55 protein-coding genes and 5 tRNA genes (1 of these 60 running past the window's edge) are annotated in these 57,671 nt (G+C 41.5%); 33 read left to right on the top strand and 27 right to left on the bottom strand.

Annotated elements, in window-relative coordinates; genetic code table 11:
- The first annotated feature begins 136 nt into the window (after window positions 1–136).
- The 3 genes from moaCB to RR876_RS05055 all read left to right on the top strand — a co-directional run bounded on the left by moaCB (window position 137) and on the right by RR876_RS05055 (window position 3,032).
- Complete coding sequence (gene moaCB, locus RR876_RS05065; protein WP_004982494.1) at window positions 137–1,060, top strand: bifunctional molybdenum cofactor biosynthesis protein MoaC/MoaB; 924 nt, start codon at window positions 137–139, stop codon at window positions 1,058–1,060.
- A complete protein-coding gene (locus RR876_RS05060; protein WP_332481831.1) occupies window positions 1,057–2,274 on the top strand; it encodes a molybdopterin molybdotransferase MoeA in 1,218 nt (405 codons plus the stop codon). The genes moaCB and RR876_RS05060 overlap by 4 nt, the downstream gene beginning before the upstream one ends.
- A gap of 140 nt (window positions 2,275–2,414) precedes the next feature.
- Window positions 2,415–3,032 (top strand): molybdenum cofactor guanylyltransferase, encoded by a 618-nt coding sequence (locus RR876_RS05055; RefSeq protein WP_332476521.1) that lies wholly within the window; start codon window positions 2,415–2,417, stop codon window positions 3,030–3,032.
- Window positions 3,033–3,318: 286 nt separating this feature from the next.
- Here the strand turns inward: RR876_RS05055 and RR876_RS05050 are convergent.
- A tRNA-Arg gene (locus tag RR876_RS05050) sits at window positions 3,319–3,394 on the bottom strand.
- Between the two features lie 178 nt (window positions 3,395–3,572).
- On the opposite strand from RR876_RS05050, the gene RR876_RS05045 reads away from it, so the two are divergent.
- The 6 genes from RR876_RS05045 to RR876_RS05020 all read left to right on the top strand — a co-directional run bounded on the left by RR876_RS05045 (window position 3,573) and on the right by RR876_RS05020 (window position 9,135).
- Window positions 3,573–4,508 carry an ABC transporter ATP-binding protein gene (locus tag RR876_RS05045; RefSeq protein ID WP_004695849.1) on the top strand — a complete coding sequence of 312 codons (936 nt, stop codon included), beginning with the start codon at window positions 3,573–3,575 and terminating at the stop codon, window positions 4,506–4,508.
- A complete protein-coding gene (locus tag RR876_RS05040) occupies window positions 4,505–5,278 on the top strand; it encodes an ABC transporter permease (RefSeq protein ID WP_004982514.1) in 774 nt (257 codons plus the stop codon). The genes RR876_RS05045 and RR876_RS05040 overlap by 4 nt, the downstream gene beginning before the upstream one ends.
- Window positions 5,278–6,090: an NADPH-dependent 7-cyano-7-deazaguanine reductase QueF gene (gene queF, locus RR876_RS05035; protein WP_332476522.1), complete on the top strand. Its 813-nt coding sequence runs from the start codon at window positions 5,278–5,280 to the stop codon at window positions 6,088–6,090. Before RR876_RS05040 ends, queF begins: the two co-directional genes overlap by 1 nt.
- Window positions 6,091–6,117: 27 nt before the next feature.
- Window positions 6,118–6,768 (top strand): hypothetical protein, encoded by a 651-nt coding sequence (locus RR876_RS05030; RefSeq protein WP_332476523.1) that lies wholly within the window; start codon window positions 6,118–6,120, stop codon window positions 6,766–6,768.
- 469 nt (window positions 6,769–7,237) lie between these two features.
- Window positions 7,238–8,239, top strand: coding sequence for a lytic murein transglycosylase B (gene mltB / locus RR876_RS05025; protein ID WP_332476524.1), 1,002 nt, complete (start codon window positions 7,238–7,240; stop codon window positions 8,237–8,239).
- Between the two features lie 287 nt (window positions 8,240–8,526).
- Entirely contained in the window at window positions 8,527–9,135 is a 609-nt protein-coding gene (locus RR876_RS05020) for a septal ring lytic transglycosylase RlpA family protein (RefSeq protein ID WP_004695839.1), read from the top strand.
- Between the two features lie 629 nt (window positions 9,136–9,764).
- Here RR876_RS05020 and RR876_RS05015 read toward each other — a convergent pair.
- From RR876_RS05015 to rpsB, 6 genes are all read right to left on the bottom strand, one after another.
- A complete protein-coding gene (locus RR876_RS05015) occupies window positions 9,765–10,082 on the bottom strand; it encodes an AzlD domain-containing protein (protein ID WP_279669812.1) in 318 nt (105 codons plus the stop codon).
- A gap of 3 nt (window positions 10,083–10,085) precedes the next feature.
- Complete coding sequence (locus RR876_RS05010; protein ID WP_332476525.1) at window positions 10,086–10,787, bottom strand: AzlC family ABC transporter permease; 702 nt, start codon at window positions 10,785–10,787, stop codon at window positions 10,086–10,088.
- A 68-nt stretch (window positions 10,788–10,855) separates the two neighbouring features.
- Complete coding sequence (locus tag RR876_RS05005) at window positions 10,856–11,689, bottom strand: AraC family transcriptional regulator (RefSeq protein WP_078426468.1); 834 nt, start codon at window positions 11,687–11,689, stop codon at window positions 10,856–10,858.
- Window positions 11,690–11,756: 67 nt separating this feature from the next.
- The gene (locus RR876_RS05000; RefSeq protein WP_332476527.1) at window positions 11,757–12,251 is read right to left on the bottom strand and encodes a DUF3465 domain-containing protein; all 495 of its coding nucleotides are present in this window, start codon (window positions 12,249–12,251) and stop codon (window positions 11,757–11,759) included.
- 82 nt (window positions 12,252–12,333) lie between these two features.
- Entirely contained in the window at window positions 12,334–13,209 is an 876-nt protein-coding gene (gene tsf, locus RR876_RS04995; protein ID WP_332476528.1) for a translation elongation factor Ts, read from the bottom strand.
- A 141-nt stretch (window positions 13,210–13,350) separates the two neighbouring features.
- On the bottom strand, window positions 13,351–14,100 hold the full coding sequence (rpsB, locus tag RR876_RS04990) for a 30S ribosomal protein S2 (protein WP_004982536.1): 750 nt from the start codon (window positions 14,098–14,100) through the stop codon (window positions 13,351–13,353).
- A gap of 207 nt (window positions 14,101–14,307) precedes the next feature.
- On the opposite strand from rpsB, the gene map reads away from it, so the two are divergent.
- The 5 genes from map to RR876_RS04965 all read left to right on the top strand — a co-directional run bounded on the left by map (window position 14,308) and on the right by RR876_RS04965 (window position 19,158).
- The gene (gene map / locus RR876_RS04985; RefSeq protein ID WP_004695821.1) at window positions 14,308–15,135 is read left to right on the top strand and encodes a type I methionyl aminopeptidase; all 828 of its coding nucleotides are present in this window, start codon (window positions 14,308–14,310) and stop codon (window positions 15,133–15,135) included.
- 328 nt (window positions 15,136–15,463) lie between these two features.
- The gene (locus tag RR876_RS04980; RefSeq protein WP_332476531.1) at window positions 15,464–16,546 is read left to right on the top strand and encodes an OmpW family outer membrane protein; all 1,083 of its coding nucleotides are present in this window, start codon (window positions 15,464–15,466) and stop codon (window positions 16,544–16,546) included.
- A gap of 152 nt (window positions 16,547–16,698) precedes the next feature.
- The gene (locus RR876_RS04975; protein ID WP_332476532.1) at window positions 16,699–17,907 is read left to right on the top strand and encodes an MFS transporter; all 1,209 of its coding nucleotides are present in this window, start codon (window positions 16,699–16,701) and stop codon (window positions 17,905–17,907) included.
- Window positions 17,900–18,034 carry a hypothetical protein gene (locus RR876_RS04970; protein ID WP_017397043.1) on the top strand — a complete coding sequence of 45 codons (135 nt, stop codon included), beginning with the start codon at window positions 17,900–17,902 and terminating at the stop codon, window positions 18,032–18,034. Before RR876_RS04975 ends, RR876_RS04970 begins: the two co-directional genes overlap by 8 nt.
- Before the next feature lie 167 nt (window positions 18,035–18,201).
- The gene (locus RR876_RS04965) at window positions 18,202–19,158 is read left to right on the top strand and encodes a TauD/TfdA family dioxygenase (protein WP_332476533.1); all 957 of its coding nucleotides are present in this window, start codon (window positions 18,202–18,204) and stop codon (window positions 19,156–19,158) included.
- Between the two features lie 437 nt (window positions 19,159–19,595).
- On the opposite strand, the gene serC is transcribed toward RR876_RS04965, so the two are convergent.
- The gene (gene serC, locus RR876_RS04960; protein WP_010327215.1) at window positions 19,596–20,675 is read right to left on the bottom strand and encodes a 3-phosphoserine/phosphohydroxythreonine transaminase; all 1,080 of its coding nucleotides are present in this window, start codon (window positions 20,673–20,675) and stop codon (window positions 19,596–19,598) included.
- A 428-nt stretch (window positions 20,676–21,103) separates the two neighbouring features.
- On the opposite strand from serC, the gene RR876_RS04955 reads away from it, so the two are divergent.
- From RR876_RS04955 to RR876_RS04940, 4 genes are read left to right on the top strand one after another with little or no spacing between them, the layout of a single operon-like run.
- A complete protein-coding gene (locus RR876_RS04955; RefSeq protein WP_332476711.1) occupies window positions 21,104–22,534 on the top strand; it encodes a TolC family protein in 1,431 nt (476 codons plus the stop codon).
- Between the two features lie 21 nt (window positions 22,535–22,555).
- Complete coding sequence (locus RR876_RS04950) at window positions 22,556–23,704, top strand: efflux RND transporter periplasmic adaptor subunit (RefSeq protein WP_332476534.1); 1,149 nt, start codon at window positions 22,556–22,558, stop codon at window positions 23,702–23,704.
- Complete coding sequence (locus RR876_RS04945) at window positions 23,704–24,834, top strand: ABC transporter permease (RefSeq protein WP_332476535.1); 1,131 nt, start codon at window positions 23,704–23,706, stop codon at window positions 24,832–24,834. The genes RR876_RS04950 and RR876_RS04945 overlap by 1 nt, the downstream gene beginning before the upstream one ends.
- A complete protein-coding gene (locus RR876_RS04940; RefSeq protein WP_332476536.1) occupies window positions 24,831–25,919 on the top strand; it encodes an ABC transporter permease in 1,089 nt (362 codons plus the stop codon). The genes RR876_RS04945 and RR876_RS04940 overlap by 4 nt, the downstream gene beginning before the upstream one ends.
- Window positions 25,920–25,953: 34 nt before the next feature.
- Here the strand turns inward: RR876_RS04940 and RR876_RS04935 are convergent, their stop codons facing one another.
- The 6 genes from RR876_RS04935 to RR876_RS04910 form a co-directional block, all read right to left on the bottom strand.
- Window positions 25,954–26,397 carry a DUF3887 domain-containing protein gene (locus RR876_RS04935; RefSeq protein WP_184118058.1) on the bottom strand — a complete coding sequence of 148 codons (444 nt, stop codon included), beginning with the start codon at window positions 26,395–26,397 and terminating at the stop codon, window positions 25,954–25,956.
- 73 nt (window positions 26,398–26,470) lie between these two features.
- Window positions 26,471–29,452: a DNA gyrase subunit A gene (gyrA, locus tag RR876_RS04930; RefSeq protein WP_332476537.1), complete on the bottom strand. Its 2,982-nt coding sequence runs from the start codon at window positions 29,450–29,452 to the stop codon at window positions 26,471–26,473.
- 306 nt (window positions 29,453–29,758) lie between these two features.
- The gene (locus RR876_RS04925) at window positions 29,759–30,367 is read right to left on the bottom strand and encodes a hypothetical protein (RefSeq protein ID WP_332476538.1); all 609 of its coding nucleotides are present in this window, start codon (window positions 30,365–30,367) and stop codon (window positions 29,759–29,761) included.
- A gap of 295 nt (window positions 30,368–30,662) precedes the next feature.
- Window positions 30,663–31,598, bottom strand: coding sequence for an FAD-binding protein (locus tag RR876_RS04920; protein WP_004982561.1), 936 nt, complete (start codon window positions 31,596–31,598; stop codon window positions 30,663–30,665).
- Window positions 31,599–31,615: 17 nt separating this feature from the next.
- Window positions 31,616–32,368 carry an electron transfer flavoprotein subunit beta/FixA family protein gene (locus tag RR876_RS04915; RefSeq protein ID WP_005400499.1) on the bottom strand — a complete coding sequence of 251 codons (753 nt, stop codon included), beginning with the start codon at window positions 32,366–32,368 and terminating at the stop codon, window positions 31,616–31,618.
- Between the two features lie 481 nt (window positions 32,369–32,849).
- A complete protein-coding gene (locus RR876_RS04910) occupies window positions 32,850–33,455 on the bottom strand; it encodes a LysE family translocator (RefSeq protein ID WP_078425376.1) in 606 nt (201 codons plus the stop codon).
- Window positions 33,456–33,569: 114 nt separating this feature from the next.
- Between RR876_RS04910 and RR876_RS04905 the strand changes: the two genes are divergently transcribed.
- Together RR876_RS04905 and RR876_RS04900 are read left to right on the top strand one after the other, a co-directional pair.
- Window positions 33,570–34,064: an Lrp/AsnC family transcriptional regulator gene (locus RR876_RS04905; RefSeq protein ID WP_004695793.1), complete on the top strand. Its 495-nt coding sequence runs from the start codon at window positions 33,570–33,572 to the stop codon at window positions 34,062–34,064.
- A complete protein-coding gene (locus tag RR876_RS04900) occupies window positions 34,064–34,669 on the top strand; it encodes a GNAT family N-acetyltransferase (protein WP_332476539.1) in 606 nt (201 codons plus the stop codon). The genes RR876_RS04905 and RR876_RS04900 overlap by 1 nt, the downstream gene beginning before the upstream one ends.
- On the opposite strand, the gene RR876_RS04895 is transcribed toward RR876_RS04900, so the two are convergent.
- From RR876_RS04895 to RR876_RS04870, 6 genes are all read right to left on the bottom strand, one after another.
- Window positions 34,596–34,994 (bottom strand): hypothetical protein, encoded by a 399-nt coding sequence (locus RR876_RS04895; protein WP_332476540.1) that lies wholly within the window; start codon window positions 34,992–34,994, stop codon window positions 34,596–34,598. The genes RR876_RS04900 and RR876_RS04895 overlap by 74 nt on opposite strands.
- A gap of 333 nt (window positions 34,995–35,327) precedes the next feature.
- Window positions 35,328–36,239, bottom strand: a complete 912-nt coding sequence (locus tag RR876_RS04890; RefSeq protein ID WP_332476712.1) for a tyrosine recombinase XerC — start codon at window positions 36,237–36,239, stop codon at window positions 35,328–35,330.
- Between the two features lie 153 nt (window positions 36,240–36,392).
- Entirely contained in the window at window positions 36,393–37,238 is an 846-nt protein-coding gene (gene dapF / locus RR876_RS04885) for a diaminopimelate epimerase (RefSeq protein ID WP_004695783.1), read from the bottom strand.
- 6 nt (window positions 37,239–37,244) lie between these two features.
- Window positions 37,245–38,495 (bottom strand): diaminopimelate decarboxylase, encoded by a 1,251-nt coding sequence (gene lysA / locus RR876_RS04880; protein WP_176538061.1) that lies wholly within the window; start codon window positions 38,493–38,495, stop codon window positions 37,245–37,247.
- A gap of 32 nt (window positions 38,496–38,527) precedes the next feature.
- The gene (locus tag RR876_RS04875; RefSeq protein ID WP_004982578.1) at window positions 38,528–38,752 is read right to left on the bottom strand and encodes a hypothetical protein; all 225 of its coding nucleotides are present in this window, start codon (window positions 38,750–38,752) and stop codon (window positions 38,528–38,530) included.
- A 133-nt stretch (window positions 38,753–38,885) separates the two neighbouring features.
- A complete protein-coding gene (locus RR876_RS04870; RefSeq protein ID WP_332476541.1) occupies window positions 38,886–40,289 on the bottom strand; it encodes an amino acid permease in 1,404 nt (467 codons plus the stop codon).
- A 331-nt stretch (window positions 40,290–40,620) separates the two neighbouring features.
- Between RR876_RS04870 and RR876_RS04865 the strand changes: the two genes are divergently transcribed.
- From RR876_RS04865 to RR876_RS04855, 3 genes are all read left to right on the top strand, one after another.
- Entirely contained in the window at window positions 40,621–41,982 is a 1,362-nt protein-coding gene (locus RR876_RS04865) for a sodium:alanine symporter family protein (RefSeq protein ID WP_332476542.1), read from the top strand.
- 144 nt (window positions 41,983–42,126) lie between these two features.
- The gene (radA, locus tag RR876_RS04860; RefSeq protein WP_004695771.1) at window positions 42,127–43,518 is read left to right on the top strand and encodes a DNA repair protein RadA; all 1,392 of its coding nucleotides are present in this window, start codon (window positions 42,127–42,129) and stop codon (window positions 43,516–43,518) included.
- Window positions 43,519–43,636: 118 nt separating this feature from the next.
- The gene (locus RR876_RS04855) at window positions 43,637–44,599 is read left to right on the top strand and encodes a TIM44-like domain-containing protein (RefSeq protein WP_332476543.1); all 963 of its coding nucleotides are present in this window, start codon (window positions 43,637–43,639) and stop codon (window positions 44,597–44,599) included.
- Between the two features lie 492 nt (window positions 44,600–45,091).
- On the opposite strand, the gene RR876_RS04850 is transcribed toward RR876_RS04855, so the two are convergent.
- Window positions 45,092–46,270: a trypsin-like peptidase domain-containing protein gene (locus RR876_RS04850; protein WP_004982593.1), complete on the bottom strand. Its 1,179-nt coding sequence runs from the start codon at window positions 46,268–46,270 to the stop codon at window positions 45,092–45,094.
- A 168-nt stretch (window positions 46,271–46,438) separates the two neighbouring features.
- Between RR876_RS04850 and RR876_RS04845 the strand changes: the two genes are divergently transcribed.
- The 8 genes from RR876_RS04845 to RR876_RS04810 all read left to right on the top strand — a co-directional run bounded on the left by RR876_RS04845 (window position 46,439) and on the right by RR876_RS04810 (window position 50,451).
- Window positions 46,439–47,197, top strand: coding sequence for a Nif3-like dinuclear metal center hexameric protein (locus tag RR876_RS04845; protein ID WP_332476544.1), 759 nt, complete (start codon window positions 46,439–46,441; stop codon window positions 47,195–47,197).
- A 343-nt stretch (window positions 47,198–47,540) separates the two neighbouring features.
- Window positions 47,541–48,161 carry a superoxide dismutase gene (locus RR876_RS04840; protein WP_332476545.1) on the top strand — a complete coding sequence of 207 codons (621 nt, stop codon included), beginning with the start codon at window positions 47,541–47,543 and terminating at the stop codon, window positions 48,159–48,161.
- A gap of 209 nt (window positions 48,162–48,370) precedes the next feature.
- The gene (locus RR876_RS04835; RefSeq protein ID WP_332476546.1) at window positions 48,371–48,997 is read left to right on the top strand and encodes a superoxide dismutase; all 627 of its coding nucleotides are present in this window, start codon (window positions 48,371–48,373) and stop codon (window positions 48,995–48,997) included.
- 144 nt (window positions 48,998–49,141) lie between these two features.
- A tRNA-Asn gene (locus RR876_RS04830) sits at window positions 49,142–49,217 on the top strand.
- 4 nt (window positions 49,218–49,221) lie between these two features.
- Window positions 49,222–49,297, top strand: a tRNA-Asn gene (locus tag RR876_RS04825).
- 195 nt (window positions 49,298–49,492) lie between these two features.
- A tRNA-Asn gene (locus RR876_RS04820) sits at window positions 49,493–49,568 on the top strand.
- Window positions 49,569–49,854: 286 nt separating this feature from the next.
- Window positions 49,855–49,930: transfer RNA gene (locus tag RR876_RS04815), tRNA-Asn, on the top strand.
- Window positions 49,931–49,986: 56 nt separating this feature from the next.
- Window positions 49,987–50,451 (top strand): DUF2726 domain-containing protein, encoded by a 465-nt coding sequence (locus tag RR876_RS04810; RefSeq protein WP_058870071.1) that lies wholly within the window; start codon window positions 49,987–49,989, stop codon window positions 50,449–50,451.
- Between the two features lies 1 nt (window position 50,452).
- Here the strand turns inward: RR876_RS04810 and RR876_RS04805 are convergent, their stop codons facing one another.
- From RR876_RS04805 to glnA, 6 genes are all read right to left on the bottom strand, one after another.
- The gene (locus tag RR876_RS04805; RefSeq protein ID WP_332476547.1) at window positions 50,453–50,683 is read right to left on the bottom strand and encodes a hypothetical protein; all 231 of its coding nucleotides are present in this window, start codon (window positions 50,681–50,683) and stop codon (window positions 50,453–50,455) included.
- 108 nt (window positions 50,684–50,791) lie between these two features.
- Window positions 50,792–52,129 (bottom strand): lipase family protein, encoded by a 1,338-nt coding sequence (locus RR876_RS04800; protein WP_332476548.1) that lies wholly within the window; start codon window positions 52,127–52,129, stop codon window positions 50,792–50,794.
- A gap of 107 nt (window positions 52,130–52,236) precedes the next feature.
- Window positions 52,237–53,118 carry a 4-hydroxybenzoate octaprenyltransferase gene (gene ubiA, locus RR876_RS04795; RefSeq protein WP_332476549.1) on the bottom strand — a complete coding sequence of 294 codons (882 nt, stop codon included), beginning with the start codon at window positions 53,116–53,118 and terminating at the stop codon, window positions 52,237–52,239.
- Complete coding sequence (locus tag RR876_RS04790) at window positions 53,115–53,600, bottom strand: chorismate lyase (RefSeq protein ID WP_332476550.1); 486 nt, start codon at window positions 53,598–53,600, stop codon at window positions 53,115–53,117. The genes ubiA and RR876_RS04790 overlap by 4 nt, the downstream gene beginning before the upstream one ends.
- An 82-nt stretch (window positions 53,601–53,682) precedes the next feature.
- Complete coding sequence (locus RR876_RS04785) at window positions 53,683–53,958, bottom strand: hypothetical protein (RefSeq protein WP_004982609.1); 276 nt, start codon at window positions 53,956–53,958, stop codon at window positions 53,683–53,685.
- Window positions 53,959–54,047: 89 nt separating this feature from the next.
- Complete coding sequence (glnA, locus tag RR876_RS04780; RefSeq protein WP_005400480.1) at window positions 54,048–55,463, bottom strand: type I glutamate--ammonia ligase; 1,416 nt, start codon at window positions 55,461–55,463, stop codon at window positions 54,048–54,050.
- Window positions 55,464–56,304: 841 nt separating this feature from the next.
- Here glnA and RR876_RS04775 point away from each other — a divergent pair.
- Both RR876_RS04775 and trpD read left to right on the top strand, forming a co-directional pair.
- Complete coding sequence (locus RR876_RS04775; RefSeq protein WP_332476551.1) at window positions 56,305–56,889, top strand: aminodeoxychorismate/anthranilate synthase component II; 585 nt, start codon at window positions 56,305–56,307, stop codon at window positions 56,887–56,889.
- Window positions 56,890–56,905: 16 nt separating this feature from the next.
- A protein-coding gene (gene trpD / locus RR876_RS04770) for an anthranilate phosphoribosyltransferase (protein WP_332476552.1) crosses the window boundary here: on the top strand, window positions 56,906–57,671 show its 5' portion. It continues 281 nt past the right edge of the window; 766 of the gene's 1,047 nt are visible here — the first part of the coding sequence; it begins with the start codon at window positions 56,906–56,908; its stop codon lies beyond the right edge, outside the window.

The raw sequence follows: 57,671 nt of genomic DNA, 5'->3' as shown, positions 1-57,671 counted from the left end.
ACTGGTTAATTTTGAGTTTGTCAGTCATTCGACTGTATCCGCTTTTATTTTTGTGTTATCTAAATACGTCATAAACTTTTTCTCTTGATTGAACAGTTTCACTTTAGATCAACACTTCAATGTTTCGGAATACTTTATGAAAAACGTTGGCATGAAGCCAGAAAGCTATCGCGTTGCAACTGCAAGCTCTGAACTGCTTGCCCCTGCACATTGTTTACAACTTCTTGCCGACGGCAATACCGAAAAAGGTGATGCTCTCAAAACAGCCCGCATTGCTGGAATTTTAGCCGCAAAACGTACCGATGAACTGATTCCGCTGTGCCACCCCCTGCCTATTTACCGTGCCGATGTTGATTTTGAACTGCTTGTCGACCGTGTGGTTATTCGTGCAACCGTTGAAACGATTGGGCCGACAGGTGTAGAAATGGAAGCGTTAACCGCTGCCAGTATTGCGGCTCTTACCATTTACGACATGCTCAAACCCCATTGCGAACCGCATGAGCTGATCATTCAGCAATGTAAACTCGATCTGAAAAAAGGCGGAAAATCGCACTTTAAACGTCATTTGCGTCAGCCTGTTTCTGCGGCAGTACTGGTTCTGTCGGATACCGTTGCCGCAGGTCGTAAACCCGATACAGCTGGCCGTTCTGTCGTCGAGACCTTAACCGAAGCAGGTTTTGATCCGATTCATTATCAAATTTTACCTGATGAAGCCGATCAGTTAAAAGCATTGGTCTTAGAGCTCACCCAATCTTATGCCTGTATTATTACTGTGGGTGGAACAGGCATCGGCAAGCGTGACATTACAGTAGACACACTTGAGCCTTTACTTGAACGTGAGCTCAACGGGCTGATGGAAGCCGCACGTGCTTTCGGACAAAAACGTACCCCCTATGCTGCGATGTCACGTGGCGTTGCAGGTTTTATCGATCGTTCATTGGTGATTACCCTGCCGGGCAGCCGTGGCGGTGCAAGTGAATCTATGGCAGCCATTTTACCTGCTTTGGTTCATATTTTTGATGTCTGCCGTGATCTACCCCATCCGGGAGGTTATGAATGAGTTGCTCTGGCGTTGGTTTAATTACACTCGATCAAGCTCTTGAACACTATAGCGCCGTCCAAACATTGCCTGTCGTTACTTTGCCTTTAGTACAGGCACATCGATATGTTTTTGCGGCAGATGTTTTATCAACAGTTGCCTTGCCTCTATTTACCCAAAGTGCGGTTGACGGCTATGCGCTGCGCTCTGAAGACTTGCAAGCTGGAATTACTCGCTTTGAATTGGTTGGTGAAATTCGTGCAGGTGTTGAAGAACATATTGAGATTCAAGCAGGACAAACCGTGCGTATTTTTACTGGGGGCAAACTACCAAACTCAGCAGATACTGTGGCTCGACAGGAAATTATCACGCGTAGCCATGATCAAGCGACTCTAACTCAAGCTTTGGACAAAGGCGCAGACATTCGTTATCAAGGTGAGGAGTTATCCGTCGGGACAACACTTGCGCAACAAGGCCAGCGTTTAGGCAGCGGTTTAATTGCGGCACTCAGTATGGCGGGTGTTCAGCATGTCGAGGTTTATCGCCAACCTAAAATTGCAGTGCTTATTACTGGTGATGAAGTCAGTACGCAACTGGACAATGAATCTAAAGTGTTCGATGCCAATGCGCCAATGATCCTCACTTGGCTCAAAGAACACGGTTTTGCTGAAGTCCATTTAGAGCATGTGATTGATGATGAGAAGATACTCACACAAGCGCTCTCGAATGCCATGAATCATTATGACGTGGTCATTAGCACAGGCGGTGTTTCGGTTGGCGATTATGACTTGATTCGACCTGTTTCAATGGCTTTAGGTGCAACAGAGATTTTCTGGCAAGTTGCACAAAAACCGGGTAAACCACTGTATTTTGCTGAATATCAAACAGACAGTCATCATTCTTATTTGATTGGCTTGCCTGGGAACCCTGCTGCTGTACTCACCTGTCTTGCTGTACATGTATCGACACTATTGGCCGCTTTACAGGGAGTTACGTCTCCTGCACCTGCTTGGAAAAAAGCTCGCTTCAGCGACAGCATCAAACAAGACAGCCGTGAACAACTGGTTCGAATGGTATTAGATGTCAATGAGTTTGGACAATTAACCGTTTCCAAACTCGGCAAACAACAATCCCACATGCTCAGTAACTTAAATCGAGCCAATAGTATAGTTCGAATCCCTGCTCGATCTGATGCCCCTGTAACATTGGACTATGTCGATTTCATCTCACTCTAAGAACATAGATTGGATAGTGATCCAAACCAAATGCTTTTTTGCAAACGGTCTAAGGCTTGGACAGCTTTGTCGTAGACCGTACATCTCAATATTGAACGATCATTATTGATATCCTTACACACGGATGTTAGGTCAAAATCATGCAAAACTACCCAGCAACAGCACTGGTGATTTTAGCGGGTGGTAAAGCCACACGAATGAATGGGGTCAATAAGCTTTTGCAAAGATTTGACCATGAAGTGCAGTTGTTAAAAATAATTAATGCCTTTCAAGGCTACGTACAGGAAATATGGATCAATAGTCATCGCGATTATGCGCAATATAGTGAGTTGATTCCTGATATTCGCTGCTTCAAAGATAATAGTGCCGGTTTTTTAGGGCCTTTAATCGGTATGCAAACGGCATGGTCATATGTGCGAGCTGATTATATTTTATTTATTCCGTGTGATATTACCGACATTCCACAAGATATATTACCGCGCCTGCATCACACATTAGAACAACATCCGCACTCTTCTGTTGTCTACCCGAATATCAATGGACAAGCGCTCTATCCTTTTTGCTTGTTAAAACGCAATAGCCTAGAAACCTTAAATAAGCATTTACACCAACAACAATTCAGCTTAAAACGCTGTTTCAACGATCTGTTGCCACAAATAGTAGATATTCAAAACTCACGTTTGACTTACCATAGCCTCAATTCATTTGAAGAAGTACTCGCTTACCAAAAGTCATTAGGCTCTTTGGGGCGACCTTGATCCATATAATTAACTTCTTATTGGGTAGCCCATACTTTGATTCGCAATAATTTTAAGTTTAGCGGTAGTTCTTGCTGTTTTTTTCACTCTATTCCCCATGAGTATTATATTGAAATAAATATCTTGTGCTTTTTACGTTGATTTTGATTTTGTACTTTTTAAAATACTGTAATAAATAAATATCGGTAAAACTGAAATAAATTTGGACAAGATGAAAGAAAATAGAGATTGAAACTGTATTTTTTAATATATTTTAGATAACTTCGGAAGGTATGTAATAAGAAAATGGTGCGCTCAGCGGGACTCGAACCCACGCCACAGGCTTCGGAGACCTGTACTCTATCCAGTTGAGCTATGAGCGCGCGAGCACATCATATCAAAAAAAATCACAAGGTAAAGCATCTATCTAGCTTAGAGTGATTTTCCTGCTTATGCTTTATACAATGTTCCATATCTGCAACACAGAATTGCGAGTAGATTACTTGGTTTATTAGGCATAATCGCTCACAATAGTGCCACTATTAATCATTCGAGAATTTCATGACTGATGCATTGACGTTAAGAGATTTGTCCAAAACCTATAAAAATGGGTTTCAGGCCTTAAAAGGCATCGATTTAACTGTTCCTGAAGGTGAGTTCTATGCCCTTCTTGGACCAAATGGTGCAGGCAAATCTACAACGATTGGTATTATCAGCTCATTGACCAAGAAAACCTCAGGCACTGTCGAAATTTTTGGACATAATCTCGACACGCACCCCTCTCAAGCCAAACAGTGCTTAGGGGTTGTACCTCAAGAGTTTAACTTCGGTCAGTTTGAAAAAACCTTCGATATCTTAGTCACACAAGCCGGCTATTATGGTATTCCTAAAAAAATTGCGGAAGTTCGAGCCGAAGAATATTTAGAAAAACTCGGCTTATGGGAAAAACGCGGCGTTCAAGCCCGTATGCTTTCAGGCGGTATGAAACGCCGCCTGATGATTGCCCGTGCCATGATGCATGAACCAAAACTCCTTATTTTAGATGAACCCACAGCAGGGGTTGATATTGAGCTACGTCGTTCGATGTGGGACTTCCTCACAGAAATGAACAATAAAGGCACATCGATCATTTTAACCACACACTATTTAGAAGAAGCGGAAATGCTGTGTCGTCGAATTGCCATTATTGACCGTGGTGTGATTAAAGAAGATACCAGCATGAAAAATTTCCTCAATCAGCTCAATGAGGAAACCTTTATTTTTGATTTAGCTGCACCGATTGAGCCGATTCATATCGACATCATTGGAGTTCGTTTCCATTTAGTCGATGCCGTGACTTTAGAAGTGACCATGGATAGAGCGCATACCCTCAATGACTTATTTCAATTGCTTGAATCACAAGGAATCCAAGTCCGCAGTATGCGAAACAAATCCAACCGTTTAGAAGAACTGTTTGTGAAGATGGTCGAAAAAAATCTCGAAGGAACTACGCCATGAACTTAAATCAACTTAGCGTAGCTTTATATACTCTAGTGCATAAAGAAATTCGCCGCTTTATGCGCATCTGGCCTCAAACCTTGCTTCCACCTGCCATTACCATGAGTTTGTACTTTGTGATATTTGGCAATTTGGTCGGTTCTCGTATTGGTGAGATGGGCGGATTTAGCTATATGCAGTTCATCGTGCCTGGACTGATTATGATGGCGGTGATTACCAACAGTTATGCTAACGTTTCTTCAAGCTTTTTTAGTGCCAAATTTCAAAAAAGTATTGAAGAGCTGATCATGAGTCCTGTACCTTTGCATGCCATTTTATGGGGCTTTGTCTTAGGCGGTGTGTGTCGTGGGGTCTTGGTCGGTATCATTGTGACAGCCATGAGTTTATTTTTTACTGACCTTTATATTACCAATTGGTTTGTTACTATTTACACCGTCTTGGTCACCTCGTTCTTATTTTCACTGGGTGGTTTTATCAATGCGGTGTATGCCAAATCTTTTGATGACATCTCCATCATCCCAACCTTTGTGCTGACGCCTTTAACTTATTTAGGTGGCGTATTTTATGCCATTTCAGCACTCAGCCCTTTTTGGCAAAATTTATCGTTGATCAATCCAATTGTATATATGGTCAATGCTTTTCGTTTCGGCATCTTAGGTCATAGCGATGTTAACGTCGTCGTCTCCCTGTCTGTTATGACCATATGCTGTGCAGTGCTTTATGGCATTGCTTACTATTTACTTTCTCGTGGTTCAGGAATGCGTGAATAATGAGTGTAGAACATTCTCTTTTGGGTAAAGACACCAATTACCCTACAACTTATCAACCCGATATTCTTTTTCCCATTGCCCGTGCTACAGCACGTGAGCACTATGCACATGTTGAAGGTATTCAACAGGGTAAAGACTGGTGGCATATTTTTGAAATTTCTTGGTTAAATCACCATGGTGTTCCGCAAGTTGCCATTGGTCGTATCAGTCTGCCTGCCACCTCGCCCAACCTCATTGAGTCAAAGTCATTAAAGCTTTACTTTAATAGCATGAACTTTACTCAGTTTGAGTCTAAAGCGGCATTTAAAGCAACGGTTGAGCAGGATTTATCTGTAGCCGCTGGCGCAGATGTGAATATTGATCTTTTCCATGTCGATGACGTGGAAATTAGTCAACCTGAAGGTATCTGTATAGATGAACTGATTCCGACCCAATTGGAAAATCACCCCAATGCTAATCTGTTGGCATTAGATGATGCTGCGGAAGGTGTTGAAGTACAGATTTACTCACATTTACTCAGAAGTAACTGTCCGGTCACTGGACAACCTGATTGGGGCACGGTATTTATCCGATATAAAGGTAAAAAGCCTTGTTATAACAGCATACTGGCTTATATTATCTCTTATCGTCAGCACAACGGTTTTCACGAACAATGTGTGGAACAAATATTTGCCGATATTTGGCAAAATTTGAAACCTGAAAAGCTGATGGTGTACGCAGCTTATACACGCCGTGGTGGTTTAGACATTAACCCTTGTCGTGTGTCAGATGTGTCATGGATGCCCCGCCCAATTCGATTGGCGCGACAATAAAATAAAGAACATTGAGGTTAATACACGATGCCATTTTTTGGTTTTATTCCATCGACTGAACTTTTACAGACTATTCAAACTGCTCAGCAGAAGAAAGACTCAAGTGAACCTTTATATCCACTTCGAGATAAAACAGCACTCCTCATCAATGATGAAATTATTGATGCCATTTTGACTGAGTTAGTTCGCCGTTTTCCACCGAGTGATAAACGTGACACAGCCGAGAAGCTGGCTGGCTATATTAAGTCAACAGTTGCGGTTTTGTTGAAGCAGCTTTTAGGCAAATCATCGAATGATGTGGTTCAAGCATCGATTCAGTTTTCTGAAAAAAGCTTGTTTAAAGATGCTGAAGGTCAGTTCCGTGTGGGTGAAGCGTTAGATGCAAACTTAGTGACCAGCCTCAAATATAACTATGCTGAAATTAAAGCAGGCAATGAAGTAGATAAAGCCGCGTTAACCGAACTGTATAAACAGTTTGCTGAAGCGACTGTACGCCACTTTATGAATGACTTTAATAAAACCCTCGATTTGGGCATGATTAAGCGTAAAGCGGCCGATATCGGTTCTGTAGCTGTCATTAAAGCAGTGCATATTGCTGCCAATAAAATCATCCCCAATCTAACCAAAGATGAACTTTTAGCTTTAGCTGAATATCACGACACCTTATTTCATGCTTAAGTACTAAAAGTCTTCAAGACTTTTCAGATCAAAATGACTCTACTTGTGTAGGGTCATTTTTGTTTCTAAGCTGTGATTTCTTGCTCTTTATATAGAGCTATATATAAAGGCTATATATAAGCTAAGACCAGATCTTTTTGTCATTGTCACTAGACTCTAAACACTACAATTTTAATTGCTTCTACATATGAAAGACTTTTATATCAGTCAGTAAAACTTGACTTATATAGTCACGTAAATACTCTGCCTAAAAATCTGCGCCATTTTGAATAATCTGTCCTTTATATAGGCTGAGTTTGTCTTTTTTTGTATACCTATTTGCCCGCTTCAGTACAGACAATGTTATCTTAAAGCCTATTCACGCTAGACTCCGTTCACAAGAATTTCGACATAACAGAAACGCGAACTATGGGCATTCCCCTATTCGCTTTGCTCCACTGCCAATAACGACTCTGGAAATTAGACTTCTATGTTAAATTTAAACTTTTATAACAAAGTTAAACGTTTACCTTTATTGATTGGCGCTTTGTCGATCACCAGTTTTTGCCAAGCAAACGATTTTGCTTCCCATCCTGACTATTTCAGCTTTAAACAAAAAACCATGCAGAATTATGGTCTGTCTGCTGAGCAAGTTGATTGGGCGATGAGTGGTTCTAAAAATGTACCCAACATCATCAACATTATGAACCGCCCTGGTGAAAGTAAACCGTGGTACGAATATAAAACCAACTTTATGGCAGAAAGTACCATTCAACGTGGTGTCCGTTTCAAAGCACAGTACGCAGATACTTTAAATCGCGCCGAACAACAATTTGGTGTTCCGCAATCAGTCATTCTCGGCATTTTAGGGGTAGAAACGGGTTTTGGGACGAACAAAGGTAATTTTGTTACCCGTGATGCTTTAGCAACTTTAGGTTTTGGTTACGAACGTCGTAAGCAATATTTCCAAGATGAACTCAGTGCTTTAATCGCATGGAGCTATAAAGATGGCGTGCCAACCAACTCAGTTGTAGGTTCATATGCAGGTGCAGTTGGCTACCCACAATTTATGCCAAGCAACATTCCAAAGTTTGGTGTGGATTATGACAGCAATGGTCATGTCGATTTACGAAATTCAGCAGTCGATGCGATTGGTTCAATTGCCAACTATTTAGCAAATCATGGCTGGCAACGTAATCAGCCGATTGGATTCGCAGCACGCTATAGTGGCTCAAATCCTGAATCGGTCATCGCCAAAGATTTAACTTTACCGACACCTTATGGCGTTTTAAAAAATCAGGGCATTCAACCGACCAATCCGATTGTCAAAATCGATGATTTAGATATGGTGAATGTGATCCAACTACAGGAAAATTATGGGCAAAGTTATTACATCACTTACCCTAACTTTCAGGTGATTACGACCTATAACAAGAGCCGTATGTATGCGACTGCAGTGTGGCAATTAGGGGCTGAAATTGCTAGCCGATAGGGCTAGCTTTTTACTCAAGCTTGAGATGTCAATAAAAAAATAGTTTAAAATGATGTAAATTTCGGCATTTTTCACACCTTGTTACAATATTGATTATTTTTTAATCAAAAAATGTTCAGTTTATGTAGTTTTTATCATTATTTTAATTAAACACTAGACATGCTTATGGCTGCATGAATATTATCCATTTCGTCAAATGTTGTTGCAAAAGTGAATTAACAGGCAAGTTTTTTTATCTTTCAACCACTTAGTTTAAAGAAAAAAGTATTGTCTTTTGGAGTTTATAAATGCAGTCTTCACTTAAATATATACTGGCCATTGCCTCGACCATCGCGCTGAGCCAATCGCAAGCAGAGATGGTTCAGTCATCATTTACCAATGATAACGATAACTCTCGCCTAGCTGCGCGTGTCTTGAATAAAGATGCTCAAGGCTTCAACTCACACTTCTCAAATTTAAATAGCCTTTCAATCACTGAACGTTCAGGCGATAAAATTCGTCGCGAAACAATCGCTGCAAAAATTGAGATCCCTGAAGAAGAGCCTTCAGTGATTGAAAAGTTAAATACTGTTGCATCAAATACAGTACGTAAGTTTAGTCAAACGGGCATGGCGTCTTGGTATGGTCGTCAGTTCCACGGTCGTAAAACAGCAAGCGGTGAAACATTCGATATGAATGCATTAACTGCAGCTCACCGTAGCTTGCCGCTAAACTGCTTTATTCGTGTAACGAATAAAACCAATGGTAAAAGTGTTGTGGTTAAAGTAAATGACCGCGGCCCATTCCACGGTAACCGTGTACTCGATCTTTCTTATGGTGCTGCTAAGCAACTAGGTATTACCAATGCAGGTACTGCGAAAGTCAGCATTGAACGTATTGATGGACCAAACTCTTAAGACTCGTCCCTACAACACGCATTTGACAGCAAAGCCACAGTAATGTGGTTTTTTTAATGCCCCATATTTACATAACACCCAATAGAGCGATCTCCATCACTTGCCTATCCCAGATGCTCAGTTTGAATAAAATAAAAAATAATTGATCCGATTTTTTAGCTTAGTGCGCCCACAATTTTTGCAGCATTGGAAGACTATCTGAACTAAGTGTTTTCACAGCTCATTCTTATCTGATCAAAGCCAATTTTTCTGCCTACCCTGAACTGTAGTTTTCTGCATTCGTCAAATTAGAATGATTTTAGGAATTACCTAGTAAATTAAGCGCCATTTTTGCGATATTAGATTCACTATTGCCCTGCTTGTTTTTGTATAATTAGGGCAGTTTTATGAACCAAAACTCAAAAGAAAACCTTCTTATTTCTTCAAAGTTCTCAAACCCTGCCTCATTTGCTCTATTTTCAACTTTTTTAGTTCCCCAATCAAAGCTACGCCAATTTGATAGACATAGAAAAAATCGCAAAAGGTGAGCATTTAGGGCAACACAAATTTAAAAGCAATGAAAAAGATCGGGCTCTCGCACTTTTTCATGCTTTTTTCGGTATTTTATGGGCCTATTTGCTGATGAAATGCTAGAAATCGAATAACAGATTCAGACCGTAAAAAAATCCTAAACTCAGCAAAATACTGAGCAATAATTTTCTCGTCAAAAGAGTGATTAACAGCGTAAAAATTGCACCATAAAAATAGCTATTTTCAAATATCCCTTTCCAGTGCCCACCTTCAAAAAAAACCAGTGGCAAACAAATCGAAACCATCAGACAAGGCGCCGCATATTTCAGCATGCGTGTCGCAAATTTAGGCAGCCGAATTTGAGTTTTTGGTTCTAAAAATAAATACCGATTAAAAAAAGTCACACAGGTCAAACTCAAAACAAATAACCAGGTCATGTTTTAGTCCTCCGCTTGATCAAAAAACGCAGCAACCCACATCCCACTAAACCCAGCCAGCAAAATAGCTGATCCGAGTTCTAACCAACTCAAAATCAGCACCATGATCGAGGAACTCACAACACCATAAATTGCGGCTTTATTGTGAATCAGCATCACTGCCATAACCAAGAACACCACCACAATTGAAAATTCCAAGTGGAGATTTGAAAGATCAGGCACATTATTCGCAAGAAAAATACCCATTAAACTAAACAGCACCCAACTGACATAAAAGCTGAATCCTGCACCTAACATATAGGCATAAGACAGCTTTTCCTTCAGCATCGCGGTGGCGTAGAGCTCATCGGTCAGTAAAAAACCGATACTCAGTCTTCTTTTCAGTGACCACGGCTTCACCTCTTCTCTTAGACTCAGTGCATAAATAAAGTGCTGGCTGGTGAGGAAAAACACGGTGATCAGAATACTCAGTAAAGATGCACCCGTCATGAGCATACTCAAACTGACCAATTGTGCCGCACCTGCAAACACTAACGCTGACATGCCTACAGCTTGCATGACACTCAGGCCCGCATTAATCGCTGCTGAGCCTGCCAATATTCCCCATGGAATAACGGCGACTGAAAGCGGCAACATATCCTGTACGCCACGGAAAAAACCTAAACTGTTTTGTTGGATCAATTGCGACTGCACAGCAGACTCCATTTTTCAATTCGCTAGAGTCAATATGCGGCATACCTTAGATAGCTTTCTTGTATGAAATTGCTGTTATTTTAAATTTTATGTGCCAGATATTGCGCAGGCGTACAACCCAATGACTTTTTAAAATGACGAGTGTAATGGCTTTGATCAGAGAAACCACAGAGTTGCGCGACTGTCGCAATCTCGCAGCCTTGTTTAAGTAAATACAAAGACTTACGTAAACGAAATTGCACCAACCATGCATGAGGTGGAAGTCCAGTAAACTTTTTAAATTGACGTAGTAAATGCCATGGGCTCATCCCGACGACAGCGGCGAGTTCGGCCAATTGATGCTCTCTTTCAGGTTCCGCAGCAAGTAGTTCTTGTACCAAGACCACTTTACGCTGCGCTTCAGGCAAGTCTTTTAATATTTTTTTAGATTGATTATAACGACTTAATAAATAAGCCAAAGTTGAAATATATAAGCTCTGTTTAAACAGTGTATTTTTTGGCTGTAGCAACAAATCGAATAGTAAATTCAATTGTTCCGCTAATCCTTCATCATGAACTACAGCTTGCGGAAACCATGGCATAGTACCGGCTTCATGAAAAAAATCTTGACTCACTTCTTGAATCATTTCAGGGGTCGGATAAATTGCCCGATAACACCAACCAGTTTCAACAGCAGAAGAACCCGTATGTACTTCATCAGCATTCACTAAAATAATATCGCCTTGCGGCGCAATATGCTGATTTCCTGTGCGTAAAAAAGACTGCGCACCTTCATCAATTAAACCAATACAGTAGCCTTCATGGGTATGTTTTGAAAACTGCGTATGTTGATAGGAGGCTTTTAACATTTCAAGACCATCAAGTTCTTGAACATGATGGTAATTTACAAATTCACTAGGTCTGATTTCGTGCATGAGTTGGCCTCTCCTGAACACTCAGCATACTGCGATTCAGCAAAACGTATAGAACAAAATTGCTCTACTACTGATAGGTTTTTCCTTGGTGTTTTAACCAACCACCTTCATGGCGCTGTTGTGGGTCGTGATGTGTCCAGTGGATCACCCCGCCTTTTTCACTATATTCGTATTCACCATTGAAACCAACGGTATCGCCTTTTTGTAGGCGTTCAATACGTGGTGCTAAATCAATATTATGTGCAATCAAAACCGTCATTGCATTAGAAAGTTCTACAATAAATTTTTGATGACGAGTACCGTCATTATCATCTTTAAGCACAGCCACAACACGCCCTTGTGATTGAACTTGAATATTACTTTTCCGACTTTGAAACGCTTGGGCAATTTTTGTTGTGCCATCAAGCACTTGATTTTGCGGTTGGCTGGTCTGTGTAGAGGGCTCTACCGCGACTGATGGTGTCGATGTTTGTAATTGATTTTCTTGAAGATCGATTCCGAAATATGCAGCAATCAAAAGTACGATCACCGCACCAATACTCAGGTTGGTTTTGTTGGCCACTTATCTACTTCCTCGTTTTATTTTTATTAATTGTATAAAAAAAGCCCCAAAGGGGCTTTTTTTACTCAAAATAATTTTTCAATTATTTTGCAGCAGCTTGAGCAGCAGCAACTTCTTCAGCGAAAGAAAGTTCAACTTTTTTCTCAATACCTTCACCCACTTCAAAGCGAGCGAATTGAACAACTGTAGTACCAGTTGCTTTAAGAACGTCAGCAACTTTCTTGTCGTTGTCGATTACGTACATTTGACGATCAAGCGCAACTTCGTTCAAGTATTTCTCAACTGAACCAGTGACCATTTTCTCAACGATGTTTGCAGGCTTACCAGATTCGATTGCTTTAGCTTCAGCAATTTCTTTCTCTTTAGCGATAAGTTCAGCAGATACACCTTCAGCAGAGATAGCAACTGGGTTGAACGCAGCAACGTGCATTGCAATACCTTTACCAGTCGCAGCATCACCTGTGTAAGATACAACAACACCGATTTTTAAACCGTGTTTGTAAACTGCAAGGTTTTCGCCTTCAATGATTTGAGCACGACGAACTTGGATGTTTTCACCGATTTTTTGAACAAGAGCAATACGCGCTTCTTCTACAGTTGCACCATCTTCAAGTTTCAATTCAGCAATTTTAGCAGCATCAGTTTCGCCAGCAGCTAACGCAGCAGCAGCAACTTGAGCAGAGAAACCAGCAAAGTTTTCGTCTTTAGCAACGAAGTCAGTTTGGCAGTTTACTTCTAAAAGAAGCGCTTTGTTACCGTCTTGAGCGATAGTGATTGCGCCATCAGCTGCAATGTTACCCGCTTTTTTAGCCGCTTTAGCTTGACCAGATTTACGAAGGTTATCAATCGCTAATTCGATGTCACCATTCGCTTCTGTTAATGCTTTTTTACATTCCATCATTGCAAGACCAGTACGATCGCGCAATTCTTTAACCATGCTTGCTGTAACTGCAGTCATGTCAATCTCCTAAATACGGTAGAAAATGAATTCTTTTTAGAACAGAAACGGCCCAGAGCTGTCTCTTGGGCCGTCTGCATACATGACGCTTACTTTGCCACCATCACATGTCGCAAAAATGACAAGCTTACGTCAAACGCATTAAGCCTCAGGAGCTTCTTTAGCTTCTTCAACTTTAGCTTGTGCATTTGCTTGTGATTGAGCATATTCTTTACCAGCAAGAATCGCATCAGCCATAGCAGAAGCATACAAAGTAACTGCACGGATCGCATCGTCATTACCCGGGATAACGTAGTCTACGTTGTCTGGGTTAGAGTTTGTATCAACGATACCGATTACAGGAATACCAAGGTTTTTAGCTTCTTTAATTGCAATTGCTTCGTGATCAACGTCGATTACGAATAATGCGTCAGGTAAACCACCCATGTTCTTAACGCCGCCTAAAGCGCGTTCAAGTTTTTCCATCTCACGAGTACGCTCTAAAGCTTCACGTTTAGTAAGCTTAGCGAAAGTACCATCTTGAGATTGAGTTTGAAGGTCTTTAAGACGGTTGATAGATTGGCGAAGTGTTTTCCAGTTCGTCAACATACCACCTAACCAACGGTGATCAACATATGGTTGACCAGCACGTTGTGCTTGTTCACGGATGATGTTAGAAGCAGCACGTTTCGTACCAACAAACAATACTTTATTCTTTTTGCTAGCAAGGTTGTTAACAAAGTTCAAAGCATCATTTAACGCAGGAACAGTGTGCTCAAGGTTGATGATGTGAATTTTGTTACGCGCACCAAAGATGTATTGACGCATCTTTGGGTTCCAGAAACGTGTTTGGTGACCGAAGTGTGCGCCTGCTTGAAGAAGGTCGCGCATGCTTACGTTGTAATCTGCCATTTTCTTTACCTTAAAGTTTGGGTTAGGCCTCCATATATCCGCATCCTCCACCCTAACGGGCACCCAGAGAAATGTGTCGATATATGTGCGGATTTTATTGCCCCATCGCACAAAGCCCGTGAAATTTATTCACGAAAAAGCATTTGATAAAATGGGCGGCTATTTATACCATAGTCACACACAAATTTCCAAAAGTTTTTAGAGATCATGAACAGTACTTACGAAGCACCCCGTCGACTCATCAAAAGCGCTGAAGACATCGAAAAGATGCGTGTGGCTGGACGACTGGCGGCTGAAGTTTTGGATATGATCAAGCCACATATTAAACCAGGTGTGACTACACTTGAGTTAGATACGATTTGTCACGATTATATTGTCAATAAACAAGACGCGATTCCAGCATGTTTAGGTTACGGTGCAGCACCGGGTCGCCCTGCTTTCCAACATGTGATTTGTACTTCTGTAAACCATGTGGTCTGTCACGGCATTCCTTCAGATGCAAAAGTGTTGAAAAAAGGCGATATTTTAAATATTGATGTGACGGTCATTAAAGATGGTTTCCACGGCGATACCAACATGATGTACATCGTCGGTGGCGAGACTTCTATTCTCGCGAATCGTTTATGTAAAGTGGCACAAGAAGCGATGTACCGTGGAATAGCAACAGTGAAGCCAGGTTCAACCATTGGCGACATTGGTCATGCCATTCAACAATATGTCGAATCGGAACGTTTTGGTGTCGTGCGTGAATACTGTGGTCACGGTATTGGAACTGTGTTCCATGACGAACCTCAAGTCTTACACTATGGTCAACCAAACTCAGGCATGATCTTAGAAGAAGGCATGACCTTTACCATTGAGCCAATGGTCAATGGTGGTGACTGGAAAACTAAATTATTGGGCGATAAATGGACGGTAGTGACGAAAGACCATAGCTTGTCTGCACAGTATGAACATACATTATTAGTCACTAAAAATGGGGTTGAAGTTTTAACTGCACGTCCTGAAGAAGATTTATCACGCTTTCAGTCTTAATTGCTGTCATTGGCATGAAGTATGATGCCATCTGTCAAAAAGACCACCTTGAGGTGGTCTTTTTTATGACTAAGCAAATATTGAATTTTAAATTTATTCTTTATTTTACAAATAGCTATAATCAAAAAGCACTCAACAGTATCGCTCTATTACATTCATTCATCTGTAACAAAAATTGCAAGCAAGTAACACGATCACACAAAACGGGTTTTGACATTCACAAATGTCAAAAACACATGTCCTTCAAAAACAACAGCTTTATCGTAGCAGTAACCTTAATAATACGCTCTATAAAAACGAATAGCTAATTTGGACATGGAGTCCCAGAATGAAAAAAACATTGCTTTGTGTAGCAACGTCTATTGCTGCTTTACCTATGCTCACACATGCAGATTCACCTTATTTTAGTCTACAAGATGGTGATGGATTTAAACGCTTTTCTGTATCGGTCGGTGCTTTACACGTCATGCCACAAGGTAAAGCTCAACCTTTCCGAGTTAACACCTCTGTTAAAGAAGGCGAAGTAGCCAAAAATGGTGATATTAAAGTCGACACTGTCTTAAATAATCTAAATGAAGATGTTGACCAAAGATTATTAGCCGATGCACTCAAAGTATTGGGGTTTGTAACAGGAGGGAATCTCAGTTCAGGTTTAAGTGGCTCATCCACTATAAGCGGCCTTGAAAGCTGGGATAACCCTGGTACGGGTTTAGAAGCCGATGATGTCACCACATTGGGCATCATGACCAACTACTTCTTTACCGACAATATTTCTTTTGAGATGAAAGCCGGTATTCCACCTAAAGTCGACTTACAAGGCAAAGGAAAAATTTATGCACCCTTCGCCGCAGTTGCGACGCCACAAATTGGCAACCTACCCTTAGAATTTTTAAATATTGACTTAAAAAATAATATTTTCATTACCGACTTAGAAGCACATGGCCCTGCGGCATCTGCACGTGCATGGACACCTGCTTTCGAGTTCCAATATCACTTTGGTAAAACAGGAGTAAATAAATTCCGCCCCTATGTCGGTGTTGGAATGATGTATGCCTACTTTAATGAGCTGGAAATTAACCCACAAACGGAAAAAGACTTGATTGCGGCAGGTCATATGATTGCCAATATTAAAGAAGGAAATGCAGGTGCAGCACTTGAGGGGAAAAAGAGTTCAGCCAATCCTAAAGTTAAGCTAGAAGCAACCGATGCCTTCGCGCCTGTTGCAACTGTCGGTTTCACCTACGACTTTAATGATAAATGGTTTGCTGTCGGCTCTGTGTCCTACGCCCATCTAAAAAATGAAACTACGATCACCGTCAAAGATGCTACGCACGGTGAACTGATCAAATCCACAGCTGATATTGAAATTAACCCAATTCTTGCTTATGCAGGTGTCGGCTACCGGTTCTAAGCTTCAAACAACTACCAAAAAGACGACACCAAGTCGTCTTTTTTCATGAATATTCATTGTTTTTATTGATCAAATAGTCAATTTTTTATCATCGCTTTCAGCAAATAATTCACTTAATATAGCGAACTCTAAGCTCATTTTTTGGTTGAAATATGTCAGAAACTCATTTTTCCAAACCGCTGATTTATATGCTCATTGGAAGTGCAATAATTCTGGCATTATCACTGGGTGTCCGACATGGCTTTGGACTCTACCTTGTGCCTATGAGTGATGAGTTTGGCTGGGGACATAATGTTTTTAGTCTAGCGATTGCGATGCAAAACCTGATTTGGGGCGCTGCGCAGCCCTTTACAGGCGCATTAGCAGATAAATATGGCTCTAAAATCGTGGTTGCCGTCGGTGGTGTGTTGTATACCATCGGTTTGCTGCTCATGGCAGTCAGCTCTACGGGTTGGTTACTCAACTTAAGTGTCGGTCTTATTTTGGGCCTAGCATTATCTGCCACCTCTTTCTCTGTATTGTTATCTGCGGTGGGTCGTGCTGCACCGCCTGAAAAACGTAGCCTTGCTATGGGTATTGCCAGTGCAGCGGGTTCTTTTGGGCAGTTCATTATGCTGCCGTCAACCTTACTGCTGTTACAAAACTTTGGCTGGTCTGCGGCGTTGGTCGTTAGTGCAATTTTAATTGCGATGATTGTTCCACTGGCCTGGATGCTCAAAGCCCCGGCCTTTGTTGTACCGAATGCGTCAACCAATCAAGTTCAGCTCAGTTTTAAAGATATTTTAGTCATTGCGAAAAACCATAAACCATTTTGGTTCCTATCACTTGGTTTTTTGGTGTGTGGCTTCCAAGTAGTCTTTATAGGTATCCATTTACCTGGCTATTTGATTGACCATGGTTTTAATGCAACCACAGGAACCGTTTTCTTAGCTTTGGTCGGTTTATTTAATATCGTTGGTACTTACACTGCGGGCTGGCTAGGTGGGAAATATTCTAAACCAATGTTGCTGATGGGCTTATATGGGCTCAGAGGCATTGCAATTATTGCCTTTTTAATGCTCCCATTGAGCACAGTCACCATCTATAGCTTTGGTGTAGTGATGGGTTTATTATGGTTATCTACAGTGCCTTTAACCAACGGTATTGTGGCCAATATGTTTGGTATTAAATATCTGAGCATGCTGAGTGGCATCGTGTTCTTTACCCATCAAGTTGGTTCATTTTTCGGTGGATGGCTGGGTGGTGTGAACCATGATGTGACAGGCAATTATGACTTGATTTGGCTGTTCTCTATTATTCTGAGTGTTTTTGGCGTACTGGTACATTTCTTTGTCGATGAGAAGGCAGTTGTCCATGACTAATTCATTTCTATGGCTCAAGTGTGGTATCGGCATTAGCATCGTTGCTTTGTTTGCTCTAGCAATTAGCCTTTGGCTGAATACGCCGGACCTGTTTGAGTATTTTAATCAGGCATTTTGCGCACATTAAATCTGCATATTTTTAGCTATATATTTCATTATAAAAGAAAAGCAACACAATCATTAGCTTAGTATTTTTTAAATTTTTTCATAAGTTTAGAACTTCTTTTAATTTTAAGATTACACATATTTTGATTACATTTTCTCTAGACCCCATATCTAGAGAAAATAATCAAAATGACCGCATTAACCCAACTTTCACAAGCGATTCATGATGCCCCGCGTTGGCATCAACCTGAACAATTTCAAAATCCAGAAGAAATTCAAATTATCCCACTGGCGCAAGAAGCCTTAGGTGCTGTGGTTTTTGGTTTAGATGCCCGTAAAGCCCAAGCAGGAGAAACCATCTATCGCTTGAAACAAGCTTTGGCTGAACATCTAATTTTAATTTTTAAAAACCAAACTTTGGATGATCTGCAATATTTAGCCTTTGCCAGCTATTTTGGTTCTATTTTCCGCCCAAGTGCAGATAATCCTGTGCTTGCTAGCCAGACTGAGACTGGTGTTCCACCCGATGTGGTTCCTGTTTCCAATGCGGTCGGTCAAGGCGACTATACTGGTCATGGCGAACTCACCCCACATGCCGATCACCAGTGGACACCTCTTCCCTCTTTTGGCTCTCTGCTCTATGCCCTTGAGCTTCCTCAAGACGGCGGACAAACCTCTTGGTTCAATACCATCAAAGCCTATGATGCGCTTCCCTATGACGTCAAAAAGCAGATCGACCAGCTACAGCTGATTACTTATAACCCATTCGTCCGTGCACAAAGTAATACAGGCAATACGGGTTATGGAGACAGCCCTTATTATCGCTTTAAAGATCAACCCATTTTAGGGCATGCCTATCCGCATCCCTTAGTCCGCACACATCCAGAATCTGGGCGTAAAGCGCTTTGGCTCAATACCCGTTCGGAAGTTGAATTACTCAATGTCGATGATACCGAAGGCAGTGAACTGATTGCTGCACTTCGTACGCACATCCTCAAACCTGAGTTTCGCTATGAACATCACTGGGAAACCGGAGATATTGTATTTTGGGATAATCAGGTGACACTACATTCACGTCGTCCCTTTCCTGTCGATCAACGTCGCTTACTCAAACGTATTAGTCTTGCAGGTGGGCGTCCGTACTAGGCGACAAATAAAGTGAATAATTCATTGGCATGACACCAAAATGTCACGATTGTTTTAGATAATCTGTTAAAAAACCAATAAAAAAAGCCCATCAAACAATGTACGACTGATCAGTAAATGCATTTCAATAGAATGCATTTACTGTTGGGCTATTCTCAACGGAGTCTCACTGTTTTAAATCAAATTTATGAACTTCGTTCTGTTCTTTTATTTAGCCAAATGAGAAGCCAAGCTTCGCAAGGAAAGCATTTGTCATCCACAAAACCTGTTCACTTGCTTCGTTTGAACAACTTTTGTTAGAACACAGCCCAAGCCAAAAGTTAGGCAGGTTGAGGATGACGCTTCCGCGTATCTAATAAATTTTAAAAGAAAATGCCAGTCCGTTTCTTAACTGACTGGCATTACAACTTTTAAGTTAGCTTTTCTGGCTCTATGGCTTAAGCATTTCGTTTCGCAAAGTCATCCATAAAATTCACTAGGGCTTGCACGCCTTCTAGAGGAACCGCGTTATAAATACTTGCGCGCATCCCACCAACTGAGCGGTGACCCGCAAGGTTCAACAAATGGTTTTCTTCAGCTTCTTTCAGGAAAAGTTTTTCCAAATCTGGATTCGCCAAAGTAAACGGCACATTCATAATTGAACGGTTTTGCACAGCAATTGGGTTTGCATAAAAATCGCTTGCATCGATATAACCATAAAGCAGTTTCGCCTTTTCAAGGTTCACTTTATGAATCGCTTCAACACCGCCTTGTTCAAGCAACCATTCAAATACCAGACCGGATAAGTACCACGCATAGGTCGACGGTGTATTAACCATCGAATCATTCTTCGCTTGTGAAGCGTATTTCAAGATGCTTGGAATTTCAGGTTTGGCTTGATCTAACAGATCTTCACGAACAATAACCAAGGTTAAACCCGCTGGGCCAATGTTCTTTTGTGCGCCTGCATAGATGATACCAAATTTAGTCACATCAACAGGTGCAGACAAAATACTTGAAGACAAGTCCGCAACCAATGGCGCATTGGTTTCTGGAATAGCCGAAAACTGAAGACCACCAATCGTTTCATTATCTACATAATGCACATAAGCTGCATCTTGAGATAAGTTCCAAGTGCTTGAGTCTGCAATGGCAAGTTTTCCATCAATTTGCGTACCCGCTTCAATGACGTTGATATCACCATAGCGCTGCGCTTCTTTCAGTGCTTTCTCAGACCAAATTCCAGTATGGATATAATCCGCTTTGCTGTTTTTACCCAACAAATTTAAAGGAATCGCGGAGAACTGAAGTGAAGCACCACCTTGAAGGAACAAGACTTTATAGTTCTCTGGAATGTTCATGAGTTTACGTAAATCTGCTTCTGCTTTTTCAGCCACAGCAACATAGTCTTTACTACGGTGACTCATTTCCATGATGGAAAGACCCTTGCCTTGCCAATCAAGCATTTCAGCTTGTGCTTTTTCTAAAACGGCAGTAGGTAATGCAGCAGGACCAGCACAGAAGTTGTACGCGCGCATGATTTTTCCTTTCAAAGTGAAACACAATAAAATGATGGCATTTAACCACAGATAGCCAGTGCTTGCAGTAAATTCAACTGAAAATATTTCAATGTAATCTCACCTTTACAGTCAAAAACTCAATCAAGATCAACGATCCAGTTTTAACTCAGCATTCCTCAATCAATTACAGCAGCGCTTTCCCATTCACCTAAACTCAAACGAAAGCATTTCCTTTGCTTAAAAATGTCGCTAATCTATTGATATACATTTGCAAATTAAACAATTCAGTAACTGAGTCAACATTCAGAACAATTAGATTATGCGTATAATGTGCAAAAACATAGAAAAGAGTCGTGCTCATGCCACTAAGACTATTCAACATGCTTAATACACCAGCCAACAAATTCTTATTGCGTACGTCACTGCCATCAATCTTGTCATTAAGCATGTTCAGTCTCAGCCTCGGAATCAGCTCGACAACTTTTGCTGCATCTATCAGCTATCAACAAGCTGAGCAAAATGTGTTACAAGACTCGTATAGCACACAGGCCACCCAAGCCTTACAACAAGCTTCAAAACTAGAAGCTGAAGCGGTCAAGGGTTTGGGGCTACCCCGTATCGATCTGAACGTACGTGCTTATGCTTTTCATAATGAGCTCGATGTACCTCTTGGTGCACTCAAAAATAATTTAGAAAAAACACTGACTGATGGTGTAGCCACGAAAATTGATGAGTGGCAAAACGCCTATCCAAATTTGGGCGATTTAAGTGGTTTAGAGCAAGGAATTGATCAAACCATCCACAAAGGTGTCGGGCTTATTCCGAATAGCTCGCAAATCACCTTAGAAGATCAAGTCATACGCCCGACGATTTCTGCAATGATGCCACTTTATACAGGTGGGTTAACCTCAAGTGCGAAACAAGTCGCCAATATCAAAGCCAAACGTAGCGAACTCAACAGCAAACAACAGCAAGACTTACAACGCTTTGAGCTGATTCAAGCTTATTTCAATGTCCAACTGCAAAAACAGTTACTCGCATCTAGCCAATATAATTGGCATGCAATGCAAAAACACTATGACAATGCACTTAAACTCGAACAACAGGGCTTTATTAGTAAAGGCCAGCGCATGCAGTTTGAAGTCGCAAAAAACAATGCACAGCGCAGTCAGCAAGCCAGTCAGGCCAATTTAAAAGCCAGTTTATTTCAACTGAATAACCTTTTACAAAGCAGCCAAATAACTGAACTCACCACACCACTCTTTATTAACAGTACCCAAAACCAAGATCTGAATACCCTACTCAAGTCATATGCAGATCAATCGGCCTTAGTACAAAAACTGCAAATGGACACTCAACTGGCACAAGCCAATGTCACGGCACAAAACGCCGCCAAGAAACCCCATATTTTTGCCTTTGGTGAATACAGTCTGGACGATAAAAACAACTGGATCGTTGGATTAGCCGCACAGTACAATCTATTCTCAGGCATTGATAAAAACAAAAATGTCCAAGCAGCAGAGTTACAACGCTACGCTTCTGAACTGATGACAGCACGGACCAAACAAGAAATTGAAAATGTGATTTATAAATCCTATAGCGAAGCCACCACAGCGCAGCAAAGTGATCTGTTGTTACAGCAAAATATAAAAGCAGCGCAAGAAAATTTACGTATACAAGAATTGTCCTTTAAAGAAGAGATGGGAACGGCGACCCAAGTGATTGATGCACAAAATATGCTCAGCGCTTTAAAAGCAGAATCAGCACTGAATGCCTATAAATATGTCATGTCACTGGCAACGCTTCTACAAAGTCATGGTTCGATCCATCAGTTCCAAACCTATCTTCTGCAACCCAATACACGATTTATTCGTTAATTCTTTGATGAGAGCCATTTAATGAATCAAGATCAAAACCAATCTGATCCGCAAAAACCTGAAAAACAAGAAGATCAAGCGGTGCCATCAACAGAGGAATTAACCACAAATGATACTCAAGAACAGGCACAGACTGAGAGCGAACAGACTAAGCCAGCATCAGCCAATACCAACACCGAGCAAAAGTCCAAAGCGATCAAGCTGATTGGGGGGCTTGCTCTTATTATTCTATTTATCGTGATTGCTTTTGGACTGTGGAAGGCCTATCAACCGAAAACGGTTGAAATCCAAGGTCGGGTTGAGGCAGAAACGATCCATGTCAGTACCAAAGTGCCGAGTCGAATTGATGAGATTTATGTACATGACGGACAGAAGATCAGCAAAAACCAAGAACTCGTTCGACTGTATAGCCCTGAAGTCAATGCCAAAAAACAGCAAGCACTGGCCAGCTTACAGGCGGCTTTAGCACTCCAGTCCACCGCTGACCGTGGTTCTCAGGAAGAAAATATTGCGAGTTTATACGCTAACTGGCAAGCATTGAAAGCACAGCAAACTTTGGCACAAACCACCTATCAACGTGGTGCAAACTTGTACCAACAAGGTGTCATCTCACGCCAACGTCGCGATGAAATGCATGCTGCGGCGCAATCAGCTGCTCAAATGACAGAAGCCGCATATCAACAATATGCTCGGGCTGAACGTGGCAGCACCCCACAGCAAAAAAGTTCAGCAGATGCGCAAGTGCAAATTGCAAAAGCAGCTGTTGCTGAAGTCAATGCACTTGAAGCTGAAACCAAACTACTCTCACCCATTGACGGTACCGTCTCTAAAACTTATGGCAAACCCTCTGAATTGGTAGCGATCGGTGTACCGATTGTGAGTATTATTCAAGACCGTGAACTTTGGGTATCACTGAATATTCGTGAAGACCAATACGCCAACATCTATCAGGCAAAACAAATTGAAGGCTTTATTCCAGCCTTAAACCTGCATACCAACTTTAATATTAAGAACATTGATGCCGAAGGCGAATTTGCCACCATTAAGACCACACGCCAAACAGGGGGCTATGACATTCGTAGCTTTAAAGTTCATTTGACGCCTGCGCAAGCCATTCCAGACCTAAAAGTTGGCATGAGTGTGTTGTTTAAAGTCAAAGAGAGCAAATAATGCTAAGGGGACTACTGCGGGAACTGAACTATTTACTCAAACATAAGTGGGATCTATGTTTAGTCACGCTTGCCCCACTGTTTATTATCGTACTGTTTTCCAGCATGTTTGCCCAAGGTAAACCCGAACATTTGCCTATTGCGATTATTGATCAGGACCAAAGTGAGCTAAGCCAAAACATACAGCGCTACTTAAGACTCAACCATACTTTAGATGTCGCCATCGTCAGTGATCAAAATACCGAAGTTGAAAAGTTGCTGAACCAAACCAAAGTTTGGGGTTACGTCAGTATTCCCCATGGTGCTGAACAACGTTTTGTTCAAGCTAAAGATGCTGAAATCAGCATTGCCTATAACCAAAGTTACTTTAGTGTAGGTAACACCATTTCATCAGCCATGTTACTCAGCACAGTTGAAGCCATGGCAGACTATGCTGGTGAAAGTTATTTAGAAAATACTATTCCTTATTTAGATGTACCTACGCCACACGTTAAAATTTCGACCTTATACAACCCAAATTTGAGTTATGAGTTCTATTTAGAACCCTTTATGATTCCTGCAATTTTGCATTTACTGCTCTGCTGCTGTGTCGCATTTTCAGTCGGTCAGGAATTTAAGTTTGATACAACACAAAACTGGCTAAGCAATCAATCTGCTTTTAAAGCTATCCTCTCTAAGAATCTGACCTATGTACTTATTTTTAGCTTATGGACATGGGCATGGATGTTTTGGCTGATTGAGATTCGCGGTTGGTTTGTTGCAGGTCAGCTTTGGTTGATCATGTTGGCACAGCTTTTATTTTATAGTGCCTATGCCTTGATCAGTAGCACCATTGTTTTAGCCACCAATAACTTATCCAAAACCTTTGGGTTAATTGCTGTGTATGGCGGTTCATCGCTCAGTTTTGCAGGAGTGACCCTCCCCTTAAATAACGCACCACTGTTTACCAAATTTTGGGCCAATATTATCCCTTACACACCCTATGCAAAATTACAAACCGAACAATGGGTCATTGGTAGCCCAATCAGTTCATCCCTTTTGCCTTTACTCATACTTATCCTCTATGTGGTCTTTTACACAGCGACCTCTGTCCTGCTCCTCAAAAAACGAATCAAAGGAGCCGCGTCATGAAGTCATTTTTGCACTATTACCTCAAGACATTTAAAGACATCATCGCCAATCAGTCGATTTTAACCACACTCATTCTCTCGGTGATTTTCTATAGTATTTTCTATCCGACTGCCTACAAAGCCCAACAAGCAGAAGCTTTGCCCATTGTGATTGTGGATGAAGAACAAAGTATCGTGACCAATAACATCATTCAGCACGTTGCGCTCAGTCCAAATGTTGAAGTGAAAGCTGTGACAGGCAATTTCCTCGATGCTGAAAATATGATTAAACAACAGCAAGCCGATGGTATTTTGCTCTTACCCGAAAATCTTTCCAACAGTCTTCGGCATGGCGAAGTCGGTGGGATTGGGCTGTATCTCAGCGCGGCAAACTTTTTAAAAACCAAGCAAATTGGACTAGGTCTCGCTACCTCAATTGAAAATGCTGTACGCGAGCACGTGGAAAAATTTGGTAATATTTCGCACTTTTCTCCAGCCATTTCCATTCATCAAACACCGCTTTTTAACACCATGTCGGGTTATGGCAGTTATATTTTCCCCGCCATTGCTCCGCTGATTATTCATCAAACCATCGTGCTCGGTTTAGGGATGTTATTGGCCGGATACCGCGAACAGAAATGGCGACCAACGACAACGGAATTTTTTGCGATTTTTTGTGCCATTCTGACCATTGGTATACTCGGTTGTTTATATTTATTTGGCTTTATTTATTGGTTAAATGACTACCCACATGGGGGAAATTTTAGTGGCATGTTACTGGCCGTGCCGATTTTTATAGGCTGTATCGTGGCTTTAGGCATGTTGATTTCCACATTTTTCGATATGCCTGAACGTGCAGGACATGTCATTGTATTTACCTCTATTCCGCTATTTCTACTTTCAGGAACAGCATGGCCACACGCCGCAATGCCCGCTTGGATGCAATACTTGGGCAATATTTTGCCATCGACCCAAGGGATTCAAATGTTTATTCAACTGAACCAAATGGGTGTACCAACTGCACTTATTCTGCCGAAACTACTGTATCTCTTTGTGTTTGGTATAGCTTGCGCAGCATTTGCTTATTGGCGTCTCAAGCATCGCTAAATTTTGAAACTTATTTTATAGCAATCCCACCAATTTAATCCGTTGAAGCCCCATAAAGTTTGACATCAAAGCTGCGAATTTTTGTGCTTCCGCCGGCTTTGTCAAAACCAACATCGTATTGAACTAGGTTTTTATTGCTATAAGCATACTCATAGGTAACTGCATACAAACTTGGTTTTTCCGTCGATTTTTCAATGTGTTTCGATACAATTTTTTGAGTCGTTATGGCTTGTTTAGGAATCGATTTTGCAAATTTTCGCATGTCTTTTTCATGAGTTTTAAATTCACGCTGTAACTCTGGCTCAAAATAAGTATAGAGCTGCGGAAAATCCCCCTGAGTAAAGGCTTGATAAGCTTGCTGAGCTACTTGCTCTTGAGCAGGACTCGGATTTGGGATCGAATCCAATGCCTGTTGTCCCAATTTATCACATGCTGTTAAAGCCAACGCACAACTCAAAACCAGTAATTTTGCTTTCATAAAATCTTCTCCGCCACTAGGTCATCGCCAATATGAAAAAGGACGCCGAAGCGCCCTTTTCTTTTTCATTCAGTTAGTCTTCGTTCGATGTATTGGTATCTGCTGTATTTTCAGATGCATCTACATTTACTTCGTCAACTACAGTTTCTTCAGTTGTTTCAATAGAAGCATCTAAAATATCATCTTCGACTTCAACTGCTTCAACAGCAACGACACCGACCAAGATTTCTTCATTACCTAAACGAATCAGACGCACACCTTGTGCATTACGACCCGTTCTAGCAACTTCAGAGGCACGAGTACGAACTAAAGTACCGCCATCAGAAATTAACATCAACTCTTTAGATTCATCAATGGCAACCGCACCTACCAACTCACCGTTACGTTCAGATGTTTTGATTGCAATAACACCTTTACCACCACGTTTCTTGGTTGGGAAGTCATCCACTGGCGTACGTTTCCCATAACCATTTGCAGAAGCACACAGTACTTCGCCAGTTTCAGGTACAACAACTAATGAAACAATACGGCTCGCCACATTTAAATCATAAGATTCTTCATCATCTGAATCTGTGTCGGTTTCAACATCATCTTCAGCCTGAGCCGCAGCTAAAGTGACGCGCATACCACGCACCCCTTTTGCAGTACGTCCCATCACACGTGCATCAGTTTCAGAGAAGCGAATTGCCTTACCTTCATTTGAGAACAACATGATTTGCTGTTCGCCATCGGTAATTGCAACACCAATCAAGGTATCTTCTTCTTTTAGCTCAATCGCACGTAAGCCGTTTGAACGAACATTACTAAATTGTTCTAATTCAACACGTTTGACCGTACCAGATGCAGTTGCCATGAATACAAAGAAGTTCTTACGCATTTTCTCTGCAAGATCAGCAAATTCAGCAACTGTTTCATTGTCCAAATCTGTTGTTGAAAGCTCAACACCCAACTCTTTCAATTGCTTACGTAATGCATCAGAGAGTTCATCTGCATCTTCAGCCAACTCATCGAATGAAGCTTTTAACGCTTCATAATGCGCGTCGATAATACTATTTTCACGTAATGTCGCGACATTGCTACGCACAAAGTTTTTGAACTCAGCTAAGCGTTCTTTAAATTTTTTCGGCGCATCAATCACAGGAAGAATTGCTGTGATTGTCTCATCGGCATCCAGTGGCAATAAGTTCACCATTGGGCGACCTTTTGAACCACGCGATGCTTGAGGCACTTCAAACACTCTCAGGCGATAGACTTTACCAACATTGGTAAAGCACAACACTGTGGCATGGTTAGAGGTCACAATCAGATGCTGGATATAGTCATCTTCTTTCATCGATGTCGCAGATTTACCACGTCCACCACGACGCTGCGCAGCATAGTCTGAAAGTGGTTGAGTTTTCGCATAACCTGTTTTTGAAACAGTCAGTACCACTTGCTCTTCAGGAATTAAATCTTCACGAGAGAAGTCAATACGAGACTCAACAATTGCGGTACGACGAGCATCGCCGTATTGTTGCAAAATTAAAGCTAATTCTTCTTTAATCACTGCCATCAATAAATTGAAGTCATTTAAAATCGCTGTGAGTTCAGCAATTTGACCTAAAATTTCAGTATATTCAGCTTGTAACTTGTCTTGTTCAAGACCCGTTAAACGGTGCAAACGAAGCTCAAGAATCGCACCGACTTGCGCAGGCGATAAACGATAAATCTGACCATCTAAACCAAACGGGCGGCTTGGATCTTCACCTTCAATTTCGTCGGGACGTACAGAAACAGAACCTGCTTTTTCAAGCAATGCAATTACATTCCCTGCTGCCCACTCACCTGCTTGTAAACGCTCACGTGCCTCAGCGGGGTTTGCAGAAGTTTTAATGGTTTCAATGATCGCATCAATATTTGCTAATGCTACCGTCAAACCTTCTAAAATATGACCACGTTCACGTGCTTTGCGCAATTCAAACATGGTACGACGCGTCACTACTTCTTGGCGGTGACGAATAAATGCCGCAACAATGTCTTTCAAGTTCATTAACTTTGGCTGGCCGTTGTCTAAGCACACCATGTTAATGCTGAAAGAGTTTTCCAACTGCGTGTTTTGGAATAAGTTATTCACCACAACTTCAGCGTTTTCACCACGCTTTAAGTCAATGGCAATACGCATCCCATCTTTGTCAGATTCGTCACGTAGCTCAGAAATACCTTCCAGTTTTTTCTCTTTCACCAACTCAGCGATACGTTCAATCGTTCTTGCTTTGTTGACTTGATATGGAATTTCTGTGAAAACGATCGTGGTACGACCTGTTTTTTGGTCTTCTTCAAAATGGTACTTACCACGAATATGCAAACGACCTTTACCTGTACGGTAAGCATCAACAATGCCCGCTTTACCGTAAATAATGCCACCTGTAGGAAAGTCTGGACCCGAAATATATTCCATCAATCCTTCAATTGAAATATTTGGGTTTTCAGCATAGGCCAAACAAGCGTTCACTACTTCAGTCATGTTGTGCGGCGCCATATTGGTCGCCATACCCACAGCAATACCTGTAGTACCGTTAATCAGTAAGTTCGGAATACGCGTTGGCATCACTTGCGGAATACGTTCAGAACCGTCGTAGTTGTCTTCCCAATCCACCGTATCTTTTTCAAGATCGGCAAGGATTTCATGAGTCAACTTGCGCATACGAACTTCGGTATAACGCATCGCAGCTGCACTATCGCCATCGACCGAACCAAAGTTCCCCTGACCATCAACCAATTGATAACGCAAGCTAAAGTCTTGAGCCATACGAACAATGGTTTCATAAACAGCAGAATCACCATGTGGGTGATATTTACCGATCACATCACCAACCACGCGGGCAGACTTTTTATAAGCTTTGTTGTAGTCATTACCCAATTCGTGCATTGCATAAAGCACACGACGATGAACAGGTTTTAGACCATCTCGAACATCTGGCAAAGCACGAGAAACAATCACGCTCATTGCATAGTCAAGATACGAGTTCTTGAGTTCATCCTCAATCGCAATCGGTCTGATTTCCGATACGCTCATGCATACTCCTTATTCTACAAACGTAAAACCGCTTGCATTTATATGTCGTAAAACTTGCAAAATTATTAGTTCAAAATACTGAACTAAAAACTGAAATATAGCCGCAAATTATAGCATAAACACTCTGATTTTTGTGTCACGTCACCCCAGTTAATCTCGTTAATTTTCTTTAATTTAGGGGTTATTTTTTACACATGTATAGGATGTACATTTACAGCTCCATCACATTCCCTATTAACATTGCATAAAATGCAAAAAAGCCCTCATTTTTGAGAGCTTTAAGTCATGTCTTGCCTATCTTTGGACTTAACGATCAATGTCCCGCTTCTCGCGCTGCATAATGTGAAATGCAACCATAAACAAACCCAGTATTAAAGGAAACTCATACAGCTCCTCCATAAGGTCTTTATAAGCAATCTGATGTAAGAAAATTCCACCATAAATGCGGCTGTGCTCAATGCCGTCAGAAATAATCAATCCCAATACCGTGAGCAGCATTGCCCAAGCAGGAATCGTCATACTCTTCATTTTTATCGCAATCTCATCGCGCAGTGGTTTAACCAACAACATAAATACGACTGAACCAATCAAAACCACTGAGATGCTACGAAAATATACTTTTGGGACTTCGGGAAAATAGTCTCTGCCCCAACTGGTGCTACGCCCAAATAGAAGCAACCACCACAGTACAGCCCAGATCCAAAAATACTTTTTACCCTCAGGAAGGCGCATCGGTTGCATGTAAAAATAACTAAATACAGCAAATATCAACAAAAGTAGCGCTTGAATATTTTCCACACCACGTACAACAGCACCTTCTAAAAGTGGTAACTGTAGATCAGCTAAAAATGGAAAGATTAAACACAGAACAGTAAGGATCAGAACAGACCAAGATACACGAGTATCAATCAGCAAGATTACAACTCCCAACTTAACAAAAAAAATTTTATGTAAGTTAAGCTTAAAAATGAATGGAAAATAGTATCATAAATCTGAATATTCAGATGCACACCCAGCTTAAGAAATGCTTAAATTTTCATTATTATTTGCAGAATACAATGATTTAAAATAACAAAATAAATATCGAGTGATTTGATTTCTTATAATATTGAGAATGATTTACGCGCATAAAAAAACGCTCCTGCACATGGCAGTTAAGCATTACTTAAACTGCTTGCACAAAAGCGTTTTTTTGAAACGTTGTCAGGAATTAGATTTTAGATACTAACTCTGGAACAACGGTATTCAAATCACCTACTAACCAGTAGTCAGCAACTGCATTGATAGGTGCTTCTTCGTCTTTGTTGATCGCAACGATCACTTTAGAGTCTTTCATACCTGCCAAGTGCTGGATCGCACCAGAGATACCTACAGCGATATACAGATCAGGCGCAACAATTTTACCTGTTTGGCCTACTTGCATGTCGTTTGGAACGAAACCAGCGTCAACCGCAGCACGTGATGCACCTTGAGCAGCGCCCAATTTGTCAGCCAATGGATCAAGAACAGTATGGTAGTTCTCACCTGAACCCACACCACGACCACCTGAAACCACGATACGCGCAGCAGTTAATTCTGGGCGTTCAGATTTCACGATCTCTTCAGCAACAAACTTAGAGATACCAGCATCTTTTGCTTCGCTTACAGCTTCAACCGCAGCAGAACCACCTTCAGCAGCGACAGGGTCAAATGCTGTACCACGTACAGTACCAACAATGATTGCTTCATCAGACTGAACTGTTGCAATCGCGTTACCTGCATAGATTGGACGCTTGAACGTATTTGCAGATTCAACAGCAATAATGTCTGTAATCATGCTGACATCAAGAAGTGCAGCCACACGTGGAAGAATGTTCTTACCCGTTGTAGTTGATGCAGCCAATACGTGTTTGAAACCACCTTTAGCAATATCTGCAACCAAAGCTGCAACGTTTTCAGCCAATTGGTTTGCGTAAACTGCGTTGTCAGCAAGTAATACTTTGCTTACACCCGCAACTTTTGCAGCAGCATCAGCAACAGCTTGCGCGCCAGAACCAGCAACTAATACAGTGATATCACCACCGATTTTTTGAGCTGCAGCAACAACGTTTAAAGTTGCACCATTTAGTGCTTTGTTGTCGTGCTCAGCGATAACTAAAATACTCATGATTTTATCCTTCTGTATTAGATCACTTTCGCTTCATTTTTTAGTTTTTCTACAAGTTCGTCTACAGACTTCACTTGTACGCCAGCTTTACGTTCAGCAGGCGCTTCAACTTTAACTGTTTTAAGTTTAGTTGTCGTAGAAACACCAAAATCAGCAGGTGACTTCGTATCCAGCGGTTTTTTACGCGCTTTCATGATGTTTGGAAGAGCTGCATAACGTGGCTCGTTCAAACGTAAGTCAGTGGTGATGATCGCTGGAAGTGCAAGTTCAACAGTTTGTAAACCACCGTCGATTTCACGAGTTACTTGTACTTTGTCGCCATCAACTTTAACTTCAGAAGCAAAAGTACCTTGACCTGCACCTAGAAGCGCACCAAGCATTTGGCCGACTTGGTTAGAGTCATCATCAATTGCTTGTTTACCAAGAAGAATCAACTGAGGTTGTTCAGCGTCAACAACGCCTTTCAACACTTTCGCAATTTCTAAAGCACCCAGTTGGCTGTCATCAGCTTCAACTAAAATACCGCGGTCAGCACCAAGCGCCATTGCAGAACGGATTTGCTCTTGCGCTTCTTTAGGACCAATAGAAACAACGATGATTTCTGAAACAGTTCCTTTTTCTTTTAAGCGAACCGCTTCTTCCACTGCGATTTCACAGAATGGGTTAATTGACATTTTAACGTTGGTTAAGTCAACACCACTGTTGTCCGGCTTAACGCGAACTTTAACGTTGGCATCAACCACACGTTTTACAGCAACAAGAGCCTTCATGTAATCCTCGGCTGTTTTAGCAAATGTAAATGTTGAGAAAAGTTAGTTTAACTCTTCACTTAAATTTTTTTAGGTGCCCTATCTTGCAATGTGTACGGCATTTCGGTCAAGTCACAATTCACCAAAGAGCTGTAAAAATGCGTAAATTTAGCTGAACGACGCGTTCATACTTTTTTGTACGCACTATATTTGCACAAAATCGCACTCAGATTAAGTTATGATTTTTATTATATTTTTATCTGATTTACATTATTCAAAGATTTGATTTCTTTTCTCTAATATTCACCATCAAATAGATTATTGACTGTCTGTTCACATCTTTATCAGGCTTCACAAATCTGTCATTTAAGATAGATCACACAGCCTTAGATTCAAATACTCATTATTTTAGACATACGATGACACAATATTGCTGCTTTATTAGGCGATCTTAAAAACTTCCTCAAAAAAAAGCATGCCATTCTGACATGCTTCTCTGAGTTTAATTGGCAATCAGCCATGTCGCGGCCAATGCCAGCAAACCACCTGAAGTACCATCAATCCATTTTTGCTTACGTTCATCTATTGGGGACTTCTGTGTCAGTTTTGCAAAAACCAGACTCAAACTACAGTAGACCACAAAAATCATCGCGATAAAGAGTAAAGATAAAATCAAACCTTGACTGACAGTGTTGGCAGATTTATCGATAAATTGCGGCAAGATTGCAAAATAGATAAGCATACCTTTGGGATTTAACAGTGCGGTAAAAAAGCCCTTTTTGATCGGGTTATTTTCCGTTTTTCGGTCTAGTTGCAATTTTTTAGTGCTAAAAACCGACTTTAATAAGCCAAAGGCCAAATACAACAAATATGCAATACCCAGCCAGCGGATGGTTTCAAACAAAAGCGGGAAAGACACAATAATGGCAGCAATACCCAAAGCCACTAAAATTGAATGTAGTAAATAGCCTGTACATACGCCGATAGTCGCCATCATGCCTGCTTTTGCATCTTTGCCCATAACTTGAGACAGAATAAATAACATATCTGGCCCAGGTGTAAAAATTAGTGGCAGCACGGTCAGTGCAAAGAGTACATATACAGACATTTCCTTTCCCCTTTCATCCATTAGAAAGTGAAAATTAGTATGTGCGAAATAATACAAAATTGGCTTTCAATTTATTCTATAATAAAACGTATTTTTCAAATTATATTCTAAGATATGAAACAATCACCAAAGTCTGTGCGCATAAAACTTGACCGTATTGATAAAAATATCATTCGCCACTTACAAGACAATGGCCGTATTCAAAATAATGACTTAGCACGAGAAATCGGTCTATCACCGTCTTCATGCCTAAGACGCGTCAAACTATTAGAAGAAGCAGGTGTTATTCAAAATTATACCACAGTGGTCGATCCACAAAAAATTGGCCTTCAACTGATTCTGTTCTCACGTATTTGGCTGGTCGGCCAAGATGCCGAAACCATCGACACCTTTATTGAAGCCATGAAAGAGCTCCCTCAAGTCATGGAATGCTACATTATTTTAGGAGAATGCGATGCAATGCTAAAAGTCGTGGTACCCGATTTAGAAAGCTATCGTGAATTCCAATCCACACATTTGACCAAAAAAAATGGCATTACCAGTGTCAAAACAGACTTGCCAAGTCAAATCATTAAACAAAGTTTCCAACTCCCGCTTGATGAAATCTAATGTCAGTGCATTTCAAGTTTGTGATAGAAACGGCACGTTTACGTCTAAGAGCTTGGCGCGTAGATGACTTTCCTGCATTTGCGCAGTTAAATGCCGATGCCCAAGTGATGCGTTATTTTCCTCGTCCACTCACACAAACAGAAAGCGATACCCTTGCGCAAACGTTTCAGCAATTCATCAATCAAAATGGTTGGGGCTTTTGGGCAGTCGAACTGAAGCATAGTCAGGAGTTCATTGGATTTACAGGCTTACATGCTCAACCTGAGTGCTTTGATTTTTCTCCCTGTGTCGAAATTGGTTGGCGATTGGACTCGAAGTTTTGGCATCAGGGTTATGCCACAGAAGCTGCACAGGCTTGTCTATATTTTGCTTTTTCGGTTTTAAACTTGGATGAAGTTGTTGCTTTTACCGCAGTTCAAAATAGGGCTTCTGAAGCGGCAATGAAACGTCTCGGTATGCAACATCGTGGCTATTTTAATCATCCGAAACTCGACCAAAATAGCCCACTGCTTCGACATACACTATATGCCATTAAGCCAACTGACTTTCTAAAAAATCACGATGAATATGACTTAAATCAATCAATTCATATTGTCCAAGATTAAAAAGTTTCCAGACTTCAAGAAAGTCATCTTTCAAATCAATGCTATTTGAGGGCTGTGCAGTCACTTGCCACTGTAAATCGGAAATCCATAAATAGTATTGCCCAGTCTCTGCATTAAAAGCCTGAACTTTACCTGCCGCATTGACGCCTTGAACAAATGCATTTTCAGGCAGTACAGGTTCAATATTGGCTAAACTAATTTCAACAAAGTGTTTGACCTGACGCAAACCATAGCCCGCAAAAATTTCTTTTTGCGCGGAGCTGAGTTGATCATACTTTGCTTGTATATCTGAAATCATATACTGACCTATTTTCACATTTGTCATCTTCAATATAAGCTTAAATCTACCGTTTCATTAAACTGGAACATTAAGCCCATCCTCTTTTAAGTTTATACTCTATTTTTTGCCGATTTATTATTCTACAAAAGTTCATAATCACACTTTTTCTAACAAAAGTGAGCGATCATTACTACTTATTGATCAAGTTGATTAAAGCAAGAATAATGCCGAATCTCATAGACCGCCCTAGTGCGTACATGCGTACAATAGTTATCTACGGATGTGTTTACGCCGTTTGTTCTGACCTTTGGCATTTAACCTAAAACACAGCGCTATAGTGCATGCATTATGTGACACTATTTTTAAAGTATGTATGAACTAAGTTTTCACCTTTTGCTGTGCTCGTGGATGCGTCTGATCATACACTTGAGCCAGTCTGTCAAAATCGACATGGGTATAAATTTGGGTGGTACTTAAGTTACTGTGGCCTAACATTTCCTGCACTGCACGCAAGTCACCACTGTTTGACAGCATGTGACTAGCAAAACAATGACGGAGTAAGTGCGGATGCAGATCAATATTTACGCCTGCACGCTGTGCTTGAAACTTGACCCGATTTTCAATCTGACGCATCCCCAAAGGATTACCCTTTTGAGTAATAAAAACTTGTGCGTCGGGAACAAAATCACCATTCCATAGTGGATAAATGCTCAACCATTTCATTACCGCATCTTTAGCCTTAGAACCAAAAGGCACAACCCGAGTTTTATTGCCTTTCCCTGTAATACGCAGTAACTGTCGGTTAAAGTCGATATCTTTAATTCTTAAGCCCTGCACTTCCGCTAAGCGTAATCCACTGGCATAAAGCAGCTCAAGCAAAGCTTTATCCCGATACCACATTTGCTGTTCGACTTCTTTCTCAGGCAAGGCCTGATCCAAAATTTGATTGATGGTTTCAATATCCACTAGACCTGGTAAAGGACGAGGTTTACGTTTGAGTTGAAAGTCATCGGCAGGATTAAAAGCCAAATGTTGCCCCTGCTCAGCCCATTTCATAAACTGACGAATAGAAGACAACATCCGCTGTAGACTACTGGAGCTCAACTGTTGATGTTCAACTTTTTGTGCAATAAATTCGCGTAAATCAGTGGCTTCAACATCGCCCAACTCAAGCTTTTTCTGTTCGCAAAACAACAGAAAATCAGACACATCTCGTTCATAAGCCTGCAAAGTATGGGCAGACTGATTTTGTATTCCTCGTTGTTTTAACCACATCGCGAGTAGTTGCATCGGCTCAAAAGTCACAAGTCAGCCTCTATAGTTCTATTAGGTGAAAGATTGATTGGCTTTTACATAGTAGCACTGTCTTAGCTCGTTATATGTCTATTTCATTTTTCATAAAAAAAGCACTGACGAATCAGTGCTTCTTATGTAAGGCTAAACTTAGTTTTGATAGTAACTCAGATCAATGCGTCCTTCGTAGACATTTGAGGTTGGACCCGTCATCCAAACGACATCACCTTCACGCCATTCAATATGTAACTTACCACCTGCCAGTTCAATCTCAACAGATGAATCGAGTAAACCACGGCGCATACCTGAAATCGCAGCCGCACAAGCTCCTGTCCCACAGGCCAAAGTTTCGCCCACACCCCGTTCAAACACACGTAAGCGCGCATGCTTTTCATCAATGATTTGCATAAACCCTGCATTCACACGCTGTGGAAAACGTTCATGCGATTCAACCTGAGGGCCTAAACGCGCAACATCAGCTGTAATCACGTCGGGAACGATAGTAACTGCATGGGGGTTGCCCATATTGACCACATCAATGGTCAATTGCTCATTGTTCGCCAAAGCAATGTCATACAAAGCTTCTGGTGCATCCGCAATAAATGGAATTTCCTGCGGTAAGAATTTTGGATAGCCCATATTTACACGTACCCAGCCATTTTGACCGAGTTCGGGTTCCACAATCCCAGCCTTGGTTTGCACTTTAATCTTGGTCTTTGTAGTGAGCTGACGCTCATGTACAAAACGTGCAAAGCAGCGCACACCATTACCACATTGTTCAACTTCAGAACCATCAGCATTGAAAATACGGTATTTGAAGTCGACATTGGGTAAATCAGGTGGCTCAACAATCAACAACTGATCAAAACCAATGCCGAAATGGCGATCCGCCAAGCGCTGAATCGTGACAGTATCAAGGAATGCTCTTTGGCTGATTAAATCAACCACCATAAAGTCATTGCCTAGACCATGCATTTTGGTAAATTCTAATAACATCTTGAATTATCCTTCAGGCAATAAACGTTCTTTGTCCCAAAGCGACTCAATGGTTTCACGCTCACGAATCAAATGTGCGTTTTCACCATCCACCATCACTTCAGCGGCACGACCTCGACTGTTGTAATTTGAACTCATGACAAAACCATAAGCACCAGCACCCAATACAGCCAGTACGTCATTTTCTTTGAGTGCAAGCACACGCTCTTTACCTAAGAAATCACCTGTTTCACAAATCGCACCAACCACATCCCACTCTTTTGCCTCGACATCTGAGCGCGGTGTAACGGGCTGAATATCCATCCATGCTTCATACAGTGCAGGACGAATCAAGTCGTTCATGGCTGCGTCAATAATCGCAAAGTTACGGTGAATAGTCGGTTTGAGCAAATCAACTTTCGTCAGGAGTACCCCTGCATTTGCCGAAATACTACGTCCCGGTTCCATATACACTTTCAAACCCAATTTTTCTAAAGCGGGCTTCATTGCATTAGCATATTCAAAAACGGTAGGCGGCACTTCATCTTTATAGGTCACGCCTAAACCACCACCAATATCGATGTGTTTCAGCTGAATACCCATGGTTTTCAGCTGGTCAATCATCACAATCACGCGATCTAGCGCATCCACAAAAGGCTGTGTTTCGGTCAGTTGGGAACCAATATGGCAGTCGATACCAATAATGTCTAAATTCGGCAGTGTTGCAGCATATTGATAGGTTTCAAACACCGTATCTGACGGAATCCCAAATTTATTTTCTTTCAAGCCTGTTGAAATGTAAGGATGCGTTTTCGCATCTACATCTGGATTGACGCGCAATGAAATTGGCGCTTTTTTACCGAGCTTCGCGGCAACTTTTTGAATACGATCCAGTTCTGCATGAGACTCGACATTGAAGCATGCAATACCCACTTCTAATGCTTTTTGAACATCAACCTCAGTTTTACCTAAACCCGAAAAGACAATTTTAGAAGCATCGCCACCCGCTTTTAGTACACGAGCCAGTTCTCCACCGGTCACAATATCAAAACCAGCACCGAGCTTCGCAAGGACATTCAATACCGCAATGTTTGAGTTCGACTTGACCGCAAAGCAAATTTGATGATCGATAAAGTCAAAAGCACGATCCATCTCTGTAAAGTGTTTTTCAAAAGTCGCTTTTGAATAAACATACAGTGGTGTACCAAATTGCTGCGCAAGCTGTTGCAGCGAGCATTGCTCAGCGTGCAAAACCCCATGATTGCGGGTAAAACTCATGAATGTATCCTTTCTATGAAGCGTTTAAGGTATTAAGGCTGATTGGTTTCAACTGAAGGTGCAGCAAACTCTTGCTTAACGGGCGCTGTATCTTCCTTTTGTGCAGACGGCTTAGATGCTGCGTCTTTATAAAGCAAATATTTCGCTCGCTTGTCGTAGTTTGGATCATTTGGCATATGTAATGTACCAGACTGACCACAACCGACGAATGCAGTACTCATCACCAAGACACTGATGCAGCAAATGACAGAACGCATCTGATCACCTATTTGATATTTTGAAGAAGTATAACCTGATCAACATGCATGACCAAACCACTAAGCGCTAAAGATTATAGTGAGTTAAAAAAAAACGCCAGTTAAAGACTGGCGTTTTTTTAAATGGTATCGATTATTTATGTTTCGGTTTGTAGAAACCAAAATAACCAATAATCAAAATGATGAACCAAATCGGACTCACCATTAAAGCTTTCATGGTGTCGGCTTCTAGTGACAGCACATAGATCACGCCAATGAAGAAAACGATCACAAACCAACAGGTAAAGAGACCACCCGGTAGTTTAAAAGTCGATTTTGCATGTAACTCTGGACGTGTTTTGTAATACACAATGTAGCTCCAGATAATCATAATCCAGACGCAGATAAACAAAATCGTCGACAGTGTGGTTGCCAACGTAAAGGCTTCAACGGTATTCGGTACAAAGTACTGCAGTGCAGCACCTAACAGTAAACAAATTGCTGAAAAGTACAACGCATTTGCAGGAACAGCACGCTTGTTTAAATGACCAAATGCTTTTGGTCCTTGATCTTCACGCGACAAACCAAACAACATACGCGACGTTGAAAACACCCCACTGTTCATTGATGACATCACAGAAGACAACACCACCAAGTTCATGATGATTGCTGCTGCTGCAATACCCGCTTGACTAAACAAGTTCACAAAAGGGGAAACCGCAGGGTCAATCGTATTCCATGGCGTTACTGACATTACAATTACTAAAGACAGCACATAGAAAATAATGATACGAATGGGAATTGAGTTCACCGCTTTTGGCAAGTTCTTTTCTGGGTCTTTGGTTTCAGCAGCTGTGGTACCCACCAGTTCTACACCCACAAAGGCAAAGATCGCAATTTGGAAACCAGCAAGGAAGCCCGTCACGCCTGTTGGGAACATCCCGCCATGTGACCAAAGATGGGTAAAGGATGCGATTTCACCTGTTGTCGAAGTGAACCCCGTAAAGATCATCCATAAACCGACACCAATCAACACCACAATGGCAATAATCTTAATCAGTGCAAACCAGAACTCCAGCTCACCAAACAGTTTCACCGTGACCAAGTTCAAGCCCATGATGAACACAATGGCCGCAACACTGATCATCACCCCTTCCCCAGGTGTGAACGGCATCCCTCCATTAAAGAACTGGAGGTAATAAATAATCGCGGATAAATCCGCGATACCAATCGTGATCCAACATAACCAATAGGTCCAGCCAACAAAATAACCAGCCCACGGTCCAATCAAATCAGTAGAGAAATCGATAAACGATTTGTACTTTAAATTAGACAGCAGTAATTCGCCAAGCGCACGCATGACCAAAAACACCATAAAACCAATAATCATGTAAATGATTAAAATAGATGGCCCAGCGAGACTAATCGTCTTCCCCGACCCCATAAATAAACCCGTACCAATCGCACCGCCAATTGCAATGAGTTGTAAGTGGCGGTTGGATAAACTCCGTTTTAAATCACCTTGTTCAGAGGTCGATTCTGTATTTTCTAAACTCATTCTTGATGTCATCTTTTATGTCCAGTCGCCAAAATTACCCGAAAAGAACAAAAAAATAAAAAAAAAATTGTATTAATCTATATTTTCAACATCTTTTGAAAAGTTGATTAATTTTTCTTATATTTAATCCGACAAACCACAAGCAAAAGCCCCTGCTGAAAAAAACAGCAAAATACTTGTCAAAAAATAAATTCCATGTAACAAATACAACAAGACTAAAAATCAATAAAAAATCGTGCAGGAAGCATGACTGTGGCATATCAATTGCTTAATAAAACTCAAAATTTTTCTAGAAATTTCAAGTTTTAAAACATAGAGGACTAAAACAAGAATGAATACACAAAATTTACAAACGTTTATGGAAACCATCAGTGGTTGGGTCTGGGGACCCTATATGTTGGTCCTCATTGTCGGAACAGGGATATTCCTCACACTACGCTTATTTTTCTGGCAAATCCGCATGTTGCCTCTGGCCTTTAAACAAGTCTTTGGCAAACATGACCAAGCACATTCTCATACCGGAGATATCTCCCATTTTGCATCCCTCATGACAGCACTCTCTGCCACCATTGGTACCGGTAATATCGCGGGTGTTGCCACCGCTTGTGTCCTTGGGGGGCCAGGTGCAGTGTTTTGGATGTGGATGACCGCCCTGTTCGGTATGGCAACCAAATATGGGGAAGGCGTACTGGCGGTTAAATACCGAATCAAAAATGAAAAAGGTGAAATGTCTGGCGGTCCAATGTACTACATTGAACGCGGCCTAAAATGGAAATGGTTAGCACTGATTTTTGCGCTGTTTGGTACATTGGCGTCTTTTGGGATTGGCAGTTCAGTACAATCCAACACAGTTGCACTCGCTGTTGAAAATAGTACGGGAGTTGCAACATGGATCACCGGTATTGTCATTACCGTATTCTCCGCTTTGGTTATTTTAGGCGGAATTAAGTCTATTTCTAAAGCCGCTTCTTTCATCGTTCCGATTATGGCAATTGGCTATGTCCTCGGTGGTCTCATTATTATCTTCAACCACCTTGAACTCGTCATGCCTGCACTTGAACTGATTTTCCGTGATGCCTTTACTGGTGAAGCAGTAGCAGGTGGTGCAATTGGTGCAGTCATTCGTTACGGTGTCGCTCGTGGCGTCTTCTCAAATGAAGCTGGGATGGGTTCAGCACCCATTGCCGCCGCTGCTGCAAAAACTGACCACCCTGCACGTCAAGGCTTAGTCTCAATGACAGGTACATTTATCGATACCATTATCGTATGTAGTATCACAGGGATAGTCTTGGTCATGGGCTTTATCATGGCGGGCAATAGTTTTGGTGGCGAAACAGGCGCGGTATTAACCACCCATATTTTTGACCAATTACTGCCGGGTGTAGGGGGCTGGATCGTAACTTTTGGTATTGTGTTCTTCGCGTACTCCACCATTTTAGGTTGGTGCTATTACGGCGAAAAATGCTGTACGTATTTACTCGGTGAAAAGTATGTTCTGCTGTACCGTCTCATTTACATCGCGTCAGTCTTTATTGGTTGCGTAGCATCACTTGATTTAGTCTGGCTATTTGCCGACACCTTTAATGGTTTAATGGCGGTTCCAAACTTAATTGCCTTGTTATTGCTGTCGACAGTGATTGTGAAAGAGTCACGTGATTTTGTCGAAAAACGTAAATCAGGTGAGTTGTACTAAGGCTATTTTCAAAGCACATTTTTTAAAATCTGCAATAGTTAAGCCACCTTCGGGTGGCTTTTTGATTCAGAGCATTCATTTCAAATCCAATCCTCTGTATGCTGTTGAACCATCGAATACTCCAAATAGTGCATCAAATAAAGCATGGCAAAAGCAAAAAGTGTTTACCGCTGTGAACAATGTGGCGCTGACCATTCAAAATGGGCGGGTCAATGTTCTGAATGTGGAGAATGGAATAGTCTGGTTGAAGTCAATATTGCACCTGCAGTCACACATCGTGCGCAGCCCAAAATGGGGGGCGGCTATGCAGGTCAAGCTGCTGCTATTAGCACCTTAAATCAAATTTCAGTTTCACATGAGACTCGATTGGCTACAGGAATTGGTGAGTTTGATCGTGTGCTTGGCGGTGGTCTCGTCACGGGTTCCGTGGTACTGATTGGCGGTGATCCGGGCATCGGAAAATCGACCATTTTATTGCAAACGGCAACGCATATGGCCGCAGCCAACAGTGCGGCATTGTATGTCACAGGTGAAGAATCACTCTCTCAAGTGGCTTTGCGTGCAAATCGTCTTGATCTGCCCACAGATAAACTCAAAGTCATGGCAGAAACCTGTGTCGAGCGGATATGTGAAATGCTTGCTCACGAACGCCCTGCCGTGGCAATTTTAGATTCCATTCAGACCCTGTATACCGAAACACTCCAGTCAGCGCCGGGCGGTGTTTCTCAAATTCGCGAGTCCGCAGCTTTACTGACACGTTTTGCTAAAAATAGTGGTACAGCCTTGTTCATCGTCGGACACGTCACCAAAGAAGGGGCACTGGCTGGTCCGCGTGTGCTTGAACATATGGTCGACTGTGTTCTGTACTTTGAAGGTCAGTCCGACTCACGTTATCGGATGATTCGTGCCGTTAAAAACCGTTTTGGTGCAGTCAATGAACTCGGGGTTTTTGGCATGACTGATAAAGGCTTAAGAGAAGTGGCGAATCCTTCTGCCATTTTCTTAAGCCGTTATGATGAAGCAATTGCAGGCTCAATCGTGATGATCAGCCGTGAAGGTACACGTCCTCTCTTGGTTGAGGTTCAAGCTTTGGTGGATGATGCACATGGTCAACCGCGTCGAGTCGCCTTAGGTTTAGAACAAAACCGTTTAAATATGCTTTTGGCGGTGATGCATCGCCATGGTGGCGTGCAAACATCTGGACAAGATGTCTATGTCAACGTTGTCGGTGGTTTAAAAATCACGGAAACAGGCTCTGACTTGGCCGTCTTATTGGCCTGTGCCTCTAGTCTGCGAGGTAAAGCGCTGCCACAACAACTGGCTGTTTTTGGTGAAGTAGGACTCTCTGGGGAAATTCGCCCAGTCCCCAATGGACAGGAACGCTTAAAAGAAGCTATTAAACATGGTTTTAAATACATTATTCTACCGCGTGGCAACGCACCGCAAAAAGACATTGCAGGGGTTAAGGTAATCGCTGTGGCACGCTTACATGAGGCACTCACTGAAGCCATGAGCTTAAGTGACGAACTCAACTAAGCTAAATTCCATCTATTTGAATTTCTCATAAAATAAACACGTTTTTTATTGAAATTTAGGATGAAAGACTGCATAAAGGTAGAGTTAAAATTTATTTTTTATAGAGTAGGAAAATTTGATGGAAGTTCGACAGCGTGGTTTGATTGCTGGTTTTTTAACAGCGGCTCTTTTAGTTGCACCCTTAGCCGCAGAAGCTAAACGTGCAGGTGGTGGTAAAAGCCACGGCATGAGCCGTCAAGCTGCACCAACTCAGTCTTATCAACAACCTCGTCAAGCAGCTCCAGCTCAACAACCTACCGCGCCTGCTACAGCTCCAGCTAAATCTGGTCCAGGCGTCGGCGGTATGGTTGCGGCTGGTGTAGCGGGTGCTGCAATTGGTGCTGTTGCTGCAAATGCATTGGCAGATGATAACTCTGCTTCTCAAGCGCAAGCACAGGAAGACAAAGGTGGTATTCCAAGCTGGATTTGGATCCTTCTTGCCGCTGCTGTTGCCTTCTTCATTTTCCGTAAAATGGGCGCAAAAAAAAAAGTAGCAGCTAATCCCTATGCGCCAAACAATGGTTCACCCCAACCACCGTTTGGCCAACAAGCTGCACCACGTACATCAAATGACAATAGCAATATTTTTGGTCAGTCTGTAGGTGGTTCAGCTCCTGCACCACAAAACAATGCACCTTTTGGCGCTGCCTATACCAATAGTGGTAGTCAGCTGCCAGACGGTACAGAACCTGCAGCTTTCTTACGTATTGCTCGTCAACGTTTCAATCATATTCAATCGATGAACACGGCAAGTAACATTTCTGAAATTCAACGTTACTTAACACCTGATCTTTACCAGTCTATGTATCAAGACATTATGGCGAATCAAGATCAAGATGTAGCTGAGTTTTCAAACCTTAATGCGATGGTTGCGAACTCTGCGACAGAAAATGGCCAATACGTGGTTAGCGTACGTTTTACTGGTACAGTAAGTGAAGACCTCAACAGCTTACCGCAACCTTTTGCTGAAGTTTGGCACTTTGTAAAACCTGCGGGTTCTACCCAAGACTGGCTCGTTGCGGGTATCCAGCAAGAAGCGTAATTTCCAGATATAAAAAAACAGCGACTTCGGTTGCTGTTTTTTTGTGCCTGATCAATCCTCCTGTCGATTCAAGCTAGTCATCAGCGCCTCGCTTAAACAAAAACAGCATTCAAAACGATAACAGCCAATGGTTTTTTTAAAAGTTAAGCTCAACATTTCCTAAGTAAAACCTATCATCGATGTTAAATAAGAATCACACGAAAAGACTGCACAATGCATCCTGAGTCATACACCTTCTTTTAGCTTAGACCTACACTTCCACTCCACATAAGTTAATCGCGTTATTCATGCTTGATGCGAATGGGCAAGATCTAAAAATAAGTGAGCTTTGATTTTCGACTAAAACTGAGATCATCATTTACCAATCTTAGGCATTTAAAATGCACTAGGTTTTCTATTGATCATGCTCTGCATTTAATATTCACACTGTAAATCATCTACTCATAAAAAATGCCTCTATAAAAGAGGCATTTTTATTTACGTTCTTAAGTCTTATTCAGGTAATGGTATAAATTGAGAGTCTTGATTTTGCTCTTTTCTTTCCCCAACAACCACAGCCACATCTAAAGGTTTGCCATCGCGCTCAAGTGAAATCTGAATGGTGCTATTTGGCGGTTGTAGAGCCACAAAATTAATCAAATGTGAGGTTGAAGTAATCACTTCATCATTCACTTTCACAATCTTGTCGCCTTTCTTTAAACCAGCTTTTGCAGCAGGTCCCGTTTTTAATACGTCCGCGACAACCACACCAGGCCCTTTAGGCTCTAAGATATTGACTTGTTCAACAGGCAGTAAACTGATACCCAACCAACCACGTACCACACGGCCGTCTTTAAGAATAGAGTTTAGTACTTGTTGGCAAATTCTTGCAGGAATGGCGAAACCAATACCTAAAGACCCACCTGATTGAGAGAAAATCGCAGTATTAACCCCAATCAAATTACCCGCCACATCAATCAAAGCACCACCAGAATTACCGGGATTAATCGCAGCATCGGTTTGAATAAAGTCTTCATAAGTGTTAATCCCTAGGTCAGAGCGACCAGTAGCAGAAACAATACCCTGTGTAACCGTTTGTCCCACACCAAATGGGTTACCAATGGCCAAGACCACATCACCCACTTCGTTGCCACTGAGCTTAAAGGGTAAAACAGGCAGATTCGCCAGCTCAATTTTAATCACAGCCAAATCGGTATCGGGGTCTGTACCAATCACTTTTGCCACTGCACGACGGCCATCTTGTAATGCCACAACAATTTGATCGGCTTGAGCAATCACATGGTTATTTGTCAAAATATAACCATCAGGACGAACAATCACACCTGAGCCCAAACTGTTTTCATTTTTATTTTGGCTAAACTGATCCGGAATTTGATTGCCAAAAAATTCACGGAACGCAGGATCATTGAGCAATGGATGGTCAAGTTGTTTGACTTTTTGCGTGGTAAAAATATTCACTACTGCTGGCGCAGCCACTTTCACGGCAGCGCTATAAGAAACCACCCCACCGGTACGTGTGGTGTTAATTAAAGGCTCTACCTTTTCAGCAGGCATCTTAATCCCATCGGACGCCACAGGCGCTTTTGGTTTTTGATACTGCTGCCAAGCAAAAAATCCAGCAATGACTAAAATGAGTAATACCCAAGGTAACCAGGAAAAGGTCCTGCGCACGATTTCACCCTCTAAAATGTTTTAATTCATTGATGACTAAGTAATTTATGCCTATTGTAAAGCGAAATTCAAGCCGAAGCACAAAAATAAGCAAGAGTTTTGTCATGCTTTAGTTACAATAAACAATAGGTTCCGATGTAATCAATTTAAAAGAGTTTTTAAGTCGATATGGCAAAATTACAAGACATTATCCAATGGTGTGACCAAACCCTCAAATCACCTGAGTTTAAGGACTATGCACCGAATGGCCTTCAAATTGAAGGTAAAACCGAAGTGCGTAAAATTTTAGCTGCGGTGACTGCATCACAAGATGCCATAGATGCCGCGATCCGAGAAAATGCGGATCTATTACTGGTGCATCATGGTTATTTTTGGAAAGGTGAAGCCTACCCCATCACAGGTATGCGCGGTAGACGGATCAAGAGTCTGATTCAAGATGACATTTCTTTGTTGGCATACCACCTCCCCCTCGATAGCCATCCAAGTCTTGGAAATAATGCAGCGATTGCAGATTTGCTCGAACTGGAACGTATTGAAGCGCTTGACCCATCTGAGCGTCATCCTATTGGCAATATTGGTTATTTAAACCAGCCCGTGCCTGTGGAAGAGTTTAAAAAGTTTGTGTCTGAGAAATTAAAGTTTAATGTCACCCATCTTCCAGCGGACAAGACCATGATTGAAAAAGTCGGTTTTTGTACTGGGGGTGCACAAGATTTTATTGTAAAAGCCGCTGAACAAAGCTGTGATGCCTATATTTCAGGCGAAGTCAGTGAACGTACCTTCTATGAAGCCAAAGAATTAGGCGTACATTATTTTGCTTGCGGACATCATGCGACTGAACGCTATGGCGTGCAGCGATTAGGTCAAGCCATTTCAGAACAATTTGATATTGAATATGTTTATTTCGAGTTAAATAACCCGATCTAAGCAATCACTGGGATGCGACTCCTTTCATCCCAGTCCTTTCAATGCGCTTACATCGCATGGCATCCAACATCACCTCCATTAAGCAAATGATTAATTTCTAAAACATTATTCCTAGCCTTTCGTATTTTTAAATTAAAACATAGCATCAGCTCAAAAATTCTGTGCATCTCATCTTTGTTATACCTGCTGAACTTCCAACCCAATATGAACAATAAAACTTACGACGCGCCACCCAAAATTGCAAATAATAAACATATTGATTCTCATTAACTTTTAAGTGGATAATAAAACTGCTTTGAAAAATCCCAATAAAACAATTTTGATGATTAAAGGAATCAAACACATGGCTTATTCTTTACCCGCTCTTCCTTATGCCTATGATGCACTCGAACCCAATATTGATGCGAAAACGATGGAAATTCACCACAGTAAACACCATCAAACCTACATCAATAACATTAATGGCGGGATTGCAGGCACAGAATGGGAAAAACTGTCTGTGGAAGATTTGGTTGCCAAAGTCAATGAAGTCCCTACTGATCTTAAAAATATGGTGATCAATAATGCAGGGGGTCATGCCAATCACTCACTCTTTTGGACTGTCATGAGTCCACAAGGTGGTGGACAACCGACTGGGGCTGTGGCAAAGGCTATTGATGAGCAACTCGATGGTTTTGATGCTTTTAAAGAGGCATTTACCAAAGCCGCGATTAGCCGTTTTGGCAGTGGTTGGGCATGGCTGAGCGTGACACCTGAACGCAACCTGATTGTTGAAAGCAGTGCAAATCAGGATTCCCCACTGATGTACGGTCACACCCCTATTCTCGGTTTAGATGTATGGGAACATGCTTATTACCTAAAATACCAAAACCGCCGTCCTGAATATATTAATGCCTTTTATAATGTGGTCGATTGGGATGAAGTAAATCGCCGTTACCATGCTGCGTTGCAGACTAAAAAATAATCACCCACCTCAATCCACCTAGCGCTTAGAGTCTTTTAAAATGAACATATTCTGTACAAAAGACTCTAACGATATCTTGTGTATCGTATATGTCTCCTTGCGAAGTTTTTTGCATATTTTGTGTATTAAAAGACTGCCCTATTGTCTATAGAATCATTTACAATAAATGCACTTAAAGTAAAACCCAGCAAATCTGCAAGGAATGAAACATGACAACCATTACTTTACCTGCACTTCCATATGGCTACGAAGATCTTGCTCCGCACATCAGCAAAGAAACTTTAGAATTCCACCACGATAAACACCACAATACTTATGTTGTTAACCTAAACAACCTAATCAAGGGTACTGACCTTGAAGGCAAAACTTTAGAAGAAATCATCGCAGCTTCTGCTGGTGATGCATCTAAAGCAGGTATCTTCAATAACGCAGCACAAGTTTGGAACCACACATTCTATTGGAACTGTATGGCTAAAAACGGTGGTGGTAAAGCAACAGGTGCTTTAGCTGCTAAAATTGATGAAGCATTCGGTTCTTACGAAAAATTTGCTGAAGAATTTGCTGCTGCGGCAACAACTCAATTCGGTTCAGGTTGGGCTTGGTTAGTTGCTGACGAAGTAAATGGCAACCTTTCTATCCTTAAAACTTCAAATGCAGACACTCCACTTGCACATGGTAAAGTCGCAGTGTTAACCATTGACGTTTGGGAACATGCTTACTACATCGACTTCCGTAATGCGCGTCCTGTTTACATCAAAACTTTCCTTGAAAGCCTTGTAAACTGGGATTATGCAAACGCGAAATATGCAGGTGAAGCTGCTGGCGTTGAAAAATAAGATTCGTCTTGTTTAAAAAACCGCTCTTTTTGAGCGGTTTTTTTGTTTTTGCTGCCTAAACGCATATTTATAAAGCAAACAATTCATTTCTCAATATTTTTTGCTTGACCCATTTTCCTTTCCTCCCTAAAATGCGCATCAGATTCTCCAATAGCTCAGTCGGTAGAGCGACGGACTGTTAATCCGCAGGTCCCTGGTTCGAGCCCAGGTTGGAGAGCCACTATTCTTCCATAGCTCAGTCGGTAGAGCGACGGACTGTTAATCCGCAGGTCCCTGGTTCGAGCCCAGGTGGAAGAGCCAAGATTCTAAAAAGCCCAAGCATCGTGACTTGGGCTTTTTTTATCGCTCATTGTTTTGATCCACACCCTGTACTATTCTGTTATACAGCCATGACACATCAAACTGATTATAAAAAAAACATTTAATCCAAAATTCGACTTTTTTTAGCATTGTAACTTGACCGATGTGTAATTTTCTCTATACTGCATTTCAGATTCTCCAATAGCTCAGTCGGTAGAGCGACGGACTGTTAATCCGCAGGTCCCTGGTTCGAGCCCAGGTTGGAGAGCCAAATTTTAAAAAGCCCAAGCATTATAACTTGGGCTTTTTCTATCTATAAAAACACATTCACCCATAAGTAAAACCAATCTTTCAAAATCCCTCCAAAGCAGCTTTCCATACAGGCTCTTCTCAGCTTTAATCTCCCAAATAGCTCCATGGAAAACCAAAAAGACTGAATCAAATCGCATCAATAAAAGCTAAACCGTTTATTTTTAAATCATTTAAAGCAGATTATATAAAAATATCAGGTCAAAGACTTGACCCTTTGGGCTTTGCCACATAGAATGCGTGCAGATTCTCCAATAGCTCAGTCGGTAGAGCGACGGACTGTTAATCCGCAGGTCCCTGGTTCGAGCCCAGGTTGGAGAGCCAAAATTCTAAAAACCCACTCCATTCGAGTGGGTTTTTTCTTTGCGCTAGAAAATATTGTGTTCGATCTGAGTCAAATCATCTTTTTTATCATCGGCTGCTTCGCCACTATTACGTTAGTGATGATGGTCTACCCTGACCTGTTTCGCCGTAAGCAAAAGTTTTATGCCAAACACGTCATTACGCCGTTTGAACGTAAAATGTTTATTCGCTTAAAAGAAGCCTTTCCGCGCCATCATGTTCTAGCTCAAGTTTCATTTAGTTCGCTGATTACCAGTGATCACTATAAAATACGGGCCAAATTTAACCGTAAAGTCACCGACTTCGTTTTATTAGATGAACAATTAGCGGTCGTTGTGATTATTGAACTCGATGATCCTTCCCATATCGGCAAAGAACAAGAAGATGCAGAACGTGATGCCATGCTCAATGAAGCAGGTTACATCGTTCTGCGTTTTACAGAAATTCCAAGCATTCGCCAACTGCACAAACACATTGGTATCACACCTGCAATGCGTGCTTGAATTATTTTGAAACCGCGCTGCTCGCTTCCTGCTGTGTGAATTGCTTTTCGGCAGCCAACTTTTCTTGAATACGCTGCTGTTGTTCTTCTTTAATACGCTGATATTCCGCTTGGTTTTTTGCATCGCTTTTTACCGCTAAAAAAGCAATCCCTAAAATAAGCAATGGAATCACAATACCAAGACTCGCCAGAAACATCACTTTCGGCGTTAGTTTTTTAGTTGATTTCGTCATAGCCAGCCTATTTCCAATATCTAGATTTTGATGGGCACATACTATAACAAAAAAAGAGCCTCAATCATGAGGCTCTGTCTTCAGTATAAATGTTTAATTTAATGCCAGTTAGGGTGCTATACCTGTACAGTTTTCGTTCTGGCTCGCATCCTTTTGCGCATCAGTTAACACAATACCCGTACCCGCAGCCATATTGGTCTGAATAAAGTCTACAGCCTCCGCATTCCGACAAACTATGGCTTGGGTATGAGATGCACCTATAACTGGATCAAGTGTCACATTTGGTGAACCCAATGTTTTCAAGTTTGCAACCAAAGCTTGGGTAATTGGATAGGGTACATTTGTATCTGCTGTGCCTTGTATTACATAGACTGGTTTATCAATTCGTTTAGTCCCAGGCTGACTACTGATTAAGAAGTTTTTTACGGTTTCATTGGTCGCAAACACACTAGTATCTAAACCAGGATAATCCATGACTTTTTTATCAGGATTTGCTGTCATAAACTGAATAATATCGTCTTTAAACTTATTAATTAAGCTTAGACTTGGGTCATTATCATTGTCTAAACACAGACCATTATCCCCTGTTGAACCTTCTGCAAACTCAGCCAAAGATTTGGCACGTGATTGGAAAATATCTTGATAACTAAATCGCGGCTCATACGCTTTAATACCTACCCCTGTTAATGCTGCATAAGCCAATAAAGTTGCATAAGAATCAACAGAAGTACGTGCAGCTAGTGGGATATTATATTGTATTTCCTGCGCCTCAATGCTAGACAAGGCAGCTGGTGCAACCTCTAAAATAATTTTACCCAAACTCGAAGCTGGCGCACCCGCCACAGCACCTTTATAGGTTGCATCTGTATTTGCATATTCTGCGGTCGCTAACGAGGCATGTCCACCTTGGGATTGTCCTGCCGACATCCACGCACCATTCAACTGCTTACCATAATGATCTTTTGCCGCTTGCACAGCTGAAAGCGCTGACTTCGCAGCACTAGATAAGTTTAAATATGGATGAATCCCTGGCGTGCCCAAACCTTCATAATCTGGCGCAATAACCACATAGCCAGCAGCCAGTAGACTATCTGCTAAAATTTTAAAACGCGGGTGAATCATATTATTACTTGGTGCACAACTATCACCAACCCCAACCGTACCGTGCTCCCAAACCACTACGCGATAACCATCTGTAGGCGGTGCTACTTTAGGGAACATCACCAGCGCCGTTGCTTTTGCGGTCTGACCTTTAACATTTTCCATGTTATACGTCATTACCTTAATAGAAGCTGCAGTGGTTAATGTGTCTTCTGAATAGGCACTTTCAGAAACATAGGTCTGTTTTTGATTTGAAGCGGGCGAATCATCATCGTCATTACAAGCAGTTAAAGACAGCATTGAAACAGCAACTGTAAGGGCTAATGCTATTTTCGAGCGTTTCATAAAATATCCTTTTATTCATTGTTTTTTTAAGCATGAAACTACATGCTGTTTTATTAAGACATAAAAAAAGCGCCCTGTATAGGACGCTTTTCAACCAAACAATCACTTTAAATAATTAATTCTAAAAAGATTCCAGTAAAAATAATAAATCCCACCCAACGATTGTGACGGAATGCCCAAAAACAACGCTGCGGATCTCTGTCTTTGGTTTTGGACCATTGATAAATAAAATCAGCCACCACAACAAGCAATGCGATTAAACCCAATGGCATCAATAAATTTTCAAGGTAAAGCGCCGTACCGATCAAAACCACGCTCATCACCTGTAAAAGTGCAATGATTTGAATATCAAAACGACCAAACAAAATGGCTGTCGACTTCACCCCAATTTTTAAATCATATTCACGGTCGGTAATCGCATATTGAGTATCGTACGCCACAGTCCAAGCCAGATTGCCAAAATACAGCAACCAACAGGTTAAATCTAATGGCTTACCCATAGCCGTAAAGGACATCGGAATTCCCCACGAAAAAGCCATGCCCAAAACAACCTGAGGCAAATGGGTATAGCGCTTCATGAAAGGATATATAAAAGCGAGAAAAAGCCCACCTAAAGCACAATAAAACGTTGCAATCGGTAGAAACAACAACATACACGCACTGGCAAAGACTAAAGCTAGAAACACATAAATGGCTTCTCTGGCCGTGATAATCCCTGTTGCTAAAGGCCGCGTTTTCGTGCGCTCTACATGCGCATCGACCTTACGATCAGCAAAATCATTAATTGCACACCCAGCCGCACGCATAAATATCGTGCCAAGTACCATCGGAATCAGAATACCAATTGGCGGTATACCCTCTGCGGCAATCCACAGTGCCCACATGGTAGGCCAGAACACCAATTCTGTACCAATAGGCTTATCAAAACGACATAAGTAATAATAGGCTTCTAAACGTTCACGCCAAGTAATTTGATGCGCAGTTGTCATGACTGTCCTTCAGATGCTGAATTCTGCTTTTGCAAAAATTGCTCAAAACTTGCTAAAAAGGTTTCTTGAACAATAAACTTGCAGCCGTGCCAAGTATAACAGCTCTGTCTAGTCCAGCCATCTTCTAGCCAGATCACACGACGTTCACATGCTGGATTGGTGCGCTGAAACAAGAACCAGCCAATCGGTTTTTTACCAATATGTTTAAAAAGCCGTGCACGGCCTTGCAAACTTAAGATCGGGAAAATGCTTTTGGCTTTGATCCAAGGCTCTGCATCACTGCCATATAAAAAACTTTCTCGCACCCATGACGTATGCTGAAACGGCATGTCCATCCATTTTGCATCGATGAACTGAAGACGCTGAAAATGTTCTTTGGTCGGTTGAACCCTAAACGCCCCATCAGCCAAATCTGTCAGTTGCTGAGTAAGTGAACCTGAAGCATATAACCATGTTTTCAGTTCAGCTGGAATCTGCTGCATAAGCCTACCTGTACCATTGATTTACTGTGCGCTTAAACGCTTTTTGAGTTATGAAGAATGTATTTGATTGTAAGATCAATCTTTAGCAATTATCTGTTTTTGCAATGGTTTCAAATTTACCTTGCGGAGTTTTCACCAAAATAAAGCCTTCCGCACTCAAGTAAAAACTTTGAGGATAATCATAATCCAGTGCCAACTCTGGGCTTTTCAATGCAACAAATTCTGCCTGCTTATAACCTTCAGGGGTGCGACCAACTTCGATATAAGTCACCATAGAAAAATTTAGCTTAAAACCTTTATCGTGATCTTTAGGGTCAATCCACGGATAAAAACTGGTGTGCTTCTTACGCTGTGCCATTGCTCTCATCAATTTTTTTCAAGTTAAACAGATGATACAAAAAAACCCGCGACTAGCGCGGGTTTTTTACAGTGAAATTCAGTTCAGAATTACAAGCTGTAGTACATATCAAATTCAACTGGGTGAGTTGTCGTGTTCAAACGACGCACTTCTTCAGTTTTAAGTTCGATATATGCATCAAGCATTTCTTTAGTGAATACACCACCTTTAAGAAGGAACTCATGATCCGCTTGAAGCGCTTCAAGAGCCATATCTAGGCTGTGCGCAACTGTAGGGATTTTCGCTTCTTCTTCAGGAGGAAGGTCGTATAAGTTTTTGTCAGCTGCTTCACCTGGGTGAATCTTGTTTTGGATACCATCAAGACCCGCCATTAACAATGCAGCGAAACCTAGGTACGGGTTCATCATTGGATCTGGGAAGCGAGCTTCGATACGTTTGCCTTTAGGGCTAGAAACGTAAGGAATACGGATAGAAGCAGAACGGTTACGTGCTGAGTAAGCCAACATAATCGGTGCTTCGAAGTGTGGAACTAAACGCTTGTACGAGTTTGTAGAAGGGTTCGTAATTGCGTTCAATGCACGAGCGTGTTTGATTACACCACCGATGAAGTAAAGCGCCATTTCTGACAAACCAGCGTATTCATCACCAGCAAACAAGTTCTTGCCATCTTTAGAGATTGACATGTGAACGTGCATACCAGAACCGTTATCACCAACCATTGGCTTAGGCATGAAAGTCGCAGTTTTAGCATATTGGTGCGCAACGTTCCAAACAGCATATTTGAACTGTTGTACTTCGTCTGCTTTACGAACCATTGTGTTGAAGCTTACACCAATTTCTAACTGGCAAGATGCAACTTCGTGGTGGTGTACTTCTACACGACCTGGACCCATGATGTCTTCAATACGCGCACACATATCTGCACGCATGTCATGTGAAGAGTCAACTGGTGGAACTGGGAAGTAACCACCTTTAACACGTGGACGGTGACCAGAGTTTCCGCCTTCATAGTCTTTGTTTGTTGACCAAGCAGCTTCTTCAGCAATCAATGTATGGCGCGCGCCAGACATATCGATTTCCCATTTTACTTCGTCAAATACGAAGAATTCTGGTTCTGGACCAAAGAATGCAGTATCACCAATACCTGTAGATTTTAGGTATTCTTCAGCACGGCGAGCAATCGAACGTGGGTCACGGTCATAACCCTGACCTGTTGATGGCTCAATAACGTCACAAGTAACAACTACTGTCGGCTCAGCGAAGAACGGGTCGATAAAACCAGTTGCAGCATCTGGGCGTAAGATCATGTCAGATGCTTCAATGCCTTTCCAACCTGCAATAGAAGAACCATCAAACATTTTACCGTCTTCAAAAGTATCTTCGTCGATAGTATCTGCTGGGTAAGTTACGTGTTGTTCTTTACCCTTAGTATCCGTAAAACGGAAATCGACCCATTTTGCGCCACTTTCTTGGATGAGTTGTAGGACCTTGTTCGCCATGCTCATTTTGCTCCGATGAATTTTTGTTGCACTCTTTAGTGCGTGTTAGTAGTTGGTTGTTCTAAAGCAATTACCGTACCAACTTTAAAAAGCTTAGCTAAAATGTTGAATTCATTATCAGAATAACAGTTTTAAGCTGTTTGCTTTGGCTCTATTATACTGAGCTAAAAAGTAAATGCACCATATTCAAGCATGCTTCTTCACATTTAATCTAAAAGATTTTGAGTGTGGATCATAATGGTGCATTTTTAAATTTCACTGTGCAATTTCCACTCATTTTTTATAAATTAGAGCGCTGTTTAAGCTGTTATTTTCGCCTTGATTTGACCTCAACACCTCATATCACGGCAGACGATATACCTAAAACCAAATATAAATAATATAAACAACTGTTTTTATTTAATATTATAAAAAATTAAAACTTCACAATTCAAACTGATATAAAGCAGAAATCTCAGATGTGACTAAGCAAATAAAGATGCTCTGTTTTGGTGACATTTGGGGAGTTTTTGGCTCACAGCATCAGGAGATATTCTTTTATATGCATTGAATGTGCATGCTTGATACCATTTAGACATAATCCGCGAGATTTCTCGTTTGGATTTGAATCTGAGATATTCATAAACTCTATATCTGTTAGTAACAAAACCCATTGTATTTTTTAGACCTGCGAAAAAATGTCACGCCCTAGCTGAGTATTTTTTGCTATGATAATTTCGGTTTTGTGCCTCCATTCAAGTCATTGAATGAGAAAAATAATTTACTTATAGCTTTATAATGTAATCGCACGAATACCACGGGACTCTTCTAGCACATTTATGTGCATAAATTTCAATAGGTTAAGCTCATGCTTTTAATGATCGACAACTATGACTCTTTTACATACAACATCGTCCAGTATTTTGGCGAGTTAAATCAAGAAGTAAAAGTAGTGCGTAATGATGCCGTGACATTGGAAGATATTGAGCGATGGCAACCTAAGTATCTTGTGATTGGCCCTGGTCCATGCTCACCTTCGGAAGCAGGAATTTCTATTCCAGCCATTCAGCATTTTGCTGGAAAAATTCCATTATTAGGGGTGTGCTTAGGACATCAGGCCATTGGTCAGGCTTTTGGCGGCGAAATCATTCGTGCCAAAAAAGTGATGCATGGTCGTTTGTCTGACATGCACCACTCGAATAAAGGCATTTTTAGTAATCTCCCTTCTCCGTTTTCAGCAACGCGTTATCACTCACTGGTGATTGATCAAGAAAGCTTGCCTGAATGCTTAGAAGTGACTTGCTGGACCAATGAAGCAGATGGCTCAATTGAAGAAATCATGGGTGTAAAGCATAAGACGCTTGCCGTTGAAGGCGTGCAATTTCACCCTGAATCAATCTTGAGTCAGCATGGCCATCGAATCTTTAAGAACTTTTTAGAAATTTACGCATAAATGAGTGCAGTGAAAAATGAATATGCAACAAGCTTTAAATAACATCACTAAAAATATTGAGTTGACGCAAGCGCAAATGGAAGACGTCATGCGCACCATCATGAATGGTGAAGCAACAGATGCTCAAATTGGTGCACTGATGATGGGTCTCCGCTTAAAAGGCGAAAGTATTGATGAAATTACCGCAGCAGCTCGTGTCATGCGCGAGTTTGCCATCAAAATTGATGTCAGTGATGTGCCTTATTTAGTCGACATCGTCGGTACAGGTGGTGACGGACAGAACTTATTTAACGTCTCGACTGCATCTGCTTTTGTGATTGCAGCTGCAGGTGCAACCATTGCTAAACATGGTAACCGTGGTGTTTCAACCAAATCAGGTTCCTCGGACTTGTTAGAACAAGCAGGCATCCAACTTGACTTAAACATGCAACAAACTGAACGTTGTATTCGTGAAATGGGCGTCGGTTTCTTATTTGCACCGAATCATCACAAAGCCATGAAGTATGCGGTAGGCCCACGTCGTGAATTAGGCATTCGCAGTATTTTCAATTTACTTGGCCCGCTTACGAATCCGGCTGGGGTCAAACGTCTAGTGATTGGGGTGTTTTCGACTGAATTATGCCGTCCTATTGCAGAAGTGATGAAACAACTGGGGGCAGAACATGTCATGGTGGTTCATTCTAAAGATGGTTTAGATGAAATTAGCCTTGCATCAAGTACCTATGTGGCTGAACTCAAAAATGGTGAAGTCACCGAATGGGAGATTCAACCTGAAGATGTTG

The sequence above is a fragment of the Acinetobacter sp. genome (assembly GCF_036666595.1).
Classification (GTDB): domain Bacteria; phylum Pseudomonadota; class Gammaproteobacteria; order Pseudomonadales; family Moraxellaceae; genus Acinetobacter.
The sequence above is the reverse complement of the archived record's forward strand: the minus strand, read 5'-3'. Positions and strand labels throughout refer to the sequence as shown.

Bases quoted from the DNA above. Each gene is read 5' to 3' on its own strand.
- RR876_RS04940 (WP_332476536.1), top strand. From the start codon at position 24,831: ATGAAGTCATTTTTGCACTATTACCTCAAGACATTTAAAGACATCATC.
- rpsB (WP_004982536.1), bottom strand. From the start codon at position 14,100: ATGGCAGATTACAACGTAAGCATGCGCGACCTTCTTCAAGCAGGCGCA.
- mltB (WP_332476524.1), top strand. From the start codon at position 7,238: ATGTTAAATTTAAACTTTTATAACAAAGTTAAACGTTTACCTTTATTG.
- RR876_RS05045 (WP_004695849.1), top strand. From the start codon at position 3,573: ATGACTGATGCATTGACGTTAAGAGATTTGTCCAAAACCTATAAAAAT.
- RR876_RS05020 (WP_004695839.1), top strand. From the start codon at position 8,527: ATGCAGTCTTCACTTAAATATATACTGGCCATTGCCTCGACCATCGCG.
- map (WP_004695821.1), top strand. From the start codon at position 14,308: ATGAACAGTACTTACGAAGCACCCCGTCGACTCATCAAAAGCGCTGAA.
- RR876_RS04970 (WP_017397043.1), top strand. From the start codon at position 17,900: ATGACTAATTCATTTCTATGGCTCAAGTGTGGTATCGGCATTAGCATC.
- RR876_RS04950 (WP_332476534.1), top strand. From the start codon at position 22,556: ATGAATCAAGATCAAAACCAATCTGATCCGCAAAAACCTGAAAAACAA.
- RR876_RS04955 (WP_332476711.1), top strand. From the start codon at position 21,104: ATGTTCAGTCTCAGCCTCGGAATCAGCTCGACAACTTTTGCTGCATCT.
- lysA (WP_176538061.1), bottom strand. From the start codon at position 38,495: ATGAGTTTTACCCGCAATCATGGGGTTTTGCACGCTGAGCAATGCTCG.
- tsf (WP_332476528.1), bottom strand. From the start codon at position 13,209: ATGACTGCAGTTACAGCAAGCATGGTTAAAGAATTGCGCGATCGTACT.
- RR876_RS05030 (WP_332476523.1), top strand. From the start codon at position 6,118: ATGCCATTTTTTGGTTTTATTCCATCGACTGAACTTTTACAGACTATT.
- RR876_RS04845 (WP_332476544.1), top strand. From the start codon at position 46,439: ATGGCAAAATTACAAGACATTATCCAATGGTGTGACCAAACCCTCAAA.
- RR876_RS04935 (WP_184118058.1), bottom strand. From the start codon at position 26,397: ATGAAAGCAAAATTACTGGTTTTGAGTTGTGCGTTGGCTTTAACAGCA.
- RR876_RS04980 (WP_332476531.1), top strand. From the start codon at position 15,464: ATGAAAAAAACATTGCTTTGTGTAGCAACGTCTATTGCTGCTTTACCT.
- RR876_RS05060 (WP_332481831.1), top strand. From the start codon at position 1,057: ATGAGTTGCTCTGGCGTTGGTTTAATTACACTCGATCAAGCTCTTGAA.
- RR876_RS05040 (WP_004982514.1), top strand. From the start codon at position 4,505: ATGAACTTAAATCAACTTAGCGTAGCTTTATATACTCTAGTGCATAAA.
- RR876_RS04855 (WP_332476543.1), top strand. From the start codon at position 43,637: ATGGAAGTTCGACAGCGTGGTTTGATTGCTGGTTTTTTAACAGCGGCT.
- RR876_RS04800 (WP_332476548.1), bottom strand. From the start codon at position 52,129: ATGAAACGCTCGAAAATAGCATTAGCCCTTACAGTTGCTGTTTCAATG.
- RR876_RS04905 (WP_004695793.1), top strand. From the start codon at position 33,570: ATGAAACAATCACCAAAGTCTGTGCGCATAAAACTTGACCGTATTGAT.
- RR876_RS04895 (WP_332476540.1), bottom strand. From the start codon at position 34,994: ATGACAAATGTGAAAATAGGTCAGTATATGATTTCAGATATACAAGCA.
- gyrA (WP_332476537.1), bottom strand. From the start codon at position 29,452: ATGAGCGTATCGGAAATCAGACCGATTGCGATTGAGGATGAACTCAAG.
- RR876_RS04775 (WP_332476551.1), top strand. From the start codon at position 56,305: ATGCTTTTAATGATCGACAACTATGACTCTTTTACATACAACATCGTC.
- RR876_RS04790 (WP_332476550.1), bottom strand. From the start codon at position 53,600: ATGCAGCAGATTCCAGCTGAACTGAAAACATGGTTATATGCTTCAGGT.
- moaCB (WP_004982494.1), top strand. From the start codon at position 137: ATGAAAAACGTTGGCATGAAGCCAGAAAGCTATCGCGTTGCAACTGCA.
- serC (WP_010327215.1), bottom strand. From the start codon at position 20,675: ATGCGCGCGTACAACTTCTGTGCTGGTCCTGCTGCATTACCTACTGCC.
- RR876_RS04915 (WP_005400499.1), bottom strand. From the start codon at position 32,368: ATGAAGGCTCTTGTTGCTGTAAAACGTGTGGTTGATGCCAACGTTAAA.
- RR876_RS04785 (WP_004982609.1), bottom strand. From the start codon at position 53,958: ATGGCACAGCGTAAGAAGCACACCAGTTTTTATCCGTGGATTGACCCT.
- RR876_RS05010 (WP_332476525.1), bottom strand. From the start codon at position 10,787: ATGGAGTCTGCTGTGCAGTCGCAATTGATCCAACAAAACAGTTTAGGT.
- ubiA (WP_332476549.1), bottom strand. From the start codon at position 53,118: ATGACAACTGCGCATCAAATTACTTGGCGTGAACGTTTAGAAGCCTAT.
- RR876_RS04875 (WP_004982578.1), bottom strand. From the start codon at position 38,752: ATGCGTTCTGTCATTTGCTGCATCAGTGTCTTGGTGATGAGTACTGCA.
- RR876_RS05055 (WP_332476521.1), top strand. From the start codon at position 2,415: ATGCAAAACTACCCAGCAACAGCACTGGTGATTTTAGCGGGTGGTAAA.
- RR876_RS04840 (WP_332476545.1), top strand. From the start codon at position 47,541: ATGGCTTATTCTTTACCCGCTCTTCCTTATGCCTATGATGCACTCGAA.
- RR876_RS04920 (WP_004982561.1), bottom strand. From the start codon at position 31,598: ATGAGTATTTTAGTTATCGCTGAGCACGACAACAAAGCACTAAATGGT.
- dapF (WP_004695783.1), bottom strand. From the start codon at position 37,238: ATGTTATTAGAATTTACCAAAATGCATGGTCTAGGCAATGACTTTATG.
- RR876_RS04865 (WP_332476542.1), top strand. From the start codon at position 40,621: ATGAATACACAAAATTTACAAACGTTTATGGAAACCATCAGTGGTTGG.
- RR876_RS04890 (WP_332476712.1), bottom strand. From the start codon at position 36,239: ATGCAACTACTCGCGATGTGGTTAAAACAACGAGGAATACAAAATCAG.
- RR876_RS04975 (WP_332476532.1), top strand. From the start codon at position 16,699: ATGTCAGAAACTCATTTTTCCAAACCGCTGATTTATATGCTCATTGGA.
- RR876_RS05005 (WP_078426468.1), bottom strand. From the start codon at position 11,689: ATGCACGAAATCAGACCTAGTGAATTTGTAAATTACCATCATGTTCAA.
- glnA (WP_005400480.1), bottom strand. From the start codon at position 55,463: ATGAGCATGGCGAACAAGGTCCTACAACTCATCCAAGAAAGTGGCGCA.
- RR876_RS04805 (WP_332476547.1), bottom strand. From the start codon at position 50,683: ATGACGAAATCAACTAAAAAACTAACGCCGAAAGTGATGTTTCTGGCG.
- RR876_RS04900 (WP_332476539.1), top strand. From the start codon at position 34,064: ATGTCAGTGCATTTCAAGTTTGTGATAGAAACGGCACGTTTACGTCTA.
- RR876_RS04870 (WP_332476541.1), bottom strand. From the start codon at position 40,289: ATGAGTTTAGAAAATACAGAATCGACCTCTGAACAAGGTGATTTAAAA.
- RR876_RS05015 (WP_279669812.1), bottom strand. From the start codon at position 10,082: ATGACCTGGTTATTTGTTTTGAGTTTGACCTGTGTGACTTTTTTTAAT.
- radA (WP_004695771.1), top strand. From the start codon at position 42,127: ATGGCAAAAGCAAAAAGTGTTTACCGCTGTGAACAATGTGGCGCTGAC.
- RR876_RS04965 (WP_332476533.1), top strand. From the start codon at position 18,202: ATGACCGCATTAACCCAACTTTCACAAGCGATTCATGATGCCCCGCGT.
- RR876_RS04835 (WP_332476546.1), top strand. From the start codon at position 48,371: ATGACAACCATTACTTTACCTGCACTTCCATATGGCTACGAAGATCTT.
- queF (WP_332476522.1), top strand. From the start codon at position 5,278: ATGAGTGTAGAACATTCTCTTTTGGGTAAAGACACCAATTACCCTACA.
- RR876_RS04945 (WP_332476535.1), top strand. From the start codon at position 23,704: ATGCTAAGGGGACTACTGCGGGAACTGAACTATTTACTCAAACATAAG.
- RR876_RS04910 (WP_078425376.1), bottom strand. From the start codon at position 33,455: ATGTCTGTATATGTACTCTTTGCACTGACCGTGCTGCCACTAATTTTT.